The 44595-nt window shown below is 54.0% G+C and carries 42 protein-coding genes and 1 pseudogene; 12 read left to right on the top strand and 31 right to left on the bottom strand.

Going from position 1 to position 44595, the window contains the following annotated elements; all coding sequences use genetic code 11:
* Window positions 1–282 precede the first annotated feature (282 nt).
* From BLR64_RS24230 to BLR64_RS24200, 7 genes are all read right to left on the bottom strand, one after another.
* Window positions 283–747 carry a DUF420 domain-containing protein gene (locus BLR64_RS24230; protein WP_090718574.1) on the bottom strand — a complete coding sequence of 155 codons (465 nt, stop codon included), beginning with the start codon at window positions 745–747 and terminating at the stop codon, window positions 283–285.
* Between the two features lie 25 nt (window positions 748–772).
* The gene (ctaG, locus tag BLR64_RS24225; RefSeq protein ID WP_090718571.1) at window positions 773–1693 is read right to left on the bottom strand and encodes a cytochrome c oxidase assembly factor CtaG; all 921 of its coding nucleotides are present in this window, start codon (window positions 1691–1693) and stop codon (window positions 773–775) included.
* Between the two features lie 165 nt (window positions 1694–1858).
* A complete protein-coding gene (locus BLR64_RS24220) occupies window positions 1859–2182 on the bottom strand; it encodes a cytochrome C oxidase subunit IV family protein (RefSeq protein ID WP_090718568.1) in 324 nt (107 codons plus the stop codon).
* 3 nt (window positions 2183–2185) lie between these two features.
* Complete coding sequence (locus tag BLR64_RS24215; RefSeq protein WP_068723116.1) at window positions 2186–2812, bottom strand: cytochrome (ubi)quinol oxidase subunit III; 627 nt, start codon at window positions 2810–2812, stop codon at window positions 2186–2188.
* Between the two features lie 6 nt (window positions 2813–2818).
* Window positions 2819–4657, bottom strand: coding sequence for a cytochrome c oxidase subunit I (gene ctaD / locus BLR64_RS24210; RefSeq protein WP_090718583.1), 1839 nt, complete (start codon window positions 4655–4657; stop codon window positions 2819–2821).
* 129 nt (window positions 4658–4786) lie between these two features.
* Window positions 4787–5833: a cytochrome c oxidase subunit II gene (gene coxB / locus BLR64_RS24205; protein ID WP_090718564.1), complete on the bottom strand. Its 1047-nt coding sequence runs from the start codon at window positions 5831–5833 to the stop codon at window positions 4787–4789.
* Window positions 5834–6232: 399 nt separating this feature from the next.
* Window positions 6233–6421, bottom strand: coding sequence for a hypothetical protein (locus tag BLR64_RS24200; RefSeq protein ID WP_039869425.1), 189 nt, complete (start codon window positions 6419–6421; stop codon window positions 6233–6235).
* Between the two features lie 443 nt (window positions 6422–6864).
* On the opposite strand from BLR64_RS24200, the gene BLR64_RS24195 reads away from it, so the two are divergent.
* The 3 genes from BLR64_RS24195 (at window position 6865) to BLR64_RS24185 (ending at window position 9396) form a co-directional block, all read left to right on the top strand.
* Entirely contained in the window at window positions 6865–7884 is a 1020-nt protein-coding gene (locus BLR64_RS24195) for a serine hydrolase domain-containing protein (RefSeq protein WP_090718561.1), read from the top strand.
* Between the two features lie 130 nt (window positions 7885–8014).
* A complete protein-coding gene (locus tag BLR64_RS24190; RefSeq protein WP_090718559.1) occupies window positions 8015–8353 on the top strand; it encodes a DUF4870 domain-containing protein in 339 nt (112 codons plus the stop codon).
* A 104-nt stretch (window positions 8354–8457) separates the two neighbouring features.
* Window positions 8458–9396, top strand: coding sequence for a diacylglycerol/lipid kinase family protein (locus BLR64_RS24185; protein WP_090718556.1), 939 nt, complete (start codon window positions 8458–8460; stop codon window positions 9394–9396).
* Window positions 9397–9980: 584 nt separating this feature from the next.
* On the opposite strand, the gene BLR64_RS24180 is transcribed toward BLR64_RS24185, so the two are convergent.
* From BLR64_RS24180 to BLR64_RS24165, 4 genes are all read right to left on the bottom strand, one after another.
* Complete coding sequence (locus BLR64_RS24180) at window positions 9981–10574, bottom strand: xanthine phosphoribosyltransferase (RefSeq protein WP_090718553.1); 594 nt, start codon at window positions 10572–10574, stop codon at window positions 9981–9983.
* Between the two features lie 57 nt (window positions 10575–10631).
* The gene (locus tag BLR64_RS24175) at window positions 10632–10937 is read right to left on the bottom strand and encodes a hypothetical protein (RefSeq protein WP_090718551.1); all 306 of its coding nucleotides are present in this window, start codon (window positions 10935–10937) and stop codon (window positions 10632–10634) included.
* A 42-nt stretch (window positions 10938–10979) separates the two neighbouring features.
* Window positions 10980–11828 (bottom strand): TrmB family transcriptional regulator, encoded by an 849-nt coding sequence (locus BLR64_RS24170; RefSeq protein ID WP_090718548.1) that lies wholly within the window; start codon window positions 11826–11828, stop codon window positions 10980–10982.
* 85 nt (window positions 11829–11913) lie between these two features.
* Window positions 11914–12684: a zinc ribbon domain-containing protein gene (locus BLR64_RS24165; RefSeq protein ID WP_090718546.1), complete on the bottom strand. Its 771-nt coding sequence runs from the start codon at window positions 12682–12684 to the stop codon at window positions 11914–11916.
* A gap of 234 nt (window positions 12685–12918) precedes the next feature.
* Here BLR64_RS24165 and BLR64_RS24160 point away from each other — a divergent pair, with 234 nt between their 5' ends.
* Window positions 12919–13293: a hypothetical protein gene (locus BLR64_RS24160; protein WP_090718543.1), complete on the top strand. Its 375-nt coding sequence runs from the start codon at window positions 12919–12921 to the stop codon at window positions 13291–13293.
* A 255-nt stretch (window positions 13294–13548) separates the two neighbouring features.
* On the top strand, window positions 13549–14223 hold the full coding sequence (locus BLR64_RS24155; RefSeq protein WP_090718581.1) for a GTP pyrophosphokinase: 675 nt from the start codon (window positions 13549–13551) through the stop codon (window positions 14221–14223).
* A gap of 122 nt (window positions 14224–14345) precedes the next feature.
* On the opposite strand, the gene BLR64_RS24150 is transcribed toward BLR64_RS24155, so the two are convergent.
* From BLR64_RS24150 to BLR64_RS24140, 3 genes are all read right to left on the bottom strand, one after another.
* Window positions 14346–15089 (bottom strand): hypothetical protein, encoded by a 744-nt coding sequence (locus BLR64_RS24150; protein ID WP_090718540.1) that lies wholly within the window; start codon window positions 15087–15089, stop codon window positions 14346–14348.
* A gap of 26 nt (window positions 15090–15115) precedes the next feature.
* A complete protein-coding gene (locus BLR64_RS24145; RefSeq protein ID WP_090718537.1) occupies window positions 15116–18205 on the bottom strand; it encodes a DEAD/DEAH box helicase in 3090 nt (1029 codons plus the stop codon).
* A gap of 299 nt (window positions 18206–18504) precedes the next feature.
* A complete protein-coding gene (locus BLR64_RS24140) occupies window positions 18505–20952 on the bottom strand; it encodes a glycoside hydrolase family 31 protein (RefSeq protein ID WP_090718534.1) in 2448 nt (815 codons plus the stop codon).
* A 199-nt stretch (window positions 20953–21151) separates the two neighbouring features.
* Here BLR64_RS24140 and BLR64_RS24135 point away from each other — a divergent pair, with 199 nt between their 5' ends.
* Window positions 21152–21910, top strand: a complete 759-nt coding sequence (locus BLR64_RS24135; RefSeq protein ID WP_090718531.1) for a tryptophan-rich sensory protein — start codon at window positions 21152–21154, stop codon at window positions 21908–21910.
* Window positions 21911–21992: 82 nt separating this feature from the next.
* Here the strand turns inward: BLR64_RS24135 and BLR64_RS24130 are convergent, their stop codons facing one another.
* The 6 genes from BLR64_RS24130 to BLR64_RS24105 form a co-directional block, all read right to left on the bottom strand.
* Window positions 21993–22373: a RidA family protein gene (locus BLR64_RS24130; RefSeq protein WP_039869407.1), complete on the bottom strand. Its 381-nt coding sequence runs from the start codon at window positions 22371–22373 to the stop codon at window positions 21993–21995.
* An 82-nt stretch (window positions 22374–22455) separates the two neighbouring features.
* The gene (locus BLR64_RS24125) at window positions 22456–23118 is read right to left on the bottom strand and encodes an oxidoreductase (protein ID WP_090718527.1); all 663 of its coding nucleotides are present in this window, start codon (window positions 23116–23118) and stop codon (window positions 22456–22458) included.
* Window positions 23119–23161: 43 nt separating this feature from the next.
* Window positions 23162–24436 (bottom strand): MFS transporter, encoded by a 1275-nt coding sequence (locus tag BLR64_RS24120; protein WP_090718524.1) that lies wholly within the window; start codon window positions 24434–24436, stop codon window positions 23162–23164.
* Between the two features lie 116 nt (window positions 24437–24552).
* Complete coding sequence (locus BLR64_RS24115; RefSeq protein ID WP_090718521.1) at window positions 24553–25950, bottom strand: ATP-binding protein; 1398 nt, start codon at window positions 25948–25950, stop codon at window positions 24553–24555.
* A 163-nt stretch (window positions 25951–26113) separates the two neighbouring features.
* Window positions 26114–26380: a hypothetical protein gene (locus BLR64_RS24110; protein WP_090718518.1), complete on the bottom strand. Its 267-nt coding sequence runs from the start codon at window positions 26378–26380 to the stop codon at window positions 26114–26116.
* Window positions 26381–26438: 58 nt separating this feature from the next.
* Window positions 26439–26642: a CsbD family protein gene (locus BLR64_RS24105; RefSeq protein ID WP_090718515.1), complete on the bottom strand. Its 204-nt coding sequence runs from the start codon at window positions 26640–26642 to the stop codon at window positions 26439–26441.
* 475 nt (window positions 26643–27117) lie between these two features.
* Between BLR64_RS24105 and BLR64_RS24100 the strand changes: the two genes are divergently transcribed.
* The 5 genes from BLR64_RS24100 to BLR64_RS31075 all read left to right on the top strand — a co-directional run bounded on the left by BLR64_RS24100 (window position 27118) and on the right by BLR64_RS31075 (window position 32057).
* On the top strand, window positions 27118–28026 hold the full coding sequence (locus tag BLR64_RS24100) for an FMN-binding protein (RefSeq protein WP_090718512.1): 909 nt from the start codon (window positions 27118–27120) through the stop codon (window positions 28024–28026).
* A 50-nt stretch (window positions 28027–28076) separates the two neighbouring features.
* Window positions 28077–29957, top strand: coding sequence for an FAD-dependent oxidoreductase (locus tag BLR64_RS24095; RefSeq protein WP_090718509.1), 1881 nt, complete (start codon window positions 28077–28079; stop codon window positions 29955–29957).
* Window positions 29958–30177: 220 nt separating this feature from the next.
* Window positions 30178–30627, top strand: a complete 450-nt coding sequence (locus BLR64_RS24090; protein ID WP_139172082.1) for a hypothetical protein — start codon at window positions 30178–30180, stop codon at window positions 30625–30627.
* An 18-nt stretch (window positions 30628–30645) separates the two neighbouring features.
* Window positions 30646–31626, top strand: a complete 981-nt coding sequence (locus tag BLR64_RS24085; RefSeq protein WP_090718504.1) for a polyprenyl synthetase family protein — start codon at window positions 30646–30648, stop codon at window positions 31624–31626.
* 302 nt (window positions 31627–31928) lie between these two features.
* The gene (locus tag BLR64_RS31075) at window positions 31929–32057 is read left to right on the top strand and encodes a hypothetical protein (RefSeq protein ID WP_279615485.1); all 129 of its coding nucleotides are present in this window, start codon (window positions 31929–31931) and stop codon (window positions 32055–32057) included.
* 603 nt (window positions 32058–32660) lie between these two features.
* On the opposite strand, the gene BLR64_RS24075 is transcribed toward BLR64_RS31075, so the two are convergent.
* The 11 genes from BLR64_RS24075 to BLR64_RS24025 form a co-directional block, all read right to left on the bottom strand.
* Window positions 32661–33545: a UbiA-like polyprenyltransferase gene (locus BLR64_RS24075; protein WP_090718502.1), complete on the bottom strand. Its 885-nt coding sequence runs from the start codon at window positions 33543–33545 to the stop codon at window positions 32661–32663.
* 42 nt (window positions 33546–33587) lie between these two features.
* A complete protein-coding gene (locus BLR64_RS24070; protein WP_090718499.1) occupies window positions 33588–34898 on the bottom strand; it encodes an aspartate aminotransferase family protein in 1311 nt (436 codons plus the stop codon).
* A gap of 227 nt (window positions 34899–35125) precedes the next feature.
* Window positions 35126–37051 (bottom strand): peptidase U32 family protein, encoded by a 1926-nt coding sequence (locus BLR64_RS24065; RefSeq protein ID WP_090718496.1) that lies wholly within the window; start codon window positions 37049–37051, stop codon window positions 35126–35128.
* 21 nt (window positions 37052–37072) lie between these two features.
* Window positions 37073–37864 carry an energy-coupling factor transporter transmembrane component T family protein gene (locus tag BLR64_RS24060; protein WP_090718493.1) on the bottom strand — a complete coding sequence of 264 codons (792 nt, stop codon included), beginning with the start codon at window positions 37862–37864 and terminating at the stop codon, window positions 37073–37075.
* The gene (locus BLR64_RS24055; RefSeq protein ID WP_090718491.1) at window positions 37857–38735 is read right to left on the bottom strand and encodes an energy-coupling factor transporter ATPase; all 879 of its coding nucleotides are present in this window, start codon (window positions 38733–38735) and stop codon (window positions 37857–37859) included. The genes BLR64_RS24060 and BLR64_RS24055 overlap by 8 nt, the downstream gene beginning before the upstream one ends.
* Complete coding sequence (locus tag BLR64_RS24050) at window positions 38711–39568, bottom strand: ATP-binding cassette domain-containing protein (RefSeq protein ID WP_090718489.1); 858 nt, start codon at window positions 39566–39568, stop codon at window positions 38711–38713. The genes BLR64_RS24055 and BLR64_RS24050 overlap by 25 nt, the downstream gene beginning before the upstream one ends.
* Window positions 39569–39587: 19 nt before the next feature.
* Entirely contained in the window at window positions 39588–40151 is a 564-nt protein-coding gene (locus BLR64_RS24045) for a Gx transporter family protein (protein WP_090718486.1), read from the bottom strand.
* The gene (locus tag BLR64_RS24040; RefSeq protein ID WP_068723743.1) at window positions 40135–40518 is read right to left on the bottom strand and encodes a NusG domain II-containing protein; all 384 of its coding nucleotides are present in this window, start codon (window positions 40516–40518) and stop codon (window positions 40135–40137) included. The genes BLR64_RS24045 and BLR64_RS24040 overlap by 17 nt, the downstream gene beginning before the upstream one ends.
* Window positions 40519–40728: 210 nt before the next feature.
* Window positions 40729–42261, bottom strand: a complete 1533-nt coding sequence (locus BLR64_RS24035) for an HD-GYP domain-containing protein (RefSeq protein WP_090718484.1) — start codon at window positions 42259–42261, stop codon at window positions 40729–40731.
* Window positions 42262–42764: 503 nt separating this feature from the next.
* Window positions 42765–43706, bottom strand: a complete 942-nt coding sequence (locus BLR64_RS24030; protein WP_090718481.1) for an alpha/beta hydrolase — start codon at window positions 43704–43706, stop codon at window positions 42765–42767.
* 214 nt (window positions 43707–43920) lie between these two features.
* Complete coding sequence (locus tag BLR64_RS24025) at window positions 43921–44247, bottom strand: LPXTG cell wall anchor domain-containing protein (protein ID WP_167360775.1); 327 nt, start codon at window positions 44245–44247, stop codon at window positions 43921–43923.
* Here BLR64_RS24025 and BLR64_RS30435 point away from each other — a divergent pair.
* Window positions 44225–44595: pseudogene (locus tag BLR64_RS30435) on the top strand (hypothetical protein); the annotation flags it as partial. The gene BLR64_RS24025 and the pseudogene BLR64_RS30435 overlap by 23 nt on opposite strands.

Below are 44595 nucleotides of genomic sequence, written 5' to 3'. Positions count from 1 at the left end.
GGCACCATTAAGGGGATTTTCCCCTCTATTCCGCCCATTTCAGCCTCCTCCAAGCGCCATTAATGGGATTTTTCCCTCTATTCCACCCGGCCGCCGGCCGTCCACGTAACCCGGGGGTTGCCGGCCACCATAGATCAGTCCGGTATCTGCCGGCCCGCATGGAGGCATCCGGTTATTTCACCCCGTCCACCCTTCAACACACATAAAAAAAGGCCCGCGCAGCAGCCCGCTCCATAGTGGATACAGCTGCGCGCAGGCCGATTCGCCTGCATGCCTATAAGATTAGAAGCCCCAGATGGCATCCCAGACCGGCTTGGTGTGGCCGCCCGGATAAAATATGTACAGCAGCACATATACCGCGACTCCTGTGATAGCTGTAATGAACCAGGTCACAGCCGTGATTCTGCCCAGCTTGCGGTGCTTCGCATACTTGCCCTGAAAGCCCCAGACCAGTGTCGTGATCCCGAACACGGCGGCGACGGTGGCCAGTACGATATGGAAGATCAGAAAAATATGATACAGCGTCGACAGATTGTCCGGTCCGCCCCACGATGTATTTCCTACAAATACCGTTCTTGACATGTACACAATGAAAAACAGAGTTGCAGCCACGGCGGCAGCGATCATTGTCTTCTTGTGCGCTTCACGTTTGCCAATGATGATCAGTCTCCAGCCGATAGCCACCAGCACCGCACTGATTACGATGAACGATGTACTGATCGTTGGAAACACTGTAAAGATATCCATGCTTATCCTCCTCGGTGCTTGCCAGCTATACCCGGGTCAATGCGCCATCCCCCAGCTCGCCGGAGGGTCCGGAAAGATCCGGATCGTCTTGCCCGTTCTCTTTTTTATACCAATGATAGAAGACATAAGCAAGCATCGAGGCAAAAATAAATTCCTGAATGAACTTCATCACGATTCCGCCGACCTGCTGATCCACCTTGGGTGACAGCCCTCCAAAGAAACCCGGTCCGCCAAAAGCCTGCAGCAGCGCCGCCGGATCACCGGATACACAATAGCCCATCGCCCGCGCCCAGACAGCCGGATCGCTATAGGTAGCATAGAGCGGACTGCTTGCAAAAATGATCAGCCCGCACGCCGGTGTGAGCAGCACCATATTGAGAAAAATAAAGCCGATTTTAACGGGTCCGCCGGCCCGCCGGCTCTCTGGCAGCGGATTGATCAGCGTCCACCACATCAGCGCCGAGGTCACAAAAAGCACTGTGTAATACAGCCTGTGCACCGTAAAGTGCAGCATTACATAGTCGTGAATGACCGGGATATGATACAGCGAGAACAGTCCGTTGAACAGCAGCGCCGCCACCACAGGATGAGCCAGAAAGGAAAGCCTTCGCAGCGGATTGACCCTCACCAGGGCCCGCCAGCACCATTCCGGAATCCCCAGCATCATCAGCGGCACTGCGATCAGATAAGACAGCGCCATACTGACCATATGAAAAGAAAACAGGATATGCCCCAGCAAACTGACCGGACCGCCTTGAGCCAGATAGAGCACCAGCAGCCCGCCCAGAAACATCGCTCTCTGCCGGAGCGGAACCTCCGCCGAGCCGGGGAACCGCTGAGCCAGCGGCCCGATCAGCACCAGATACCCCGCAGCCAGCAGCAGCGTTGCCGCCAGCAGCAGCGGGCTCCACAGATCGGCAAAGCTGAAGTATTGCAAGCCAAGCATCGGACAGTCCCCCTCCATCAAAAGTATTAGAAAACACGGCATTCGCGTCGACTACGGACGGCAATTGCAGGCAGCGGCCTCCCGCCTTGTCCTCTGTCTTCTAACCATAGCAGCCACCGACAGCAAAAAGAGGCAGCAGCTCCCGCCGGCCTCCTGAATACAACGCTAATCCCACCACACCCAGTAAAGAGCCATAACAATACAGGTTCCGGCGATAAAAAAACCGCCCAGCATGAACACAATCGGCAGCAGATGCCCTTTGTCCTTCAAATGCATCCAGAAGCCCATCTGCAGCACCACCTGCAGCGCAGCCATTACCAGCAGCAAAATGACGGCAAAGGTGGCGTTAACCCCTCCGGCGGCTACAGCCGCGAAGGCAAGCAGTGTCAGCAACACTGAAAAAACAAACACTACAATATGCCGCTGCGGCCCCTCATGCCGGTGACGGTGCTTCACGCCGCCTTCCTGCGAATGCTGTTCCGTCGCCATGGTTCAGCCCACCTTTCCGAGCAGGTATACTACCGTGAAGATGAATACCCACACGACATCGATGAAATGCCAGTACATCGCAGATACGTAGATTTTAGGTGCCGTTACTACAGTTAGCCCTTTGCGGACGAGCTGCCCGATCAGGATGGCGATCCACACAATTCCGAACGCAACGTGTGCGCCGTGAAAGCCGACCAGCGTGTAGAACGCCGAGCTGAAGGCACTCGTCGTCATCCCAAACTCCTCATGCCTTACATATACACTGAACTCGTAGATCTCCAGCGCAAGAAATGCCGCACCCAGCACCACAGTGATGAGCAGCCAGCCGCGCAGCTCCTTCGGCTTGTTGCGGTGCATCGCCTGAATGGCGAACACGCTGGTGAGGCTGCTGGCCAGCAGCAAAAACGTTGCTGCCGCTACCAGCGGCAGGTGGAACAGCTCAGCCGCGGAGGGGCCGTCGTTCGTCGAGTTACGCAGCGCCAGAAAGGTGGCGAACAGCGTCCCGAAGAGTACGGCCTCCCCGCCGAGGAACAGCCAGAAGGCGAGCACCTTGTTACGGCCCTCCAGCGTCGCTTTTTCAGGCTCATGCGGGAGGGTGCCTTTTCCGGCTTCAGCATGTACAGTCGTCATCCCTACTCACCTTCCTTCCAGCTCTTCAGGCTCGATATGCCAGCCATGGTCGTCAAACAAGGAACGCATCAGCATCGACCCGAACGTAATCACCAGACCAAGACCGGTCACGATATAGTTGTTGAACAGGAAGCTTAGCACCTCGCTGCCAAATGTATCACGGCTGAACATGAAGCCAAGCCCGGCGATAAAAATACCCACCGACATCACGAACGGCAGAATCGTCGCAGACGGCATGTGGATGGAGCCTACCGGCTCGGACGGCGTCATGCTTTTATGGCCGGCCAGCTTTTCCTTCCAGAAGGCATCTATTCCGCGTACCAGAGGGGTCTGCTTGAAATTGTATTCCGGCGGCGGCGAAGGAATCGTCCACTCCAGCGTCCGCCCGTCTTCCCAGGGATCATCGGCAGCATCAGCAGGTTTGCGCGAAGTGATGAAGATATTCCACAGGAAGATCAGCATTCCGACACCCATCAGCCCGGCCCCGATTGTACTGACCAGATTCAGCGTATCAAACTGCTGGTTCGGCAGGTAAGTAAACACGCGGCGCTGCATCCCCATGAGTCCCAGGAAGTGCTGGACGAAGAAGGTCAGATGGAAGCCGATAATAAAGGTCCAGAACGTCCATTTGCCCAGGGTTTCGCTCAGCATCCGCCCGAACATTTTGGGCCACCAGTAATGCAGTCCGGCGAACAGCCCCAGCACCAGACCGCCGACAATAACATAATGGAAGTGGGCTACGACAAAATAGGTGTCATGAAACTGGAAATCCGCCGGAGCCGAAGCCAGCATAACGCCTGTTACCCCGCCCATAGTGAACGTTGGAATGAAACCGACAGCGAACAGATTTGGAGTGGTAAAGCGCACCTGTCCGCCCCACATCGTAAACAGCCAGTTGAAGATTTTGATCCCGGTTGGAACGGCAATCAGCATCGTGGACACCGAGAATAAAGCATTCGCCACCGGACCGAGGCCGGTTGTGAACATATGATGCGCCCAGACCATGAAGCCCAGGAAGGCGATCAGAATGGTGGCGAAGACCATCGAGCTGTAGCCGAATAATCTTTTGCGTGAAAAGGTTGGAATGACCTCAGAAATGATGCCGAACGCCGGCAGGATGAGAATATAAACTTCGGGATGGCCAAAAATCCAGAAAATATGCTGCCAGAGCACCGGATTGCCGCCCGTGGCAGGATTGAAGAAGTTAGCCTCGAGTATCCGGTCGAAGGTTAGCAGCACAAGGCCTACAGTAATCGCCGGAAAGGCGAACAGAATGATGGCGGAGGTGATAAAGGTAGTCCAGGCGAACATCGGCATCCGCATATAAGACATTCCGGGCGCACGCATCGTGATGATTGTAGCCAGAAAGTTAATGCCGCCGATCAGCGTACCCAGCCCGGCAATCTGCAGCCCGATCGTATAAAAGTCCACCCCGTGGGTGGCACTGTAAGTGGTACTGGATAACGGAGTGTAAGAGGTCCAGCCGGCATCGGGCGCCCCGCCCATAACCCAGCTTAGATTGAGCAGCAGGCCGCCGAACAGAAAGGTCCAGAAGCCGAGCGCATTGAGAAAAGGGAAGGCCACATCGCGTGCGCCGATCTGCAGCGGAATGACCGCATTCATCAGCGCAAAGATGACGGGCATGACCCCGAGAAAAATCATTGTCGTCCCATGCATCGTTATTAATTCGTTGAACGTCTGGGCATCCAGAAAGGTATTCATCGGCTTGATCAGCTGGATGCGGATCAGAATGGCCTCAAGCCCGCCGATTCCGAAAAAGAAACCTCCGGCCCAAAGGTAGAGGATGGCGATTTTTTTGTGATCGACGGTAGTAATCCAGTCCATCAGCCCGGTATAACGCTTAACACTGTGGCCGGCCTCCGGCGGCCGGGCGGGATTCAGGGATTGCGCTGTTTGAGCCAAGGTTCGTACCCCCTTTTCAAATATGCTGCTTCCGCTATTCTCAACCTGGCTCTAGTCCAGCGTGTAGCCGGCCAGATATTCGGCAATGCCATCGACCTCTTCATCGGTTAAGCCCAGGTCTGTTTTGGGATCAGGCATCGTGTTGCCCGGCTTGACGCTCTGCGGATCATGCAGCCAGGTTTTGAGGTTATCGAGGATCGGCGCTCCATCCACGCCTGTATCATCATTCAGCAGAATGCCCGCCACCGATTCCCGGGAGCCGATTCCAGTCAGGTTCGGCCCGCTTCCCATAGTTTGATCACCTATCGCGTGGCAGGTAAGGCAGGCCGATTTAAACTTCTCGGCTAGCTGCGGATCTTCCGGCAGCACGGCCGGAGCCTTCATCGAAGCCAGCCACTGCTCAAACTCCGCTTCGCTGACTGACTTCACCTTGAACTCCATGAACCCGTGGGAAGGTCCGCACAGCTCCGCGCATTTCCCGCGGTAAACGCCTTCATTTGGTGCACTGAAGCTGAAGCGGTTCACCGTACCGTCAGGGTTGGTATCTATTTTGCCTGACAGGGAAGGGACCCAGAAGGAGTGCAGCACATCCGCCGTTCTCAGCTCAAAAGCAATATCCTTGCCGGCGGGGATCACCAGATCCTGAGCCGTTTTTACACCATAATCCGTATATTCGAATTCCCACCAGTACTGGTGTCCGGTCACTTTGACCTTGACTGCATTTTTATCGTTGGAATGGTCATTGCCGGCGGCAAATACTTCCCTGACTGTAGGTACAGCAAGGATTACTACCAGTATAAGAGGGATGACCGTCCAGATGACCTCGAGCTTGAAGTTACCCTCTACCTGCTCGGGGATTTCACGCTGGCCCGGCTTTCTGCGGAACCGGATAAGCACATAGGCCGCAATAGAAAAAACGATCAGCAGTACGACAATCATAATCGTAATCGACAGCTTCATCAGATCGAACGAGCTTTCAGCCGCAGGTCCCTGCGGTCTCAGCACCGACAGGTCCTCCCGTCCGCAGCCGGCCAGTAGTAGTCCAAGTGCTGCAGTCATGGGAAGAAGCCGCTTTCCGGCCTGCCACGTTTTCATCATTGATCAACCCCGCTTTTCCCGATTTCGTAGATTAGAGGATTTTCCTGTCAATTATAACAATCACTATTAATATAAGTTCAAGGGGGTTTTTTGTCAATCGTTCACAGCAAGTTCACAAATACTTTTTTAAACTCATAAAAGCTTGTCAATCCGCCATTTTATAGCGCTTACATTTTTACCGGAAGTAGAGTATAATACCAGGTAAGCGATTTCACATTATTCCGTTCGGCCGGAACCTCTTGACTTATCTTGAAATGCATGTCTTCTCTCCCGCCGGAAAACGAGCAAAAAAAACCGTATCCAGCAACATAGGTCAGCCGGGCACGGTTTATGAGAATCCTCATGGATGTTATTGCACATTTCATGTCATCAATTCAGAACACTATCCTTGTGTGTAAATCAGGAGACAGATGAGTTAATCCTGCCCATCTCATGCTCCACGACCATAGTCAGCTCTTCTTCATAGCCTCCTGTGATCCGATACTTCCGGACGTACTCCTTTACAAATTTCTTGGGATCTTTGGGCCGGAAAATGCGTGTCATTTCCCGTAGACTTTCCTTGACTTCGTTATGACCTTTACTTGCCATGATCAGTTCCCTCCCAAAACATTGAAAATGAATGCTCCGTTGTAGAGAATGCATGATGAAAAGTCCGCCGTAACCTCGAAATGCAAGATAAGAACCGTACACATACGTAGCTTGCATTATCCGCCTAGACTATCATTCCAGAGTTCTGGAGGTCCGCCTTGCCGGTGAAGCAGGTTCGTCGTGATTTGGGCTGAGAGTAAGACGCCTTAAGGTAAAGACATCTTGACACTTTACTTACCCGAAGAGCCACTTGCTGAATCACTCCTTTCGGGCCTTATCGTCTTATTGTATCATATTCAAGGCCAAGTTCCACCTTTCCTTGTAAAATATGCGTATGGAATTTTGCAACTATTTATGTCTCCCCAAGCAGGTGAGACAGCGGGCTTTTGGGTAAAATACACTATCTGCCCTTAAAAACACCTGCTGAAAGGTAAGGAGACGTTATGAACAAACAGCTGTCCCTGCTGAGCACTCCCTATGCGGCTGCTCCCCCAATAGCGTTTACTGATCCAGAGGAGACGGGAACGGCCGGCAGACTGCTGGAGCAGGCTCATGAGACGATTCTCAAAGCGTATCCTAAAATGCATAGTATGCTTGTCGTCCGCCACGGGAAACTGATATTTGAACGGTATTACGGGAATCACCATGCCGGTATGCTAAATGACCTGCGGTCTGCCACCAAAAGCTTCATATCGCTGCTTACCGGTATTGGCATCGCCAGGGGCGAGATTTCAAGCACGGCCCTTCCTGTTGCCGACACACTCCGGCACTATCTTTCTGCCCGTTCAGATCCGCAGCTTAACCGGCTGACACTGCATCATCTGCTGACTATGACCTCTGGGTTCAGCTGGATAACCGGCAGCAGGCTCGGTGAACCGCTGGTGCGTAACATGCAGCGCAGCCGCCGCTGGGTACCTTATATATTGAATCTGCCTGTGGATGCCGCTAAGATCGGCCTTTTCCAGTACCGCAGCAGCGACTCCCATCTGCTCTCCGTCATCCTCAGTGAGTGCACGGGGCTGGATGCCTTCAGCTATGCTAAGGAGTATCTTTTCGGTCCGCTGGACATTACCCATGCAGCCTGGCTGCCCAGCCCTGAAGGACACAGCATGGGCCACATCGGACTGTACCTGACCTCAAGGGATATGGCCAGGCTCGGCATCTGTTTGCTCAGCGGAGGAAGCTATGGCGGGCGGCAGGTTGTCCCGCAGGAATGGCTGGAGGCGTCCTTTCAGCCCCATACTGACGGTTACCCCGCCTACGGGAACTACGGCTACCAGTTCTGGAACGGCCGCATGAACAGCCAGCCCTACCGGCTTGCCCACGGGCACGGAGGCCAGCAGCTCTGGCTGCTGCCGGGGCTGGATGCCGCAGTGATTTTTACCGCCGAAAGCACAGTAAGCCGGTGGCGGAATCCGCGCAGGCTAATCGAGCAGCATATCATTCCAGCGATGAATCCCTGAGGCTTGCTTCACATACTTTGTATCCGCAAATCATAGGCTCCTTATAAGGAAGGAGCAGGGAAGGCGTTCAGCCGGTGTGAAGAACACCAGATCTCCGTCTTCTTCTCCAAGTACAAGGAGAGTGAGCGTTATGTCCTCTTTTAAATCTTCTACCGGACTGCCCGAGAATATCGCTGCTGCTGTCTGTTACTTTTTCCCCTTTGTTGGTCCCGTCGTGTTCCTGGCACTGGAGAAGCGCAGCCGCTTCGTGCTCTTCCATGCGCTGCAGTCGCTGATTGCGTTCGGCGTGCTGATGGTTGCCCATGTGATCAGCGGATTCATTCCGCTGATCGGAGGGTTTATCGGAGCGATCCTCTCGCTGCTCGCCTTTTCCGTCTGGCTGCTGATGCTCTTTCATTCCCTGAGTGGCAGGTGGTATAAGCTGCCCTGGGCCGGTGATCTTGCGGAGAGTCAGCTCCTCCAGCTGTAGCCGGTTACTCCCGCTGCAGACAGTGTAATAGTGATTCCCTTTTGCCTGTCTACTCCGTACAATGGAATCAGGACATACAGAATCTGCAGGCTGGAGGAGCATCCATGTACTTATTGATTATAAATCCCCGTTCCGGCGGCGGTGCCGGCCAGCGGACCTGGCTGAGCGTCGAAGCTATGCTGAAAGCACGCGGCATTGCCTATGAAGCGCTATTTACCGAGAGCGCCGAACAGGCCGAGGCGCAGGTCCTGCGCGCCCTCGCCCGCCGCGAGGACTGGCGCGCCGCCATCCTGATCGGCGGGGACGGCACGATCCACAGCGTGCTTGGCGCACTGCGGCGCCGGGGCGTCCCGCTGGGCGTGATTCCCGCCGGCTCGGGCAATGACACGGCGCGCGGCTTCGGCATCCCGCTGGACACGGAAGCTGCGCTGGACGCCGCGCTGCAGGACGGCTGCCTGGAGGCGGATCTGCTCGCCGGCACGGGCGGCCTGACGCTGACCGCCGTCGCCAGCGGCTTTGATGCCCAGGTCGCCGTGAACGTGAATAACAGCCGCTATAAGCGGCTGTGCAATGCCGTCGGCGCCGGGCAGCTGGCCTATATCATCGGCATATTGCATACGCTGATCACCTTCAAGCCCTGCCGCGTGAGCGTGACCCTCGACGGCAAAGAGCAGGCCTTTGACCAGGCCTGGCTCGTCTCGGTCTGCAACCTGCCAAGCTATGGCGGCGGGCTGCTGATCTGCCCGCAGGCGGAGAGCGGCGACGGCCGGCTCGACGTCTGCGTCGTGCACGGGTGCAGCCGCGCGCAGGTGCTGCGGCTGTTCCCGACGCTGCTGAAGGGCACGCATGTGGCGCTGCCCTTCGTGACGATGCTGCGCGGACGCAGCGTAGCGGTCCGCTTCGCGCAGCCGCGCCACGCCATCGGCGACGGCGAGCCGCTGGGCACGGCGCCGCTGGCCGTGCGCTGCGAGCCCGGCGCGCTGCGCGTGCTGTCGCCGCTGGCTGCTGCGGCGGAGGGTCGCTCCTGCCGGGCGAGCGGCTGAGCCTGACAGGGAGCCCGCGGACGAGCGGCCGATACAGACGCTGCAGGCTCAGAAGGCAAGCCGGGAGCCGTATCCGCCTGCAGACAGCCTTGCCGGACAACCCGGCCAGCGCCGGCTTAACGGCTCCCGTACAGCTAAGCCTGCCTGGAATATATAACGGAACCGTTTCAGCCAACCCGCAGGTAAAACCTGCCGCGCCAAGCTGGCGGGCGGCTTGATGCCGAGACACCGGAGACTGCCGGACAGCTAAGTGGAAATTTTCCATCTAATCTCCGTCACAACTGCCGGGAAAAGCAATTAGATGGAAAAACGCCACCTAATTCTGCCATTTTCGCCCTCTAAGTGAATTTTGGCCTGAAGTAAGTGGCGTTTTTCCACCTAAAGAATGAAAATCATGTAATATGCCGAGATTAGGTGGCGATAATCCATCTAATTGCCAAGCCGCCGAAGCCACTATCCCCGGTCTATTGCGTTTAACACAGACATTTAACCTCACCCAAACCCCAAAAAAGAGGACTCCGGCCAGCAAAAGCCCGAAGTCCTCTCAAAAGTATGTGTAACACTTCCCGTACAGCTTATGTGCTCTAATCTGCCTGGCCCTCTTCTTCCTCTACAAACGAGATGACGCCGTCCTCCAGCGAAGCGATGCGCACCAGCGATTCCACGCGGTAGCCCGCTTCCTTGAGCAGCCGGCTGCCCGGCTGAAAGGCTTTTTCGATCACGATGCCGATACCGGCTACCGTACCTCCAGCCTGCTCCACGATCCGGGCCAGCCCGAAGGCCGCCTCACCGTTGGCCAGAAAATCATCCACAATCAGCACATGCTCACCCGGTGCGATAAACTTTTTGGAGACGGTGATGTCGTTGCTCTCTCTTTTGGTAAAAGAGTAGACGGTTTCGACATAGATGTCCTCCGTCAGCGTCAGCGATTTCTGCTTGCGGGCAAAAATCAGCGGCACCTCAAGCGTAAGGGCCGTCATAATCCCGGGGGCAATGCCCGAGGATTCGATTGTCAGCACCTTGGTAATCGCTTCACCGGCAAAGCGGCGGGTGAACTCGCGGCCCACCTCACGCATCAGAAAAGGGTCCATCTGGTGATTCAGAAAAGAATCCACCTTGAGCACTCCCTGACCGAGAACAATTCCTTCATCCAAGACCTTGCGGCTCAATAACTCCATCCGTGCTCCCTCTTTTCTTCTCCTATTCCTATGGACCCTGCCTTTGCTAACCCTATCCTACAGGCCGGACGGCTTCTGCGGCAGCAGATTACCGACGATCGACTTCAGATCATGATCCTCCTTACTGCCCGGCTTGCCGCCGTCGTAGCTTGTAATCCGGATTTCGGAGTAGGATTCGCCGGCGTTGACCGGTTTGAAGATCAGCTTGTCGCGGTCAGCCAGCCGGACATTGAACTTCATATCCTTGAACATCTCCACAAGCTCTTTCTCCCCCGGCACCTTGCCCTCATCCAGGAACAGCAGACCCCGCAGCGACTTGGGACCTTCGGGATGCTGTACATCAAAATGAACAATACATTCCACGCTTATCACCTCCCTAGCATAGTCTCGCCCGGGCCATATACGCTACTCTTCCCGGCTATCGCCGGAATCCTCCGGGTCAGACTCCATGTCTGTATCATGTTCCTTCTCATGCATCACATATTTGCTGTAAATGCGGCTGTAGCGGTCACCGTAGCGTCTGGTCAGCTCGGCTCCCATGTCCTCTTCAAGCTCGAAGAGCACCATTTCCTGTGAAAAGTGGTTAAGCAGCAGCTCGACCAGCACTTCATGCTCAGTCACCACCGCCTGGGCCGTGCCGTCCTCATAACGCATCCCCAGCATGCACCAGCTCCGGTCGATGACAAAAGAGAACTTTCTTCCTCCGCTCCGGCGGGGCTTGCCGCCAAGCGGCGGCCATACCGGGTAAGGGGCCGCAGCTGTATTACCGCCATCAAAAGCCCATAGCAGCTTCACGCCGCGCCGCTCCGCCTGTTCCAGCTCGCTGCGCAGCAGGGAGGCCTCCTCCCGCCATACATCGACCACTATTTCCTTCTCGGCCAGATTCAGCTGACGGGTGAGCGCCCCCAGCATATTACGGTCCCCTTCAATATTGTAAAACGACTGGCTGACAGGACCGCCGCGGGGCATTTCGCTCTCCACAAAAGCCAGCGAGGCCTGCACCCGGCCGGAAATCATCGTGGCCAGCTCCTCCGGGTTCAGCACGCTGTAGCGGGCCGGCTCCCCTTCACCGCAGCGTACATACCCCTGCTGTGTCAGGCGCTGAAGCGCCGCGTACACATTGGATCTGGATACGCCCAGCTGTTTAGCCACTTCGTAGCCAGAAGCTTCCCCCTTGGTAGCCAGTTCAACCATAATCTTGGATTCCATCTCTGTGAACCCCAAATTGCGCAGATGCAGCAGCAACTGTTCCATCTATGTTGTCCTCCTAGTATGCCTACAAACTCAAACTGTGAATCTGCGGTTCGGTGCTGCACATGTAACCTGTTGTACCGCTGAGCTAGATTTGTTCAGAGCCGCAGCGCGGGCACCACATTGAGCCCTTGGGCAGATCCGCCCGGCATATCTGGCATTTGACCATATCCCGCACACCTTCTTCACTGTAGGCCGCCGCTTCCTCAGACAAGCCTCCGCCTTTCCAGTCCCGGATCCGGCGGTCCAGCTCAAGCTGGCGTTCACGCTCCCGCTCAAGCTCATCCGCTTCCCGGCGTTCACGTTCGGCTTCATGGTTATGCCCGGCATAATCCTGCGGCTCAGACTCCTTGGAATCATACAGCACTTCGGTATATACGGTCCGCGGCTCTGACCGGAGCGCCAGCTCCTTTTCTTCCTCGGTTAATTCATCCTCACCGTAAAACTCGTCTTCCTCATCCTCTTGAATCTTACGGATTGTTACAGCCGGGGCCTCTTTTTTGACCGGCTCCTCCAGCTTATGCCCGCATTTCGGGCAGAAATTGGCATCCAGTGCAACTACATTACCACACACGCAGAGCCGCTCATTTTTGAGCTCGGCAATTCTGTGGCGCAGCTCATCAATCTGCTCCTGATGCTTCAGGCAGACCTTGGACAGCTCCACCATCCTGCCTTCAGCCACCGACATGTCACGCGAACGGTAGCCTTCATAGAACAGCTGGCCCATTTTCATAAATTCGAGTTCCATCTCGCGTTCAATATCGGAAATATGCCCGTTAAGCTTGCCGATCTCCACCGAGCTTTGCGCTTTTTCACTCACCCGGCTGGCACTGTCTTTGATACGTTGCAGAAAATTCATCATAGTTCCTCCTTCTCCAGATGAGAATAGGGCTGTTAAATAGCCGTAAAGCTTCATAAGAAGCCTATGTAATACTTTGTAACCTTAAAACGTGCTTCTATCATACCAAATGTCTCGAATAGATTCATTATTTGTCGTTCTGTGTATATTAGCAAGTAGAAGCGGCTTTGCCGCCCTTCAAGGAAGGCTGCCTGCAAGCAAACCTTAACCGCAAAAATGAGGGAGGGAATCAACTTGCCGGACGAACAACGGAAAAGTTATTTCGTATCTGTCACCCATGGACTGATTCAGGACGTACCCGGTGAATCGGGTGAATTCGAGGTGCGGGTTACCCCTGATGAGCTGACGGTGCTTCAGGAGCTTCTGGACAATCTGGCAAGCGGAGACGAATACGCCTTCCGCCGTGCTGCCGTGCCTTACAAATCCGCAGATCATGATGACGCTGCAGACCAGTTTGATGACGGGACCATTCGGCTCTACCGGTATCTTTACCAGGTGGGAAGCGGGGACACACAGCAGACGATCAGACAGCTCGGCGTCCTGCCCAAACTCGAAAATACCGGTTATGAGGACAAGGGATACGATGGAGGTTCTCCAACGAATAAATAAAACACCGTACATTCACGATATGTATGCTAATACGCCGCCGCGCAAGGAATGTTTCCGCTTTTTAATGTAACCGCTTCCCTAATCCTTATTCTGCTGTTACCGGCTTTCAGCCGGGGTCGGCATTTATTTTGCTTCCAGGGCATAAAATCAGTTAAAATAAAACAGTCACAAATAATGAAACCCGGGAGAGTATCAGTGAAAGAAGACGATAGTACGCAAGTTACGCTGAATCAGCTGCAGGTGCATGTAAAGGATATGAAGCAGTGGCAGAGCACCGAGGATTTTGCCGGAAGGCTGGAGGATCTCAAGACATTGCCTGCGCTTTACCGCCATGCCTTGAACGAGCTTGAGAATAAAATTGATGTAGTCAAGACAGAATGGCAGGTCCGTGACGGCTACAGCCCGATCGAGCATGTCAAATCACGTATAAAAGAGCCAAAGAGCATTCTGCGCAAAATGGAACGCAAGGGGCATCCCTTCACCCTTGAAAATATGGAGCAGCACATTCATGATATCGCCGGGATGCGGATTGTCTGTGCTTTTGTGAAGGATATTTACCGGCTGGTGGATCATCTGTGCGTCCGGGAGGATCTGCGCGTGCTCGAGATCAAGGATTATATCGCCCAGCCGAAGCCGAACGGGTATCAGAGCCTGCATGTGATTGTAGCGATTCCCCTCGTACTGCTCGAAGGGACGCGCTGGGTTAAGGCAGAGATACAGCTTCGGACGCTGGCCATGGATTTCTGGGCCAGCATGGAGCATATTCTGTACTATAAATTCGACAAGCAGCTTCCGCCGCATGTAGCCGAGGAGTTGAAGGAGGCCGCGCGTGCGGCTGATGAGCTGGACCAGAGGATGCTCCGTCTGCGCCGCGAAATTCTTGAGCTGTCTGAAGGAAGCCGCGGTGCTGATAAGCTGGCGGAAGAATAAGGATAGCGCAAACCCGGCTGATACAGCGGGCTAACCCACAAATACAACAAGGCAGTGCCGGACAGCACAAGAGCTTCCCGGCACTGCCTTGTTTTGTTGTGACTGACGCGATGCTCCCGCCCTTACTGACTGCCCTGCTCCGATGCGCGGCGCCTTGCCGATTCAGCCGCCTTGCGCATAATCAGCGCAAGGCCTTCGCCCGCCCTCGGCGTATTCGGCAGCAGCCCCAGCCAGTCTTCGTCCGGCCGGGCCACTGCCGGCGAAGCCGGGAACGGTCTTGAGGCCAGCTCGTGAAACAAGGGTCCCGGCTGATGCAGCGAGCCTTCGGCCGCCGCTTCCGCCAGCCATCCCCCTGTAGTAACAGCCGGTCCCTTCCGTTCCAGCCTTGCCAGCTCAGCTGCCAGCATGCTGGCAGGAGCTGCACTGCCTTCGTCCTCCCGGATATATTCCTCCTCTGCCCACAGGGCAAACACTCCCTCCAGCAGCTCCTCCTTACTCATCCCGCGCAGCCTGAACCCCAGCAGCGGCTCTTCCAGCAGCTGCATTCTGGCCCATTCGGGCAGCGCCGCAGCTGTCTCTGTGCCGGAATCTGCCCGTTCCAGCCCGGGAGGCAGGAGCTGAAGCTCTGCCATGCTGCCGGTGCTTTTTCCCTGCAGCAGGTCATACAGCTCTCCGGGCTGCCCGGCAAGCTGACGCAGCACCTTATCTTTCTGTGCCGGATCCCACTGCGGAACCGCCCAGGAGTATGCGGACGCTGTAATAGCACTGCTGCTAACGGCACCGTCCTCCTGCACCGTTCCCTGCCCAGGCAATATTTCCAGCATTCCAGGTTCGATTTTAAGCCTCTGTTCCGGCAGTTTGCCCATGGTTAGATCCCCCTTTACTTACCGCTCTACATCCAGTCCTGATCCTGCAGCTCAATCAGCTCCTGCAGCTCATGATTGGACATCTCTGTCAGCCAGTTCTCTCCGGAGCCGACGACCTGCTCGGACAGATTTTTTTTGCGCTCAATCAGCTCGTCAATCCGCTCCTCCAGTGTGCCCTGGCAGATCAGCTTGTGCACCTGCACATTTTTATGCTGGCCAATCCGGAAAGCCCGGTCGGTCGCCTGGTTCTCAACCGCCGGATTCCACCAGCGGTCATAATGCACGACATGGTTGGCCCGGGTAAGATTCAGCCCGACGCCGCCCGCTTTGAGGGAAAGCACGAAGAACGCCGGCCCTTCGCCCTCCTGGAACGCATGGACCATCTCATCCCGCTCCCGTTTAGAGATGCCGCCATGCAGGAACAGCGGGGTTTGGCCGTATCTTTTGGCAAGCCTGCTGACGAGCAGCTCTCCCATGGATACATATTGGGTGAAAATCAGCGCCGACTCGCCCAGCTCGGCAATGCTGTCCAGCACCTCGAACATGACTTCCATTTTGCCCGACTGCTCGCTTCGCCCGCTCCGCCCTTCTTCCCTGCGGAACAGCTGAGGGTGATCGCAGATCTGCTTCAGCTTGGTCAGCGAGGACAGAACGAGACCGCGCCGGGCCATGCCGGAGCGCTCGCCGATTACGCCAAGCATCTCATCCACTACCCCCTGATACAGCACCGCCTGCGTCTCTGTTAGCGGGCAGTACGATTTCAGCTCCAGCTTCTCCGGCAGATCCTTCGAAATATCGGGGTCACTCTTGAGCCTGCGAAGCAGAAACGGTGACACAAGCCGGTGCAGCTCCTGCAGCCGTTCCCCGCCTTCCCCGGACACATAACGCTGCCGGAAGGAGTGATAGGAGCCCAAATAACCGGGATTCAAAAAGTGAAAAATCGACCAGAGCTCGCCCAGCCGGTTCTCAACGGGCGTGCCTGTCATGGCAATCCGGTACGGGGCAGACAGCTTCATTACGCTCTGTGCCTGCTTGGTCCGGTGATTCTTGATATATTGCGCTTCATCCAGCACGACCGTAGACCAGCGTACCGCAGCCAGGTCCTCGCTGTCCCGGCCGGCCAGATGATAGGTAGTCAGCACAATTTCATGGCTGGCGGCAAGCTCCGCGAAGCCTTCTCCGCGTATCCGCCTTCCCCCGTGATGAATATGCACACTCAGCGACGGGGCAAAACGCTGCAGCTCACGCTGCCAGTTTCCCAGGAGCGAGGTCGGGCACAGAATCAGCGCCGGCTTATGCCGGAATTCAGCCGGAGCGCTCAGCGCCCGGTCCATCAGGCAGGCAATGACCTGGATCGTCTTGCCCAGGCCCATGTCATCGGCCAGGCATACTCCGAAGCCCAGGCCGCTGAGCGCAGCCAGCCATTGATAGCCGCGCTCCTGATAGGGCCGCAGCGTCCCCTGCAGGCCATCCGGCACTGTCCGCACCGGCAGACTCCGCAGAACATCCCCGTGCATGAGCGATGCCAGCAGGCCGGAGGTCTCCATCCCTGTGACCGACATGCCCTTCCAGTGCCTTTCCTCCCCATCCTCGGCCTCCAGGCGCATCCAGTCCGCAGCCGACATTTCCCCGCCCTCATGGCGTTTCATATATCTCAGCACCTGGCGGATTTCCTTGGGATCGACCTCGATCCACTCACCCCGGAAGCGCACAAACGGTACTCCGGCCTCCACCAGCGCATTCAGCTCCTCTTCACTGACCGGATTGTCCCCAAGCGAAGCCTCGATACGGAAGGAGATAAGCTCCTCCATCCCCAGTGCAGGCTGTGCAGGTCCGTCCATCCCGGCCTGCGGGAGCTGCATCTTCATCCGCATTCCGACCCGGCGGCGGCCCTCCCGGCTCCAGCGCGAAGGCATCTGCACCGTAATGCCCCATTCACGCAGCTGCTGCACACTCTCCTTCAAAAAGAAATAGAGGCGCTCCGGTTCAAGCTCCGCCCCCGCCGGTGCAGGGATGTTCAGCGCCCGCTGAATATCGGGCGATATTTTGGCAGCGCGGCCCAGTGCATTCAGCAGCTGCTGCTGGATATTCCGGTACCGCTTGCCCCAAAGGGTGAACTCGCGCTCCGGGCTGCTCCAGATGGCTGCAGCCGGAAGCCAGAATTCCCCTTCCTCACGGCTCTCCGCCCAGAAGGTCAGCTGCCACAGCTCGCTCTCGTCCGCCGGCGGTTCCAGACGCAGGCCCAGACCGAGCTGGCCGGTCTGCTCTTCCTCCGCCCTGGCCCGTGGCATTCCGCCGGCCAGGGTCCCGTTCACTTCGGCCAGCAGCTCGGATACCTCTGCCGGTGTTCCCTGGACCGGAATCTCCCGGCTGCCCGTGAGCAGGCTGTTCCACCATAGCTCAGTCAGCGGGGAATAGCCGCGGCGGTAATTTGCTTTATATGGACCAAGCTCGCTTTCGGAGCCGGCAGTTATTTTTTTGATCTCGGCCGTTATCACTGCCTGCAAGAAGGAATACAGTACATATCCCCCTGCATCTTCACGCGAAGTCAGATCCCCTTCCTCGGCAACATGGGCTCCGAGCGCAAGCACCGGCATGGATGCCGCCAGCTGCAGGAAGAACTCCTTATCTCCCTCCTGACGGAAGGAAGGGAACCAGCAGGCGGAAGCCGCCTGCTCGCCGCCGCGGCGCCGCGTGCCGATCGGGCGGGGCGGCATCGCACCGGGCACTATCGCCCCCTTAGCCATCAGCTCCAGTGCAAACCGGGCCGCAGCCGCCCAGTAGCGCATTTCGCCTCCGGCTTCCACACCCTGGGCACGGCACAGCTCATCGTCCCAGACAAGAAGCAGGTCGAAGGCTTCCTTCGGCCCCAGCGCCAGCCCTTCAAGCGTCCGCCCCGGCAAACTGCGCCGGGCCGCCTTCCCTTCCGCAGCAGCTGCCACGGGATATTTCACTTCTGCCAGCCGCAGCGCAGCACCCGCGAAAGGACGCCCCCCGCCCCGGAACTCCAGCTTCTTGACCACGCGTGTCCACGCGTCAACCTTGGGTTCCGAGGTTTCACCAGAGAAGCAAAATAAAACGTCCCCCAGCCATATTGCATACAGATGCTTAATCATTGGTGATCTCCTGTCCTTAAGCAAACAGAAAGAGCCAGCCCGTCCCCTCCGGTGGACTGTATCCTTCTCCGCGAGATATAGATTTTGAACCGAAACAATTTCTTCATCCCTTCATCTTATACGAAAAAGCCGTGATTTAAAAACGTTTCTGCAATATTTTCTGCAATTTAATATAGAAATTGAAATGTATCGCGTCGGCGAAGGCCTCCGCAAAGAGATGATTGGCTCTTTTTCAATAAAATCCCACAGCAAGACGCAGCAAAAGGGCCGCCTCCATAAGGCAGCCCTAATCTGTTTCCTCAATTCCCGGCTCTGATCCGCAGCTCTCCGCCGCTCCGCTCATCCGGAACCTGGATAAGGATTGCGCCGCTTTTGCCGTTACGCGCCCACCCCTTGCGTCCTTCCTTCAGCTCATCGAGACTGATCTCAGGCAGCCCGTCTACATCATCAGCCGAGAAGAAAGGGTAGCAGAGCGCGAAGCGAAGCATCTCCCTCGGGGGCTTGTAAGCATCCGTTTTATAGAACCAGTTCAGCAGCAGCCCGTCTCCGGTCCCCTTTGCCTCCACTGCGATTTGTGAATACGCCCCTTTGCGGTAAGCAAAGCTGTGCCCGTCATCCTCATACAGTGTAAACGATGCCGTGAAGTCTTTTTCCGCCTTAGCCCCGTATAAGTGGAAAATAACGGTCTCTTCCATCTCCTCCTGCGCATATTGCTTTAGCGGACCCTCGGCAGTAAAGCTGCCCGCCTTCACATACATCGGCATAATGTGCAGCGGTGCAGCTGCAAGGATGTGCTTTCCGCCCTCATGCACCTCGCCGTCCCAATAATCCAGCCAGCAGCCTTCCGGCAGATATACCGAGCGGTGATCGGTATCCGGGCGGTAGACCGGGGCGATCAGCACATTGTCACCCAGCAGGAACTGGTCGCACAGATTGGTCACATGGGGATCACGCGGATACTCCAGAATCAGCGGCCGGATTACCGGCAGCCCGCAATCTTCCGCTTCATGGAACAGGTTATAAATATGCGGCATCCACCGGTAGCGCAGACCGATAAATTCACGCAGAATGCCCTCGACCTCCTCTCCGAACGACCAGGGCTCCTGGCGCAGCGTACCGATGGAGGAATGGTTGCGGCAGTACGGGAAGAACACACCCATCTGCGTCCACCGCACCAGCAGCTGTGCGGAGGTGTGATGGGCAAAGCCGCCGATATCCGGACCGGCAAAGGCCAGCCCCGACAGTCCCATATTAAGCACCATCGGCATAGCCATGGCCATATGCTCCCAGAAGCTGCGGTTATCCCCGGTCCACACTGCAGCATACCGCTGGATGCCTGCGTAGCCGGCCCGGGTCAGCACAAAAGGACGCTCCCCCGCCATATGCTCCGCCAGCCCCTCATAGGTCGCTTTCGACATCATCATCCCGTACAGATTGTGGTATTCCTCATGGGTAACCGGACGCCCGTCGTTGAAGTGCATGACATCGAGGTCCATCGTTTTCGATTCATTAAATACCGCCGGCTCATTCATATCATTCCAGATGCCCTGGATGCCGAGATCCGTGTAATACTTATGCAGATCCCCCCACCACTCCGCGGTCCGGCTGTCGCTGAAATCCGGGAAAGCACTGATGCCGGGCCACACCTCGCCAAAAAAGATATCCCCCTCCAGCTTCCGGCAAAAATGCTTGTTCAGCACGCCTTCTTTGTACACCTCGTATTTGGGATCCTTTTTGACACCTGGGTCTACGATCGGCACAATGCGCACACCCAGCTCGCCCAGCTCGGCAATCATCTTCTGCGGCTCAGGAAAGTTAACCGGATCGAAGGTGAATACCCGGTACTCGTCCATATAATGAATATCCAGATAGATAACATCGCAGGGGATATTCTTCTCGCGGAAGGTTCTGGCCAGCTGCAGCACCTCCTGCTGGTTCATATAGCTGTAGCGTGACTGGTGATAGCCGATAGACCACTTTGGCGGAAGAGCGATCCGTCCGGTGAGGGCCGTGTATCTTTTGACAACATCCTTCATCTCAGGCCCGTTGATAAAATATATATCATAAGCCCCTGTGGAGCAGCCAACGGTGAACGCCACCCCGTGCGAGCGCATATCAAAGTCACTGCGGCCCGTGTTATCCAGGAACAAGCCATAAGCCAGCTCACCGTGCATATGGATCAGCAGCGGAATGGATTCATACAGGGCCTCAATTTCCGGAAGATGGGGGGCGAACACATCCGTGTTCCAGTTCGTATAGCGTTCCCCGCGCTTATCAAGGAAGCTCGACTTCTCACCCAGCCCGTAAAAATGGGAATCCGGCTGCATATCATATTCCGCATGACTGGCGCCGCGCGGATTCCAGCTGGTCAGATTCTGCTGCATGATCACTTCGCCTGCAAGATTCTCCACCCGGATCAGAAAGGATGTCTTCTCTATGATCAGCCGGATGCAGCTGGTCGTAAACACCAGCTGATCCTCATCCTCCTCCACCGGAAACAGATGCGGTATGCAGCTTTCTGCGAGTACAGCCGGCGTTGTCGTCAGATCAGGCACCTGGCCGTGGAACAGCTTCATCCGGAAGATCTCGTCATTTAAAAAGACAAAGGCGATGCCTGCACGCTCACCGCGGACGATATAAATACTCTCCGAGCGCTCCCAGGACTCTACACTGCCCGGGGTATTCCAGGTTTCCGTCATGACCAGCGGCCCCATTTTTTCAGGGCGGATTGCCTCACTGCTCTCCATCTTTGTTTTCCCCCTCCTCGCTTAAACCTTCTTGTAATAAATACATATTACCCCGACTTTACGGCAGGCTATCCGCGATTTTTATGACCTGCAGGTCATTTTTTTACTGAAATTGGTCTGAACTGCAACTAAAGCGGGTATATTCTATGTAGGTCAAGACCTGACATCTAAAATACGAAGCTTAGGGAGTGAATCGATCATGACGCGAAGCAATCCGTTGAAGTGGTGGAACCTGCTGTTCTACCTCGGCGTTATCCTTGTTAATACGCTGTCTGTAGCCCTGCCGCTGGGCGGCAACAGCACCCGTGAAATCTCAGACAAATATCATACTTACCTTACCCCCGCCGGCTACGCTTTTTCCATCTGGTCACTCATTTACCTTCTGCTTGCCGGATTTGTGATCTACCAGTTCCGCTCGGACAGCGGCTCCAGGGATTCGGTACAGTCTATCGGCATCTGGTTCATCCTCACCTGTATCTTCAATATGAGCTGGCTGATTCTGTGGCATTATTTATATATCGAGCTTTCCCTCGCCGCTATGGTGCTGCTGCTGATCTCTCTGATCGTCGTTTACCGCAAAACCAGAAGGATCGACCGTCCGACTACGGGCGAACGCTGGCTGATCCGGCTGCCGTTCAGCATTTATCTCGGCTGGATTTCGGTTGCCACCATCGTCAATGTATCTGTCGTGCTGTACAAGAATGACTGGGGCGGCTTCGGCCTGGACGGCACGGTGTGGGCGGTCATCATGCTGATTGTCGGCGCACTGCTTGCCGTACTTGTCAGCTACCCGTACCGGGACAGCTTCTTCCCGCTGGTATTTGTATGGGCGTTTATTGCCATCGCCCTCGAGCAGCGGGATACAGAGAACGTCTTCCTGACCGGTTCCATTACCGCCGGCCTGCTCCTGCTGTACAGCCTGTGGCTGGCGCTTACGCCGCGGCGCAGAAGAGCCTAAGCTATTAAGCGAATGTTGGCTCTACAAGCACAAAAAAACCCGCTGTCCCGGCGTAGCCGGTTCAGCGGGTTTGTCTTCATGTTTATTTTTTGCGTGCTACTGCTTCAATCTCAACCAGGCCATCCTTCGGCAGACGTGCTACCTCAACCGCACTGCGGGCCGGATAAGGCTCGGTAAAGAAGGAGCTGTACACCTCATTAACAGCTGCGAAATCGTTCATGTCCTTCAGATAAACCGTTGTCTTCACAATATGCTCCATGGAGGCGCCGGCTTCCTCAAGAATAGCCTTCACATTATTGAGCGACTGGCGGGCCTGCTCCTGTACACCTTCAGCAAGCTCCCCCGTCTCCGGGTTCAGGCCCAGCTGTCCGGAAGTATATACCCAATTGCCGGCGGCAATGGCCTGGCTGTACGGTCCGATTGCACCGGGTGCCGCTGTTGTGGCGATCTGCTTTTTACTCATCCTTTATTCCTCCTGTCATTATGTACAGATGATTATGTCCCATTGTACGTCCTTGGCTCTGTGTATTGCAAACTTTAAGGTGTCAGCGTCCGCCGATCACATGGATAACTTCATTCGTATAGATATGCGTCCCGCCGGTATCCGCCAGAGCGATATTCACCATGGCCTTGGCAACCTTGGCTGCGGGAATGGCCCGGTAACGGGCCAGCTTGCCGGTCATAGCGAAATCCAGCGCTTTCATGACAACTGCTGCAGCACGTTCGCCCAGCCTGAACTCCGTACGTTCGCCCAGCAGCAGAGAAGGGCGGAAGATATGCAGTCCATGAAAGCCGGCAGCTGCCAGACCGTCTTCGGCCCGCCCTTTGGTCCGGATATAGAAATTGCCGGATTTCGCGTTCGCCCCCATGGAGGAGACAACCAGAAACTGCTTTACTCCGCCTGCTCTGGCCAGTGCGGCTGCCTCCAGCGGATACTTCAGGTCCACGCGCTCGAACTGTTCCTGTGAGCCGGCTTTTTTAATGGTCGTACCCAGACAGCAGAACACGGCATAGGCTCCGGAAAATTGTTCCTTATAATGTCCGAGCTGCTCCCAGTCCACTATAATCTGCTTCAGTCTGGAATCCGTCAGCGCAAGACTGCGGCGGACCAGTACACGTACCTCAGTCCATTCCCCTGCAAGTAATTCACGTGTAACGGCCTCCCCGACCAGGCCTGTAGCTCCAAGCACTACCGCTATCCTTTCCATTTCATCCTCTCCCTTCCCTGTTAATCACAGCCAGACGTTGATGCTATTCATCCCGGAGTATCCGGCGGCCCAGCAGCACAGCAAGGACGATCATCAGCACGCCGACAACAATCTGCATTCCATAGATTTGTGTCCAATCCGGCCAGTCAACAATCCATTCATATATTCTGCCCCCGAGCAGCGGTCCAAAAAAAGCCGCCAGCCCGGTAAGCGCCGCATACATCGCCATGTACATCGGCCGTTCCTTCTTCGGGGTATCCCCGATAATAAAGTTAAAGGCCAGCTGGTTGAAGCCTCCAACGCCCATACCGAAAATAATGTGGGCAGCAAACAGAACCGGCAGCATCGGCAGCACGGACAGCATGCCCCATATCAGCGAGGATAGCGCAATGATCGGCAGTGTCCAGAGCAGCAGCCGTTTATTGCTGTATTTGGCGTTCAGATTGCCCCAGACATAGAAGCTGGCCATCATGAACACGGTCTGCGACACATTGAGCAGCGAGAGCGTCTCGTAATTAATATTCAGCAACTGCAGCATGACGTACGAATAGAGCGGAACCGTAAGGTTCTGCAGCAGCAGCCAGGCGGCAAGAAATAGCGTCGATTTCATAAAGAGTCTATCGTGAAGCGGCTTCCTGAACATCGGCAAAAAGGATTTTTCCTCCGACTTTTCAAACGGTACATCCGGATAAAAGCAGAAAACGATAATATTGGCGATGGCACAGACCCACACAACAATATAGATGATGAGAAAGCCATGGGCTCCGGGATAACGGTCCAGCATAACGCCGCCCCCATACATCACCAGACTGCCAAGCGCGTTCAAAAAGGTATTACGGATGCCGAAATACCGTCCTCTTACGCGCGCAGGAACCAGATCGCTGATTACGGAGTTCCACAGCATTCCGCCCGCCGTACTGGAAATAAAAGCAGTTGTATACAAAATTATAAAAGCGGTAACCCAGTGCTCTTTCGGAAACAGAAACGGGACCAGTCCGGTCGAGCCCCACAGCAGCCTGTGCAGCGCCGTGAATATCACCATAGCCCACTTGCGGCTCGGCAGCTTCTGGATGAGAAAGGCTACGCCGATCTGCGCGATATTTACCAGTGTAGTAAGAGCAAGTACAAAACCGATCTGGCTGGAGCTTGCTCCTAAGTACAGCAGAAATCCCGTCAGAAACTGCCCCTGCAGCAGTACCTGGAAAACAGTTGAGGGAATTCCTTCAATTGTAGCAATTCTTAGATTGTTGCGGTGGACCGAAGCTTTGCGGATTCGTTTGGGACGGGTACCGGGCAGCCTGTTTCTCATGATGTTCATGGGGTGGTAACACTCCTTCGATGCGGCATTGGCTTCATTCTACTCAGCATCAACCCCAAGTCAATACAGCAAAGTCACAAAGAAAGTTGGAGGCTGCTGCTGCCCTCCACCCTAAGTTACAAGGGCAGGTAAAGTGAGAAGCGGCTCCCCTGCTGCTCTTCACTGTGCAGGGTGATAAACCCGCCCAACAGTCTCGCAAGATCATTGCTGATGGACAAGCCTAGTCCGGTTCCTCCATATTTGCGCCCGATTGTCGCATCTGCCTGCTGGAAGGCCTCGAAAATGATATCATGCTTCTCCGGGGCAATTCCAATGCCGGTATCCTGCACGTCAAAAACGATCCAGCGCCGCAGCAGGGCCCCATCTTTCTGCTCTATGGTGCGGATGTTAAGGGAGATACTGCCTTCCGTAGTAAATTTAACGGCATTCGCGAGCAGGTTACGGAGAATCTGCTGCACCCGCTGGGGATCCGAATGAATGATTTCGGGTACCTCTGCAGCCTGTGTAACCTTGAACTCCAGCCCTTTCAGCCGGGCGGCTACACTGAACTGAAGTGCCAGCAGCTCCGGAATTTCGCTGACGCTCAAGTCCTCCTTGTTGATGTCCAGCTTGCCGGCCTCTACCTTGGACAAATCCAGAATATCATTGATAAGCAGGAGCAGATCCTCGCCCGAGCGGTGGATGATCCCGGCATATTCCCCGGTTTCCTCCGAGCTTAGGGAATCTCTGTTTTCTTCTATTAATTGGGACAGGTTAATAATGCTGTTCAGCGGCGTACGCAGCTCATGTGACATCGTAGCCAGAAACTCTGATTTGTACTGCGAAGCCAGCATCAGCTGCTTGGCCCGCTCCTCCAAAACAATCTTGTTCTTGTGCAGCTCCTCGGTCTGTGAGGATAGCAGCTCATTAGCCCGGACAATCTGGCCGTTGCGCATCAGCTCCAGCTGGAAGTCCCGGATAATCAGCGCGAATAGCAGACTGAGAACCAGGCCCCCGGACAAGGTCACCGGCATAATCTCTGTAAGATAAATCCGGTCCGGAATTACGCCAAAAATAAGGATATTGACCGCATTGATCAGGTTAACTATGAGGATTACCGTTAGCCTCTTGAAGCGAAGCGATGCAGCAGAGCGGCTGACCCACAGGCTCAGGCCGGCACAGACAAAGCCCAGGATAGACAGATTAATCACGCCAGCCATCGCCGCTTCGTTTACGCCGAAGGTGAGGCGGGTGATCCCGGTGCCTACGCCGATCAGAATAAGAATGAACGGCTGAGGATAGGCCAGGGTAGAGATAATCAGCGGCACAATGCGCAGATCAAAGATTACATTTTCATCCAGACGGTAACCGAAGAAAGAGCTGACCCAGCCAGCAAAAATCGCTACCAGAACCCAAGACAGCTTTTTCACCTGTTCAGGTGCATATGTAATAGTATTTTTATATATTAGATTGCCGAGATAAGCCAATGTTATCAGCAGCGCTGTATTTACAAAAAATATTTTGAGATATTCCATTGCCTCACTCCCACAGCTTAAATAAATAACGTCCTGTCCATACTATCATATTGTTCCTTGAATTCATAAAACCACAGTTCCAGCATTATGTATATATGAATCCTGAATTAAGTCCACATAACAAGAAGAAGAGCGCAAATCATATACGATTTGCGCTCTTCTATCATATACGATTTGCGCTCTTCTTCTGAGGCGAGAACAAAGGCAGCATTCTATTCCAACGCTTTCGCGGCACCTGCATCCGGCTTATTTCTTCAACAACAGGTACCTGCCCCTTGTCCGGCTCACATTCAGCCTGTGTCCATAGCTCTGCATCAGGAAGCTTATAATACCGGGGGTTATAGGTACAGAACATGTCGCCTTGCTGGGTTAACACCCGGTCAGCATGCACTTCAATAATCCTTCCGGTGACGACGGTCGGTTTGTACATAGGACACCGCCTCTTCATGCGAATGTGACTAGCTTGTTATTTACGTAAAAAATATCCTTTAGCTGCGGATTGATTGTCCCCAGTTACGGTACTCTTCCTCAGCCTGATCTTTTGTGTGGCCGTAGCGTTCCTGCAGTTTGCCGATTAATTTATCTTTTTCCCCGTCGATTACATCAAGATCATCGTCAGTGAGCTTGCCCCACTGCTTTTTGGTCTCACCTTTGATCTGCAGCCATTTTCCTTTGAATACATTGCTGTCCATACATGTTCATCTCCTTAGTTTCCCTGTAGTTGTAGGTATATTCAGAGCTTCACGTGCTATCGTTTTATTACCCGTCGGCACCGGCAATGAATCCTGAGCAGCGAAAAGGCAACGTCGGATTTTGTCACATAATAGTCTTTATCGTTTTTTAAAGAGGGTATTCAAAATTTTTAAAATTTGATATAATCCAAACATAGCTAAATTACTTGCAGATAAATTTATTTAGGTTTAAGTGATTATTTTCACATGTTTGATCGTTTTATTATGCTAAAATGCCATCGGAGCAGAAAGAAGATGTTTTAAATTTTACCTTTTGTTTACTGATAAGTGTCAAGGTACTGCAATAAAACAGGTCTAATGCCGATAATAAGAGTGATATTTGTCATTTATAAAGTGATAAATATCACTTCCAAGTCTATTAAAATGTTTTACATTTTAATATATATATTTTAAACTATTTTGGAGGTCATAACAAATGAAAAAAGCTTCTGTAATTTTGTCAAGCGCCTTGGTTCTGGGCACCCTGCTTGCAGGCTGCGGAAACAACAACAACGCCGCTAACACTGCTGCTACCAACGCACCTGCCGAGACAACTGCACCTGCTGCAACTGAAGCAGCGACCAACGCTCCGGCTGAAGCAGGCCAATACCAGGACGGCACTTACTTCGGCACTGTTGAAGCTGATCCAGAAACCGGCTGGCAGACTTACGCTTTGCTTACAGTAGAAGGCGGTAAAATCACCAAAGCTGACTGGAACGCATTCAACGTTAAAAATGCCGGCGATCTGAAGAAGAAAGTATCCGAAGACGGTAACTACGGTCTCGTTGCCAAAGGCGGCGCTCAGGCAGAATGGCACGAACAGGCTGCTAAGGCTGAAGCTTTCCTGATCGAAAAACAGGATCCTGCTGCAATCACTACTGATGCTGAAGGACACACTGATGCTATCTCCGGAGTATCCGTACACGTTAACGACTTTACTGCTGCTGCACAGGCTGCTCTTGCTGCCGGTCCTGTAGAAGCTGGTCCTTACAAAGACGGCGGCTACAAAGCTGAAGGCGAAATGGATGCTGAATCCGGCTGGAAATCCACTGTTGCCCTGACTGTAGCTAACGGTAATGTTGTAGCTGTTAACTTCAGCGGTGTAAATGCTGCCGGCGACGATAAGAAGCAATATTCCATCGATGGTAAATACGGCATGAAGGCCGGCGGTGCTTCCGCTGAATGGCACGAAGAAATCGCACTGGCTGAAAAATACTTCCTTGAGAACAAAGGTGCAGCTCCTGCCCTTGATGCTGAAGGCAAAACAGACGCTATTTCCGGCGTATCCATCCACGTAGGCGAATACTTTACACTTGCAGAAAAAGCACTCGAAGGCGCGAAATAATTAATTCGCTCTCCTCTTGCAGCTAATCAGACGAATGAGGTGAATTTCTCTTGAAGAAAATAGTCATTTTGGGCGGCGGCTACGGCGGCGTACTCACGGCTAAGAAACTGGCAAAGAAATTTAAGAACGACAAAGATGTAGAAATTAAACTTATCGACCGGAATCCCTATCACACTCTTTTGACTGAGCTGCATGAGGTTTCAGCGAACCGCGCGCCTGAGGATTCAATTAAGATCGATCTGAAGAAAATCTTTGCAGGTCTTAAAGTTGATGTAGTTCTTGATGAGATCAGCGATATCGATTTCAAGAACAAGAAGCTTAAATCAGATAAAGCTACTTATGCTTATGATTACCTGGTAATCGGCACAGGAAGCAAACCGACCTTCTTCGGTATTCCTGGAGCTGAAGAGAATACCTTCTCCTTCTGGTCCTATGACGACGCGGTAGCGCTGAAACGTCAAATCCGCGATATGTACACCAAAGCTGCCAAGGAAAAAAATCCGGCTGTCCGCCGTGCTATGCTGACCTTCGTTATCATCGGCGCCGGCTTCACTGGTGTCGAGCTGGTCGGTGAAATGGCTGAACAACGCGATGAATTGTGCAGAGAGTTCTATATCGATCCTTCCGAGGTACGCCTGATTGTTGCAGATATGGCTCCTAAGGTTCTGCCGATTCTTCCGGATAAGCTGATTCAAAAGGCTGAAGCTCATCTCCGCAAGCTGAAGGTGGAAATCGTAACCGGCGCTAAAATCACCGAAGTGGGCAAAGGCAGTGTTGCCCTCGGCGAGAAAAACGTTGTTGAGTCCCAGACGATTGTCTGGACCGCAGGCGTAGAAGGTTCGGAAATTGTGGGCAACCTCGATGTTAAACAGGAAGGCCGCAAACGTATCGTTACCAACGAGCACCTGGAGAGCGTTGACCATAAGAATGTCTATGTTGTCGGGGATAACATCTTCTTTATTCCAGAAGGCGAAACCCGCCCTGTACCACAGATGGTTGAGAACGCTGAGCAAGCGGCTCCAGTCATTGCCGGAAACATCACAGCTGACATCAAAGGTACAGCTAAGAAAGCCTACAAACCGGGATTCCACGGTACGATGGTTTCCATCGGAAGCCGTTACGGTGTAGCGAACGTTGGACTTCCAGGCAAGCTGTTCATGCTTACCGGCTTTATGGCTATGTTGTCCAAACATTTTATCAATATGTTCTACCTCTCTCAAGTGGTAGGTTTTAACAAGGTATGGACTTACATGATGCACGAGTTCTTCCATGTTGAGAACCGCAAGAGCTTCCTGGGCGGCCATTTCTCCAAGCGTTCGCCTAACTTCTGGATCGTTCCGCTCCGTATGCTGCTCGGGGGAATGTGGCTGTATGAAGGTATCGACAAGCTGAAGAAGATCTGGGAAGATCCGGATAAGATTTTCCTGATTCCGGCTGCTCCATTTGCTACTGATGCTGCATCATCTGCCAGTGTAGCCGTTGATGCGGTTAAAGAAACAGTAGATGCCCAATCCGCAGCTTCAGCAGTATCGACTGCCAAAGAAGCCGTATCTGCACTTCCTGTCCCAGGATTTGTTTATGACACTACCAACTGGTTCATGGATTTAATGTTCTACAACAACGACGGATCTTATACTTTCCTGGCAAAATGGTTCCAAATCGGTATGGTTTGCGCCGAAATCGTCTTTGGTATTATGCTGATCGTCGGCCTGTTCACAGCGATTTCCTCGCTGGCAACCATCGCAATGGCTGCTATGATCTGGTCTTCGAAGATGGCAGCAACAGAAATGCTCTGGTATGTTGCAGCAGCGATTGCCTGCATCGGCGGCTCCGGCAGCACTTTCGGCCTGGACTACTACGTTCTGCCTTGGCTCAAGAAGCAGTGGAAGAGACTTCCGCTCGTAAGGCGCTGGTATCTCTTTACGGACTGATCTGAATCAACACTTTCTTCATGATTTATAAGCCATAATTCATATAACCATATTATTATGTGTTTTATGTGTGCTACAGTTGAATAATATATTCTAAGGAGTAATGTGTCCCTGGGACACATTACTCTCCTTGTTTAACAAGGTTTTAAAGATTGGTTTTGTAGGGATAATCAGGGCGGTGGATGCTTCCGTCAAAACCGACATGAAGGAGAGAAGCTTAATGAACAGACAACTCATTGAAGATAGCATCCGGCAATTGCAGGCTGAAATGTCCCCGGTCGCCGGTATTCAATTGGATCTCTCTCCGGCGGAATGTGAGCGGATGCTCGCGGTACTGGAACGCCATGATCTGGAATATGACCGTAAACTCCATTTGCTTGGTATTTATAGCATTCTTACCCTGGCTGCTGAGCGCCATATGGAATGCGTCCCACATCACCCCGACCTTACCCGCAACATTTTGGACGGAGATTATTTATACAGCTTCTATTTGCAGTTCGCAGTGAAATGCCGTGAGCTGGACCTGGTTGCATATCTCGCTCCCTCCGTTAAGAAAATGCAGATTAGACGTTCAAATGGAGACTTCGCAGAGTACAATCCGGCGGCTGGAATCGATGAATTCCTTCTCCAGGAGAGCAGGCAGCGAAGCCGCACAAGCAAAGCCATTTGACAGGTGGGATTCCGATAGATGAAGCTGCATGAAGCCTTACACATAGACCTGAATGAAATTAACCGTGAAATTGAAAATCTAGTGGCCCGTGATAAGGATGTCCCCAAAAAATCACAGCTTGCCCAGAGCATCCTGGAGCTGATCGGCTCCGGAGGCAAGCGTCTGCGCCCGCTTATGGTCATTGTCGGCGGCCGGTTCGGCCGCAAACCAGCCGGACGCAGAACGCTGCAGCTCTCTGCCGCTGCTGAATTTATTCACGCCGCCTCTTTAATTCATGATGATATTATCGACGATGCCGAGCTGCGGCGCGGCGGAGCTGCCCTGCATGTGAAGACCGGCGTACTCTCCGCTGTCCATATCGGCAATTACATGTCAGCCAGAGTCATCGAGCTGTTAAGCAAATATAGCGGAGACAAGAACCGCTACGTCCATGACTTGTCATCCGTAGCTACCGCCCAGCTCTGCCTTGGTGAATACCAGCAAATGGAGCATGCCTTCGATTATGATCTGACGCTCGAGCAATACCTTGAAAAGTCTCTTAACAAGACAGCGATGCTGATGGCCACCTGCCTCCGGGTCGGTGCACTCTCTACAGATAGTCCCGAAGAGGTGGCCGAGCTCCTGTACCGCTTCGGCGAGGCGCTGGGCATGTCGTTTCAGATTCAGGATGATCTGCTGGACTTCACCCAGTCTGCCGAGAAGCTGGGCAAGCCGGCCGGCAGTGATCTGCGGCACGGTCAGGTAACGCTTCCTGTCCTGTTTGCCCTTCAGGACCCTGCGCTCGCTCCCGCGATCCGCAAGATTGGTCCCGGTTCCTCCGAAGAAGAGGTTACCTATGTACTGAATCTCATCACCGGCAGCGATGCCCTTGCCCGCACTGCGGAGGTGAGCCAGAGCTATCTGGATCAGGCAGCAGCCATAATTCAGCAGCTATCCGGGTATCCGGCTCATACCGATCTGCAGACGCTGCTGCAGTATTTTGCCGGCCGTGATTACTGAGATATTAAGGTATGTATAAACACAATATGCCGCATCTTAAACGTGTTAAATTTTAACTGTTCATCAAAGAGCCTTCGGGCTCTTTTTTTTGCGTTCCAGTGCTCCCGGCAATGTGGAGACATTCCCTGATTAAGTTAAGTGTAAAAACGCCACCTAATTCACTGAAAGCTGCTGAAAAGCGGTTATTAGTTGGAAAAAGCACACCTAATATCACCTTTTAGACTATCAACCGGCCCCGCGGGGTAGATTAGATGTCGATTTTCCAACTAAACGCTCCATTTCCTTAGAAAGGGGCTATTTAGGTGGTGAAAATCCACTTAGATGCTCAGGCGCTGCAGCTTGTGCCCCCTGCTATTTTTTTCGCTTTTGCTTTTGCTTTTGCTTTTGCTTTTGCTTTTGCTAAACCAGCGAACGCAGCAAAGCGCCCGTGAGCGTTGTTTAGCCAGGGGGGTTTGGGTTTGGGTTTGGGTTTGGGTTTGGGTTTGGGTTTGGGTTTGGGTTGGGGTTGGGTTTGGGGTTGGGGTTGGGGTTGGGTTTGGGGTTGGGGTTGGGGTTGGGGTTGGGGTTGGGGTTGGGGTTGGGGTTGGGGTTGGGGTTGGGTTTGGGGTTGGGGTTGGGGTTGGGGTTGGGTTTGGGGTTGGGGTTGGGTTTGGGGTTGGGGTTGGGTTTGGGGTTGGGTTTGGGGTTGGGTTTGGGTTTGGGTTTGGGTTTGGGTTTGGGGGCTTCCACAGCAAAAAGGCCGCGTAGCCAGCCTTTACGCGCCCTTGCTGCCCGCCCCCCTACTGGGCGGGCCTGTTGTCTTTTTTGTTGTTAGCCAAGTGAGGTAAAGAGCGAGCGGAGAGGAATTTTGGAACTGTAGGAGCGGAGCGTCCGCCTGAAAGCTTTCCAAAGGAAAGCTCGCATCGGAAGCATAAGCTATGTTTGGATTTCTACCGCGGAGAGCGGGTTAAATGAGGAAATCCAAACATAACAGCGGCCGGAAGTCCAAACATTCCTCGCAGCAGAGCCTCCCCTACCGAGCGCACCCACGCCCCCTAGCTAACATAAAAATAATCAATCAGCGTGCACAGTACTATCACCATACTGATCACCTGATTCAAATTATAAGAAGCCACCTTCATCAGCTTCCGGTTCGACGGCTTGATGATCTGATGCTCCGTCATCAGAAGCAGGGTTGCGATGCCGATGCCGACCAGATACATCCAGCCCAGATCGCGCCAGACGTACAGGAAGAGCAGCAGCAGCACCATGATGAAATGCAGGCCCTTGGAGATGAGCAGCGCATTTTTCAGCCCGAAGAAGCTCGGAATCGACCAGAGGCCGTGCCGCCGGTCAAACTCGATGTCCTGGGTGCCGTAGATGATGTCAAAGCCGGCAATCCACAGCATAACGACTGTGCCGATTACAAACGGTGTGAACGCAATGTTTCCGGTCACAGCAAACCATGCACCGATGGGTGCCGAGGCAATGACAAAGCCCAGATACAGATGGCTAAGGAACGTGAAACGTTTAGTATACGAGTAACTGGAGATCAGGACAATCGCCACAGGCGACAGAATCAGGCAGAGCAGATTCAGCATGCCGGAGGCAACGATAAACACGGCGTAGTTGATAATAATAAACAGGATAACTTCCTTCTCCGCCAGCAGCTGCTGCGGCAGATGCCGGTGCGCCGTCCGCGGGTTCTGCTTGTCAAAGGTGCGGTCAACCAGCCGGTTGAAGGCGTTGGCGCCATTGCGCGCCCCGATCAGGGCAATCAGGCCCCATAGCATCATATGCCCGGAAGGCCATCCGCCGGCGGCCCAGACCATCGAGATGACGGCAAACGGCAGAGAGAAAAGCGTATGTGAGAACATAACCAGCTCGCTGAACATTTTCAGCTTAAGGGCTGTCGTCTTAAAAGCATTCATAATAACCATTGTATTCGTCCTTTACCTTTGATTCCTGTGCCTGCTGCCCGCTTAAGCCTGCACAGCGGCAGACAAACGGCGGGAGGCCTGCAGCAGCACTTCACCGAGTGCTTTGAGCAAACCATCTACATTTTCTGCTGTAACAACCAGCGGAGGCTGGAAGGCAAGCACATTGCGGCCTACGCCGTTTTTGCCGATCAGATAACCGCGGTCCTTCATGTCTTCCAGCACATCATCAGTCAGTTCGGCAGCACTTACTGCAGCATTGCCGGCCAGCTCAGCTCCCAGCATGAAGCCGGTGCCCCGCACGTCCGTGATCAGCGCCGGATAGCTCGCCTGCAGTTGCTCCAGTCCGGCTTTCAGTCGGCCGCCCAGCGCTGCCGCACGTGCCGGCAGCTGTTCACCCTCAATATAATCAAGCACAGCCAGCGCCGTAGCTGCCGAGACCGGATTACCGCCGAAGGTGGAGGCCGACGGACGGTTCAGAGAAGCGGCGATTTCATCTGTAGTGGCGAAGGCTGCCACCGGCACGCCGTTGCCGAGCGCTTTTGCCATACTGATAATATCCGGAACCACTCCAAAATGCTCGATTGCGAACATGGCGCCGGTACGGCCGTAGCCGGTCTGAATCTCATCGTCGATCAGCAGCACGCCGTATTGCTCCAGCAGCGCTTTGACCTCGCGGAAATACGTTGGAGCCGGCATAATCATGCCCCCGTTGCCCTGGATCGGCTCAACGATCATCGCGGCGATGGTATGGCCCTTTTGTTCCAGTACCCGCTTCAAGCTCTTAATAGACAGGGCCGCTGCCTCTTCCAGAGTCAGATCAGGATGATACGGCCGTTCAATGAAGGTAACGTCCTCGTCCAGATAGTTATCCGTCCGCCACATCTGCAGGCCGGTCACGCTCATTGTCAGATTGGTGCGCCCGTGCAAACCGCTCTCGAGGGCGATAAACCCTTTGCGGCCGGTGTGCATTCTGGCCAGCAGCAGCGCGCCTTCATTCGCTTCAGAGCCGGTATTCACGAAAAAGCTGCGCCGCAGGCCACCCGGAAGCACCGCCTCCAGCCGCTCTGCCAAATCTACATTGGGCTGGGTCAAATACACCGTGGATGTATGCTGGAGCTGCTGAAGCTGGGCAATGGTCCGGTCAGTAATCGCCGGATTGCAGTGCCCGCAGGCCACTACGGAAACTCCGGCAAAGAAATCCGTATACTCCTTGCCGTTCTCATCATAAACATACTGCATGCTCCCGCGTACAATTTGCGGGGCATCACGGTAAAAGTGTGCGGTGCAGGGATAGAAATACTGCCTGCGCTTGGCGGCTACAGCCTCTCTGCCAATAAATGATGTGTGTTCCATGAAGACGCCTCGCTTTCACTCGATGATTTCTGTGCAGAAGCGGATACCGCCCTGTTCAGGACGGCATACCCGTTCCATTGCTCTACCAACTATTATATCGTCTGCAGACCTGTATATGGATAAAAGATTACCAATCTTTCAAAGCTTAGATTTTGTGAAAAATGTCACTTACAATTCTATCTCTGGCAAAATAAAAAGTGTAACCCTATAATTTTAAATTTGAAATATTAATTAAACTGCAGTGAGCCCAACGTATATCCGGCATACACCGGCTTCAGCCCGCCCAGCAGCTCCTCTTTGTTCCCCTTGCCGCCAATAGCTTCCTGATAAGCTGTAATGATTGTGCGCAGCTCAGCGATGCTGTAGGTAGCCCCTTCAATCCGGAAGGTGGAGATTCCCATTCCCTTCATCTCATCGAGCACCGGCAGGTAGCACAGCTCTTTAGCGAACAGCAGGTGACAGCGGCCGTATTGATCGCGGTAGACCGGATTTTCACCTTTATCCGTTTTGAGCACCAGGACGTTATTGCTGACAAACAGGTTGTCTTCCTCACCGATTGGCTCCATAACTTCAGTGTTCTCGAACAGATCATGCTCCATATACATCAGCGCCGGCGTGCCGTGCACGACAACTTCAAGCGGCAGATCACAGCGGGAGGTAAAGGCGGCAAAATGCTCTAGCGTCATCTCCGGTGAAACGGTCAGCTTTTGCAGACCCAGTCCGGTATACAGCTCAGCAGCCAGATGATTGTACACATTAAGATTCACATCCCCGATCATCGGATACCCCATATCCTTAAAGCGGCGGATCGCTCCCAGATTCGTAACCAGCAAACCGTCTACCGGCAGGCGTTCTCCGCCCAGCAGCTGGCTGAACTGGTCGAAATGCAGCTCTGTCATCATCCGCGGCATGCCCAGATACAGCTTGGTCTCACCTTTTAGCGCGCCCAGCTCTTTAATATCCTGTTTGGTCAGCGGCAGATCCGGTTCAAACACGTCGCCCGGCAGATACAAATGCTCAACACCAAGCTCCAGCGCCAGCTTCGCCTGTTCCATATTGTTGACTCGCACTGCCAGTTCAGGCTTATTCACCTGCGCCTTTTTGCCTTCTGCCATCCGCTCACGGAGCTGGATTACCCGGCTCTCCGAGAGCTCACGCTCTGCTGTAGGGGTGCTGAACACTTTTCCCGTACTGTAGAATTTCCCTGTTCCCTCATAGCGGCGGTTAATATTCGATAATCCCGGCTTGCCAAAAGCGTACGCGGTGGAAAAGTCGCGTTTGCGGTTGTTGTACAGCATTTTGGAGTCCACCGTACGGTTAAAGCCGACCGGATCATCAATATAGCGGTCAATCGCTTCGCCATAGCTGTTCGCCAGCATGACCATAAAGTCCTTATCGCGCATCCGGCCTTCAATTTTGAAGGAGGTTATGCCCGATTCAATCAGCTCCGGAAGATGCTCGTACATGAACATATCTTTGACCGCCAGCGGATATTCAGCCGGGAAGACATAGCCATCCTTCTTGATCCGGTAATCCCAGCGGCAAGGCTTCATGCATTTGCCCCGGTTGCTGCTCATTCCGAACACCTGGGAGCTGAAATAGCAGTTGGCCCCGTGCACCGAGCACATATCACCGTGAATGAAATACTCCAGCTCCATTCCGCTTCTCTGCCCCAGCAGCTTCGCTGTCTGCAGGTCCATCTCACGTGAAGTGACCACCCGGCTTACCCCGAGATCGCGCAGCGCATAGATCATTTCAAGATTGTGGACATTCATCATGACTGAAGCATGAATCGGAACGGTCAGCCCCATCTCGCGGATCAGCTCCAGCACCGCCATATCCTGCACAATCAGCGCATCCGGCTGAACCTCGTCCAGGAACCGCAGATACTCTCTGGCTTCCTCCACATCTTCTTCACTAAACAGATTATTGACGGTGACATAGACTTTTTTACCGAGATTATGGGCCATCACCAGCGCCTGGGCAATCTCCTCATGCGATAGGTTGTAGCCCTTGCGCATCATCCGCATATTCAGGACCGGACCGCCAAAATAAACCGCATCACAAGCCGATTGAACGACTTCCTTGAAGATTTCAAAGGTTCCTGCCGGTGCCAGTAGTTCAATTTCCCTGCCATTAAAATAACGTGCCATGCTTGTTTCCCCCTAAAAATATTACAGTACTGCTACTGCAACTCCCATGATGATGAACATTACGACGAATAAGGTATCAGCTGTGCCCCACCTCAGGCGGTGATACCGGGTGCGGGGCGCATCCATGCGGAAGCCTCTGGCCTCCATGGAATAGACCAGATCCTGTGCCCGGCGGAAGGCGCTTGTGATTACAGGTACAAGCAGCGATACCAGCATCCGTCCCTTTTCCTTCAGCGGCAGCTCCTTGAGATCCGCCCCCCGTGAGGCCTGTGCCTTCAGAATAATCTGCGATTCATCAAGAATCGTCGGAATAAAGCGCAGCGCAAGCCCGATCATCATGGTCAGCCGGTCAGGCTTCAGTCCAAGCTTCTTGAACGGGGACAGAATCCCCTCCAGCCCCTGATTCAGCTTGCCCGGAGTCGTCGTAAACGTAAGCAGGGAAGTGAAAGTGACCAGGAACAGCATCCGGATGACGGAAAAAGCACCCAGCCGCAGACCGCCCTCATACAGCGAAAAGGAGCCTAAGGTCAGCCAGGCTTCGCCTTCTTTTACCGAGAGCATCTGTACAATAAAAATAAACAGCATCAAAAAACGCAACGGCTTCGCCGATTTAATGAAATATTTGAGCGGGATACGCGTTGACAGCATCACTGCTACCGAGAATACCGCCAGCAGCCCCATGGCTGCCCAGGAATGCGAAAGCAGAATAATGGCGAGGTACAGCAGCATTCCGGTTATTTTGGACCGGGCATCCAGCTTGTGTACCCAGGAGCCGGTCTCTATGCTGCGTCCGAGCAGCAGACGTTCATTCATGGCTATCCCTCATTCCTTCGGCCTGCAGCAAAGCGATCCGCTCAGCCAGGCTGTCTGCAGTCAGGCAGGGCTGCTCGCCCTCCAGTCCGAAACGCCGGGCAACCGCATGCCAATACCGGAGCGACTGCGGAACACTAAGACCGCAGCGCTCCAGAATATCCGGGTCTTGCGCAAGCGCAAGGCCGCTCCCCTGAAACATAAGCCCGCCTTCCTTGAGCAGCGCCCAGTGATCAGCGTACGGCAGCAGCTCGTCCATGCGGTGGGTTACAATAATAATGGTCCGGCCCTGCTCGCGGCAGAGCCGCTCCAGCAGCCCGATCAGCTCAGCCCGGCTGAGCGGGTCCAGTGTCGCTGTCGGTTCATCCAGAACAATAATCTCCGGATCCATCGCCAGTACGGAAGCAATGGCCGCCTTGCGCATCTGACCTCCGCTTAATCGGAACGGATTGCGCTCCAGCAGCTCAAGATCCAGTCCCATATCGGTCATAGCCTGACGGGCGCGCGCCTTGGCCTCCTCCGGGCTCATTCCGAAATTAAGCGGCCCGAAGATCAGGTCCTTCTCGACCGTCTCTTCAAACATCTGCTGCTCCGGGAACTGAAAGACCAGGCCGACCCTGCGGCGCAGCGGCAGCAGCCGGGGCGCTTTTTCCCCTGCCTGTATCGTCACATCCAGTACCTGGACCGTCCCCTGGGACGGCTTCAGAATCCCGTTAAACAGCTGCAGAAGCGTAGACTTCCCGGAGCCGGTTGCTCCGGCGATACCCACCATGGAGCCTTGGGCAATACTGAGATTAATATCATGCAGCGCCGTCTGCCTCCACAGGCTCCGGTCAGCGTAGGTATAGCTTACTTGCTGTAGTTGTATGGCCATAACGTATCTATAAGCTCCTTTTCACTGGCGGGAACATCCGTCCTGATGCCTAAGCGCTGTAATTCACGGGCAAGCTGCCAGGGATACGGCTCACGCAGATGACATCTGGCAAGGAGCTCCTGATCCCGGAACAGCTCCTCCGGTGTCAAATCTGCCGCCAGGCTGCCCCCGTGAAGGGCCAGCACCCGGTCGGATGCCAGAATCTCATCTGCATCATGCGTAATCATCAGAATGGTGTAGCCTTCATCACGCATTCCCTGCAGAATAACCAGCAGCTCATTGCGGCTGCCCTCGTCCAACATGGAAGAGGCCTCGTCAAAAATGACGATGCCTGGCTTCATGGCTAGAATGGAGGCGATAGCCACCCGCTGCTTCTGGCCGCCGGACAGCTCACCGGGATGTTTGGACAGCAGATGGCTGATCCCCAGCTTCTCTGTATACAGCTTCAGGCGTTCGTCCATCTCATCATAGGATAAACAGAGCCCTTCCAGACCGAACAGGATATCCTCCTCTACGGTAGCCCCGACAAACTGGTTGTCAGGATTCTGAAAGACCATGCCGATGCTGCCGCGGATTGATCCAATGGTTTCTTCCTCCAGAGGCTGCCCGCAGACTACGATTTCGCCAGCGCTTTTGGGAAGCAGGGCGTTCAGCAGCTTAACGAGCGTTGATTTGCCGCAGCCGTTCGGGCCGACAATGCTTACCCACTGCCCCCGGGGAACCGACAGCGTAATATTGTGCAGAATAGGGTGCTCCGGATCATAACCGAATGCCACCCCTTCCAGAGAGATGACTGCGTCTCCTGTTTCATTTACAATGTTAGTTTCCTTCATGTTCGTCATCCTTCCGCAGCTAGTGGCTCCGTCCGTCCAAAAACTCTTCAAACAGCGAAATCTTTGACAGTGAAGCCACCAGATAACGCACTGCAAAGCCGACCAGAATTCCGGTTACAATCCCGGTAATCAGCAGAATTGGCAGGTAGTACAGAATACTTGCAGAATTAAATACCATGGATGCTGCCAGCAGCTGTCCGGTATTATGGGCAAGCCCGCCGGCGATGCTGATGCCGATGACACTCAGTTTTTTGCCGGTGAAGCGGACAAGCAGGAACATAACCACGAAGCTGAGCAGGGAGCCGAACAGACTGAAGAGCAGGCTTGAGAACGTACCAAGCAGGAATGCAGTAAGCAGGGTCTTCAGGATCACCAGTACAAAAGCATCGCGCCCGCGTAAAAAGAAAATACAAGTCAGAATCATGATGTTGGCAAAGCCCAGCTTGGCGCCGGGCATCAGTCCCATTCCGGCAAGCGGAATCTGGGCTTCCACTATACTAAGCACTACAGCAACGGCCGCAAATATCGCGATAATGACCGTTCTTTTCAGCGCGGTTGCCGATTCCTTACTGGACATAGCCATCGATTTCATCTCCTCCCGAGGTCCCTGCAATCTCTACCAGCACCCGGTGCGGCAGACAGACAATGGTCTGTTTGGGCTGGGTAATCCGGCCGAAGCCGAGACATACCTGATCGGGGCAATCCGCTTCATACATTTCGATTCCGTAGTCATGCACTTTTAAAAGGTTATAGCCCCGCTCTGTGCGGATTTCGATACTCTGTTCTTCCTTTGTAAGCTGCACAGTCTTAAACAGCTTGCCGTCTACTGTTATGTTGGCCACGAGATTCTTGCCCGGCCCGCCTTTATCATCGCCCAGCCATCTTGGCACGAGAAAGGCAAGCGCAGCAATCAGCACGATGGAAATAAGCAGCACATCTGCGCGTTTCATAGGATTCTCCTTATTTTTTAATTAAAAACCAGACTTCATAATTATAACGGTCTGCCCTTAATCCTTCAATGAATGTAGTCGTTAATTGTCGGTTTTACAGAGCTGTTTCACAAAATAGGCACGCAAGCAGAAGCGGACACCTCCATAATCTGGATGGTATCCGCTTTCTCCTGAAAAGCATGAGACCGGGAACACGGACTGCTGTGCTTGCTATCCGGTACGCCCCGGATATTCCCGCTCGTCCTTGTGTATATTTTTGCCGAAGTGGGCCAGGAATAACCCGGCGAACCGCGGATCCCACTGGCTGCCCCGCCCCTTCTCCAGAATAGCCAGCGCCTGCTCATGGTCCATGCCCTTGCGGTAAGGCCGGTCCGAGGTCATCGCATCATAGGCATCCGCCACGGCAATAATCCTGCCGTGCAGCGGAATGTCCATCCCGGCCAGACCGTCTGGATACCCTTTCCCGTCGTAGCGCTCATGGTGTGAGCGCACGCCGCCCAGGTACGGAGCCATTTTCTCCACCGGCTCAATCTGGCGCAGTATATTTTCCCCGAGCACCGGATGGCTCTTGATCTGGTCGAATTCCTCGTCCGTCAGATTGCCTTCCTTGAACAGGACGTTATCGGGTACGCCAATTTTGCCGATGTCATGCAGCAGCGCCGACTTGCGAAGATCGTCCAGGCTTTGACCGGTCAGACCGGCCAGCTGTCCGATAATAACCGAGTACTCCGCCACCCGCAGCGAGTGGCCTGCAGTATAAGAGTCCCGGGCATCCAGAGCAACTGCGAGCGTCGTAAAATAGCTGTCCAGCAGCTGCCGGCTCTGCTGCTCACGGTCCTGCAGTCCGCGCACCATCATATTAAATCCGGCGACCAGCTTGGAGAATTCATCGGAATATTCATCCTGCACCTGCAGGAGGCGGCCGTCTTTGATATTGTTCATAGCCTTATACAGCTCGTTAATCGGGTGCTGCACACTGTTGGTCAGGAGGAGGGCCGCCACCGAGGAGAACAGGGTGCCGATCAGCAGCACCATCCCTGCCCAGACCCAATAATTCTGGACTACGACCAGCAGGCCGGTTCCGTTATTGTTCATTCGTATATGGGTCGCCATAATAAAAAGAAACAGCGGGAACGTGCCGATCAGCATACAGCTGATCAGGAATTTCGGACGGATGGGCACAAAGACATGACCTTCCAGCGAGAAATCGACTTTGTACAGCTCCATTGCCCGGTTCCTGAAATCCTTGATCAGCGGAATAATAGCCGAACAGGTCAGATAAAATTCGATCAGCGCATGCATGCTGGCCACAAGAATGGCTCCGACAACGGCCATAACCAGATAAAAGTACGGTATAGTAAGCAGGCCGGTGTGAATCATCCAGATGGTCATCAGAGCTGCCGGCAGCGACAACCCCAGAAGATGCGGGCCTAGAATCCGCACAACAGCGTTTCTGGGCAGCTGGTGGGTGTGCAGATAAGCCGCCTCCAGCACATCCAGTGCAGGCTCCGGGTCCAGCAGGGCCGTCCGGATCGGCTTGATCTGCCTCAAGAACACACTGATTTCCGTAACTGCCATTATAATGAATGAGAGCAGCAGTACAATCAGCAGCCGGCCGTACTCCACAGTGCTGATTTCCAGAGAAGTAAGCAGGATCAGGCTGCCTACCGCCATAACCGCAATGACGGAGCCGAATAAATAATTGCCAATCTGCTTTCTTAAAAATGCCCCGTATATACTCATTAGCTCTCCCATCCCCGGTCTTACCCAGTTCCTACTTATATTTGCGCTTTTAAATATTTCGTGATATAATATAGGAATATTTGTTTAGGTGTATATGTATCCCCTTCAAGAAGATGTCAGGCCGATTGTTTTACTTCTTTTTAATATCGGCAATCCGGACACAAAATCTTACGTTTTCTTGCATGACTCTTCCTTTTTATGAGATGAAATTCGAACATAGTATTCCGATTCACACTGGCGCGGCCACGGAGCCGCAAGGACAAGAGAGAGGTAGGGCTCTTGTCGTTTTGGAAGGATTATTCTCGCCATACGGCTGCTGGAAATAACAAGGAACTTTTGACACCCGTTACGCTCACTGACGGCGGGGGATGAATATACCTATAAGACATGGTTTAGCTGCTTATACGTTGCATGAAGCAGGCCATGTGTGGAACATATTAGTGCCCGGTAACCGCGCCAAGCGGATACCGGGCACGTCTACTTTCCAGGGGATTTTTCCGGAATCATTGTACATACCGCTGCACAAAGCCGCTTACCCTGGCGATATACCCCGTCTTATCCGTATCGTAAGCCAAACCATGTCCCGCCCCGTGCACGATCAGCTTTTCTTTCGGGGCACTGCAGGCCTGATACAGTTCCTCCATCATGTAAAAGGGTACGAACCTGTCTGCATCTCCATGAATGAACAGAATCGGCACCCTGGCCTTACGCACCTGCCTGAGCGCGGAGGCATCGCCGAAGAAGTAACCTGCTTTGATCCGGGTAACCAGGCTGGCACACTGTACGAACGGAAAGCCCGGCAGACGGTACATCCGCCGGAGCTGATAGGACAGCTGCGCCTTCACCGAGCTGTAACCACAGTCTTCCACGATGGCCTTGACCTGCGCCGGAAGCTCTTCTCCCGAAGTCATCAGCACTGTCGCCCCGCCCATGGATACCCCGTGGAGCACAATCCGGGCCTCTGTTCCGGTCTCTTCCAGGATATAATCAATCCATTTCACCATATCCCGGCGTTCCGGCCAGCCGAATCCGATATAATGGCCTTCACTTTGCCCATGGCCCCTCGAATCCGGTAGCAGTACATTATAGCCCAGACGCTCGTAATACATTTTGGCAATGGCACCCATGTCCTTTCCCTTTCCGGAATAACCGTGGGCGATGATGACCGTACGGCCTTCTGCCCGTTCAGAAGGAAGAAAATAACCCTTAAGCTGCAGGCCGTCATCCGAAACGAGCTGGACTTCCCGGAAATGCTGGCGGGAAACCCACTCGGCCCCCTCACCCCAGGAGGCCCCGGCAACAGGCGGATCGACCTTCAGATCCGGACTGCTGGCCAAAAACTCCTTGGGTGCACGGTGGATTGCCACCCCGTAGAAAAAAAATCCGGCATAAAGCAGCGCAGCGGCTGCAATTATAATGATTGCTGCTATAATGATCATCCACATCTGTATTGCCTCCTTGCAATCAGCATCTGCTTGTTAGCCGCCCGGTCCATGTTCTAATATCCTATGGCTGCTAATGTCTGCAAAGTATAGCATGCTGTACTGGCATTTGCGAAAAGCAGCATAAAAAAGGCTGCCCGGAGCTATACCCCTTCCGGCAGCAGCCTTTAAGCCTTCCTGGCGGAAACCCTAATTCATCCGCCGGGCTTTACTGTTTCTAGCGTTTGCGTTTGCCGGTTCTGGTTCTGCTTAGCAGCAGCCCCAAAGCGGCCAGCGTCAGACCTGTAATATAATACGGAGCATGGCTCGATTCCCCGGTCTGCGGCAATGTAGCGACTGCCGCTGCTGTAGTGCCGGGATCGGTAACACTTCCCAGCGGAATTTCATCATCAAGAATAATTTCATCATCCGGTCCCGGACCGGCTGTCGGACTTGGCACCGGTGTTGCCTGCGGTGCAGTCACTCCTCCTGCGGCTGCCGTTGCGCTTGCTCCTGGACCAAGCGGTACAGGATTATCGTCGATGACCAGTTCGTCATCTGTCACAATTGTTCCAATGACCGTCGGACCGGTCGGAGTTAACGGCGTTCCGCCCGGAATAGCGACTACACTCGTCGGCTGGGCCGTTGCCAGTGCTGTAGGGGCAGGCGTTGTAACGCTTGTTGGCGCTGCTGTAGGGGTGCCTGATGTCGGTGTTGCTGCTGGCGGTTCAGTTGCCGGAGTACCTGAAGTCGGCGTTGGCGTTGCTGCTGTTGTCGGTACCGACGTCGGCGTGCTTGTCGGCGCTGCCGTTGGCGTTGCTGCTGTTGTCGGTACCGGCGTCGGCGTGCTTGTCGGCGCTGCCGTTGGTGTCGGTGTTGGTGCTGTTGTCGGTACCGGCGTCGGTGTGCTTGT

Origin of the sequence: Paenibacillus typhae (assembly GCF_900099765.1) — a bacterium.
Classification (GTDB): Bacteria; Bacillota; Bacilli; order Paenibacillales; family Paenibacillaceae; genus Paenibacillus_AQ; species Paenibacillus_AQ typhae.
The sequence above is the reverse complement of the archived record's forward strand: the minus strand, read 5'-3'. Positions and strand labels throughout refer to the sequence as shown.

Bases quoted from the DNA above. Each gene is read 5' to 3' on its own strand.
- BLR64_RS24085 (WP_090718504.1), top strand. From the start codon at position 30,646: ATGAAGCTGCATGAAGCCTTACACATAGACCTGAATGAAATTAACCGT.
- BLR64_RS24170 (WP_090718548.1), bottom strand. From the start codon at position 11,828: ATGGAACAGTTGCTGCTGCATCTGCGCAATTTGGGGTTCACAGAGATG.
- BLR64_RS24230 (WP_090718574.1), bottom strand. From the start codon at position 747: ATGGATATCTTTACAGTGTTTCCAACGATCAGTACATCGTTCATCGTA.
- BLR64_RS24125 (WP_090718527.1), bottom strand. From the start codon at position 23,118: ATGGAAAGGATAGCGGTAGTGCTTGGAGCTACAGGCCTGGTCGGGGAG.
- BLR64_RS24115 (WP_090718521.1), bottom strand. From the start codon at position 25,950: ATGGAATATCTCAAAATATTTTTTGTAAATACAGCGCTGCTGATAACA.
- BLR64_RS24090 (WP_139172082.1), top strand. From the start codon at position 30,178: ATGAACAGACAACTCATTGAAGATAGCATCCGGCAATTGCAGGCTGAA.
- BLR64_RS24110 (WP_090718518.1), bottom strand. From the start codon at position 26,380: ATGTACAAACCGACCGTCGTCACCGGAAGGATTATTGAAGTGCATGCT.
- ctaD (WP_090718583.1), bottom strand. From the start codon at position 4,657: ATGGACTGGATTACTACCGTCGATCACAAAAAAATCGCCATCCTCTAC.
- ctaG (WP_090718571.1), bottom strand. From the start codon at position 1,693: ATGCTTGGCTTGCAATACTTCAGCTTTGCCGATCTGTGGAGCCCGCTG.
- BLR64_RS24055 (WP_090718491.1), bottom strand. From the start codon at position 38,735: ATGGCCATACAACTACAGCAAGTAAGCTATACCTACGCTGACCGGAGC.
- BLR64_RS24180 (WP_090718553.1), bottom strand. From the start codon at position 10,574: ATGGAGTTATTGAGCCGCAAGGTCTTGGATGAAGGAATTGTTCTCGGT.
- BLR64_RS24155 (WP_090718581.1), top strand. From the start codon at position 13,549: ATGAAGCAGTGGCAGAGCACCGAGGATTTTGCCGGAAGGCTGGAGGAT.
- BLR64_RS24070 (WP_090718499.1), bottom strand. From the start codon at position 34,898: ATGGAACACACATCATTTATTGGCAGAGAGGCTGTAGCCGCCAAGCGC.
- BLR64_RS24150 (WP_090718540.1), bottom strand. From the start codon at position 15,089: ATGGGCAAACTGCCGGAACAGAGGCTTAAAATCGAACCTGGAATGCTG.
- BLR64_RS24045 (WP_090718486.1), bottom strand. From the start codon at position 40,151: ATGGCTATGTCCAGTAAGGAATCGGCAACCGCGCTGAAAAGAACGGTC.
- BLR64_RS24140 (WP_090718534.1), bottom strand. From the start codon at position 20,952: ATGGAGAGCAGTGAGGCAATCCGCCCTGAAAAAATGGGGCCGCTGGTC.
- BLR64_RS24165 (WP_090718546.1), bottom strand. From the start codon at position 12,684: ATGAATTTTCTGCAACGTATCAAAGACAGTGCCAGCCGGGTGAGTGAA.
- BLR64_RS24220 (WP_090718568.1), bottom strand. From the start codon at position 2,182: ATGGCGACGGAACAGCATTCGCAGGAAGGCGGCGTGAAGCACCGTCAC.
- BLR64_RS24075 (WP_090718502.1), bottom strand. From the start codon at position 33,545: ATGGTTATTATGAATGCTTTTAAGACGACAGCCCTTAAGCTGAAAATG.
- BLR64_RS24030 (WP_090718481.1), bottom strand. From the start codon at position 43,706: ATGTGGATGATCATTATAGCAGCAATCATTATAATTGCAGCCGCTGCG.
- BLR64_RS24190 (WP_090718559.1), top strand. From the start codon at position 8,015: ATGTCCTCTTTTAAATCTTCTACCGGACTGCCCGAGAATATCGCTGCT.
- BLR64_RS24100 (WP_090718512.1), top strand. From the start codon at position 27,118: ATGAAAAAAGCTTCTGTAATTTTGTCAAGCGCCTTGGTTCTGGGCACC.
- BLR64_RS24040 (WP_068723743.1), bottom strand. From the start codon at position 40,518: ATGAAACGCGCAGATGTGCTGCTTATTTCCATCGTGCTGATTGCTGCG.
- BLR64_RS24185 (WP_090718556.1), top strand. From the start codon at position 8,458: ATGTACTTATTGATTATAAATCCCCGTTCCGGCGGCGGTGCCGGCCAG.
- BLR64_RS24145 (WP_090718537.1), bottom strand. From the start codon at position 18,205: ATGATTAAGCATCTGTATGCAATATGGCTGGGGGACGTTTTATTTTGC.
- BLR64_RS24135 (WP_090718531.1), top strand. From the start codon at position 21,152: ATGACGCGAAGCAATCCGTTGAAGTGGTGGAACCTGCTGTTCTACCTC.
- BLR64_RS24215 (WP_068723116.1), bottom strand. From the start codon at position 2,812: ATGACGACTGTACATGCTGAAGCCGGAAAAGGCACCCTCCCGCATGAG.
- BLR64_RS24035 (WP_090718484.1), bottom strand. From the start codon at position 42,261: ATGAGTATATACGGGGCATTTTTAAGAAAGCAGATTGGCAATTATTTA.
- BLR64_RS24120 (WP_090718524.1), bottom strand. From the start codon at position 24,436: ATGAACATCATGAGAAACAGGCTGCCCGGTACCCGTCCCAAACGAATC.
- BLR64_RS24060 (WP_090718493.1), bottom strand. From the start codon at position 37,864: ATGAATGAACGTCTGCTGCTCGGACGCAGCATAGAGACCGGCTCCTGG.
- coxB (WP_090718564.1), bottom strand. From the start codon at position 5,833: ATGATGAAAACGTGGCAGGCCGGAAAGCGGCTTCTTCCCATGACTGCA.
- BLR64_RS24200 (WP_039869425.1), bottom strand. From the start codon at position 6,421: ATGGCAAGTAAAGGTCATAACGAAGTCAAGGAAAGTCTACGGGAAATG.
- BLR64_RS24050 (WP_090718489.1), bottom strand. From the start codon at position 39,568: ATGAAGGAAACTAACATTGTAAATGAAACAGGAGACGCAGTCATCTCT.
- BLR64_RS24065 (WP_090718496.1), bottom strand. From the start codon at position 37,051: ATGGCACGTTATTTTAATGGCAGGGAAATTGAACTACTGGCACCGGCA.
- BLR64_RS24105 (WP_090718515.1), bottom strand. From the start codon at position 26,642: ATGGACAGCAATGTATTCAAAGGAAAATGGCTGCAGATCAAAGGTGAG.
- BLR64_RS24195 (WP_090718561.1), top strand. From the start codon at position 6,865: ATGAACAAACAGCTGTCCCTGCTGAGCACTCCCTATGCGGCTGCTCCC.
- BLR64_RS24130 (WP_039869407.1), bottom strand. From the start codon at position 22,373: ATGAGTAAAAAGCAGATCGCCACAACAGCGGCACCCGGTGCAATCGGA.